Below are 49364 nucleotides of genomic sequence, written 5' to 3' on the forward strand. Positions count from 1 at the left end.
GGGCCATGCGAAGCGGCTCCGCGCCGAGGTTGGGCGGCACCGGTGCGCCGGGGTCGCGCATATTGGCGGCCGCCCAGTGCACCAGGTTGGCGCGGTTGGCCTTTTGGACAACCTTGGCCAGGACAGGATCATCGGCGATGGCCGGGTTAGCCGCCACCGTGGCACGATCCAGCTCCGCGATCCATTCCGGGCCGGGGTTGAGGGCGATCCGGGCTCCTTCTCGGATGAGCTCACGAATCCGCGGCGAGGGTCGTTGCCGTACCACGTGCTGATTTTAGGATCGGGGGTTGGTGCTATAGGTTATCGTTTTGCGCTGTCGGGTGGGACTTAACCTGGTGTCGCCCTTGCCCTCTCGGATTCACGGCAGCAGCGCCTTGTCCGTTTGCCGCTGATGTGATAGCCGGCACGGCCGCAGCTGCGGATTCGCGAAGTCGCTGGTTGAACGGGCGCGAAGCCGCTTGACCGCGTGGACCGGGAATGCCATTGGAGTGGCCGGCTTACGGGACCCGACAGTTATGCTCGTCGGGAGGCAAACGGTAACCCGGCAACCGGGGCGGTCTTGATCAGCTCAATTCAGGCTGAACATATCTCGATTGGCTCGATTGGCTCGATTGGCGGGGTTCCGCCGCCAGAACCGATCTCGTCAAGGATCCCCGTTTGGAACGGCTTGCGGCGCAGTGCAATAGCCGACCCGCGATGACCCGCCGGCCGGTCCGGGACAAAGTGTCGCGCTGTATGGCCACTGTGCACTTTGCACCTGTGGTCGGGCCCAATGGGGAAGATTTCACCGCTGGCCGGACCTGTTGGTGCATTGTGCACCTCCGGCTGGCCTGTTCGGGTGAGATTAACCTGTTGCCGTCGTTGCCTGTTCGCAATCATCAACGCCAGTTCATCACCGCCGACCCGACCCGCGGCGGAGAACGTGGGCCACCGGTGACCCGACCATCAACCTGCATTGCCGGGCGGGTGCCCGGCGTCTCGAGGAGGTACCCTCATGTCTTTCCTGACGGCACAACCGGACGCCTTGGCGGCCGCAGCCGCCAACCTCGGATCGGTCGGTGCGGCACTGAGCGCCGGCAATGCCGCTGCCGCGGCTCCGACGACGGGTGTGTTGCCCCCGGCTGCCGACGAGGTCTCGGCATTGGTCGCAGTGCAGTTCGCGGCGCACGCGGCCACCTATCAGGCGGTGAGTGCGAAGGCCGCCGCGATTCACGATCAGTTGGTGGCCACTCTTGCCACGAGCGCCGGTTCGTATGCCGCCACCGAAGCCGCCAACGCCGCGGCCGCCCAGTGACCGACGGCGTTCCAAGAATAGGACTGACGATGGATTTCGGAGCTTTGCCGCCGGAGATCAACTCCGCCAGGATGTACACCGGTCCCGGTTCGGGCTCGCTTCTGGCCGCCGCGCAGGTCTGGGATGGCGTGGCTATCGACTTGTACAACGCTGCGTCCACTGTTCAGTCGGTGACCTGGGGATTGCTGGTCGGGCCGTGGCGGGGTTCGTCGGCGGGCTTGATGGCCGCGGCCGCATCGCCGTACGTGACCTGGCTGGGTATCACCGCAGCGCAGGCCGAGCTGACCGCCGACCAGGTCCGGGCGGCGGCGACAGCCCATGAGACGGCCTTTGCCATGACGGTGCCGCCGGTGGTGATCGCCGAAAACCGTATCCAGCTGTTGACGCTGATCGCGACCAACCTGTTCGGGCAGAACACCCCGGCGATCGCGGTCACCGAGGCCGAGTACGGCGAAATGTGGGCCCAGGATGCCGCCGCGATGTATGGCTATGCGGGTTCGGCGGCAGTGGCGGCGGAAACGCTCACGCCGTTCGACGAGGCCCCGGAGATCACCAATGCCGGCGGGCTGGTGCAGCAGGCCGCGGCGGTCGAGGAGGCGACCGACACCGCCGCGGCGAACCAACTGATGTCCACGGTGCCGCAGGCGTTGCAACAACTCGCCGAGCCCACGCAAAGCGCCACACCCTTCACAACCGTGGGAGAGCTCTGGAAGGCGATTTCGCCGCATCTGTCGCCGATCAGCAACATCGTGTCGATGCTCAACAATCACGTTTCGATGCTCAACTCCGGCATGTCGATGACCAACACGGCGAGTTCAGTGATGAAGGGCATGGCTCCAGCGGCCGCCAAGGCAGTCGAAGCCGCGGTCGAAACGGGGGCCAGGACCATAGGGTCGCTGGGAAGCGGGTTGGGTTCCTCCGGGATCGGCGGTTCCGGGGTCGCGGCGGGTCTGGGCCGGGCGCTATCGATCGGCTCGTTGTCGGTGCCGCAAGGGTGGGCGGCGGCGAATCAGGCGGTCGTCCCGGCGGCCCGGGCATTGCCGCTTGCCGGCCTGGTCAGCGCCGCCGAATCCGGGCCCGCACCTATGCTCGGTGGGCTGCCGCTGGGCCAACTGGCCAACGCCGGCGGTGGCAGCGGCGTCAGCGGCGTGCTGCGGGTCACGCCGCGGCCCTATGTCATGCCTCGGACGCCGGCCGCCGGGTAATGGCCGAATCCCGGCGCCGAGTGTGCGTTGAGGGCGTCGAGTGTGCGTTGAGGGCGTCGAGTGTGCGTTGAGGGCGTCGAGTGTGCGTTGAGGGCGTCGAGTGTGCGTTGAGGGCGTCGAGTGTGCCGTCAGGGAGGGCAGATCGTGGATATTCCCGCCCTACATACACAGTCAGAGCCGTCACCGCATACTCGATACGGCGCCATGACGGCCCGGTGCGGGGTAGCTGGGATTCCCTGGGCTCGGGGGTCGGCACTCGGCGGCCGCAAATCGGGAATCGGCGATCAGGACTCTCGAGCCCGGGGCACATCGTCGGGCGTGCGGGGCAATGCATAAAGCGCCATCCGGCGATTCGCCATGTCATGCTCGCCGAGAAATACACAGCCGGCGCTCTCACAGAACCTGCGCGCTATCTTGTTTCGGTAGTCCGGGTCGAACATGACTCTCCGACATCGTGGTTCGGCGTTGAGCACACTGGCCACCAAGTGCGGCAACACGAATTGGGCGATTCCCTTGTTCGTGATCTCCGGGTCGGCCATGCCGGCGTGTATACCCAGGTCATAGGGAGCCCACTCGTACCGGGTCGCGATGGAATCCTTGGCAGCCCAATAGAGTTCGACGTAGGCGTGATCTTGTCCGTCAATGCTGCCGATCATCGGTCGCGAGTAGCTGCCGTCGAGCTGGGCGCGCAGGTAGCGCTGCCACCGCGACACCGGCCACACGTATTCCCATGCTTCGGCCAGATGCGGCCGGCGCATCCATTCGGCGATCATCTCGGCGTCGGTATCGGGATCGGCCAGCCGGAATGCGTATGGTTCGGGCACTTCGGGTTTGGCGGGCGGCGGCGGGATGTTTCGGACCTCGTCGGGTAGGTCGCTCAGTTCCCGCGGCAGGATCACGTCGGGTTCAGTCATGTCATCTCGGGTTTCGGTTGTCGTTATGGCTGTCGGGAATTCACCGCCTCGCGCAGGCTCCTCGGCCGCATGTCGGTCCAGTGTTCCTCGACGTATTGCAGGCAATCCGCCCGGCCGGCTTCGCCGTATACCTTGCGCCAGCCGGCCGGAATCTCGGCGAACGCGGGCCACAGGCTGTGCTGTTCTTCGTCGTTGACCAGCACGCAAAAGGTGCCCGTCTCGTCATCGAAGGGATTGGTACTCATCATTTCTCCTACTCGAAGGGTCGTCTTGGGATAGCTCGGCGCCCAGCACCCGGTCGGAAAGCAGTCCCAGGCAGCTGAGGTTGGGAAATCCGGGTCCCTGGTTGAGTCCGGCCAGACCGGGCAAAAACAACTTCGGCATGACGCTGTTGACGGCGAGGTCGTAGCCGATCGACTCCTGCAAGCGCTCGCTGCTCAGCGGCCCGCCCAGGCCGAGTTCGAGCAGGTCGAGCGCATCCTGGTTCAGCAGCGTGGTAAACCACAACGCGTCAACCCCCGAGCCGTCGATGACCAGGTCGAAACCGTGGACGGTTTCGAAGTTTTCGGTGCCCCGGTCGGTGCTCAGGGTGAGCCGGATCTGCTGGTCGCGATCGACCGCGTGCGCAACCCGGCCGCGCAGGTGCCGGATCCGGTCGTCGGCCATCAACGCATCCTGCACGCTCGACGAGAACACTCCACGGTCGGTGCGTGCGATCGCGTCGCGTCGTTCCGGCAGAGTCAGGGCGGCCCAGTCGGACGGGTCGGAAAACAGCGAGTTCTCGAAGAAGCCTTCGCCCCGGGTGAACAGCGTGACCTGCGGTGAGATGACGGTGATCGTCGAAATCGGGTGCCGGAACAGCTCATGAAGCATGGCCGCGGCCGTTTCACCGCCGCCGATCATCGCGACTCGCTCCGCACTGATCCGGTCGTGGTGGGCGGCGCGATGCCAGAACTGCGCGATGGAGAGTACCCGCGGATTGCCCGGCAGCAGGGTCCGTTCGGCTTGGCCGGGCCCGGTGATCATCAACCCGTCGGCGTGCACGGTGCGCTCGGGGGTGTGCAGGGCCCAGCGCCGGCCGTCGAGGGCGATTCGGTCGACCTCCCCGTAGACCACCGTCATGTCGATTCGCTCGGCCACCCAGCGCAGATACCGGCCCCACCGGCCGTGGGTCGGCGCCGGGCGCCCCCGGTCGATCCATTGGGCGAACTGACCGGTAGCGATCAGATACGCCTGCCAGCTGTAGCACGTCATCCGCTCGTCGAGCTCGGCGTTGCGGCGCGGCACCAGCGACGAGCGATACGGGAAGCCGACGTCCTTCTCAGGACTAGTGCCCAAGCTTTGCGCGCCGTCGGTCCAGCCGCCGCCGGCCTGCCAGTTGGCGGCCACCCCGGTGCGTTCCACCGCGACGACGTCAGGCGTGTCGACACCCATTGCGCGTAACACCGACGCCTTGGCGGCGACGGCCACCGCCTTGGCCCCGGCACCGACGACCGCTAGCGTAGTCATGTCACGATCTCCCTGAGAGATTCATTCCAAAGACCCTGCAGCGCGGTCAGATCCGGCTCGCTGAGGATATCCGGCAGGGCGCGCCACTGGGTCAGCAGCAGCTGCTGGTCGCCGGAGCCCAGCAGGGTGGCCATGATGACCAGTTCATGACGCACCGCCAGATCCGGTTCGGGCAGCGGCGGCAGTCCGCCCAGCAGCTCGCGGTCGAGGCGCACGCCGTCGCCGGCCTGAGAGACTCCGCCGACGTCGGTGCGGCCCAGGTAGTTCAGCAGCAGCTGCGGCCCTGGAAGACCGTTGAGCGCAGCCGCGGTGTCGCTGCGCAGGTAGCGCAGCAGACCGTAATCGATTCCGCCGCCCGGGATTTGCGCCAATTGCTGTATCACGCGATGCAGGTCGGTGGAATGCACTCGCAGCGGATAGATCGCGCTGAGCAGGCCCACGGTGTCGGTGGTGTCAATTGTGCCGTCGGGGTCGTCGACCAGAGCGTCGGTGCGGCCGTGGGTTTCCAGGGCCAGCAGCGGTGCCGGCGTCGGCTGACCCCGGCGCTGTCGCCACCGGGTCACCGTCCGCGCCGCCGCCGCGACCAGCAGGTCGAACATCGGCACACCCGAGGCCAGCAGTCGACCCGTGATGTCGGTGTCGGTCACTGCGGCACGGATCAGCAGGCCGGCGGTCCGGTCACGGTCGGCCTGGACCCGTCGGGCACCCAGATCCGGGTCCTCACCCTGGAGCTGGGAAAGCCAAAACGGTATGGTGTCAATGGTTTCGGCGCGCCGCATGAGCGCTTGGGCCCACCGCCGGTAGCTGGTGTGCTCGGGAACAGGCGCGGGTGAGTGGCCGCCGGCCAGCGCGTGCAAGGCGACATCGAGTTCACCGAGTACCACCCGCCACGACGCCGGGTCCATCGCCAGCACATGTGCGGCCAGCAGCAGCACGCTCGGTCCGCTCGGCGGCCGCAGCCAACTGGCGGAGAGCAGCGAACCACGCTCGGGGTCAAGGCGTTCCAGCGCCCGTTCGGCGTGTGCGGTGACCGCTGCCCGGAGATCACCGGACACCGCAGCCTCGTCGAAGAAGTCTCCAACGGGGGTGGGCACCAGGGTCATGCTGGTTCGGTCCAGTCGGGTACGCAGCACTTCGTGGCTGTCGACGATGGCGGTCAGCGCAGCTCGCAGCTGCTCTGCGGTGATGTCCTCGAGCAGCCGGATGGCCTCGACCTGTCCCATCCGCCGCGGCTCGCCGTATTCATAGACCCAAATCGCGTTGGGCAGCAACGGAATCGGTTCGGTGCTGTGCTCGATGTCGGGGGCAGTGCCCGTGGTTTCGGCGTCGATCGCGGCGGCGAGTTCGCGAATATTGTTGCATTCCAGGATGAGCCGGGCGCGTAGCGGGATGCCGCGGCGGCGCGCCGCCTGGACCACCGAAAGCGCCACGATGCTGTCCAGTCCCAATTCCAGGAAATCTGCGGTCACGTCGACCTCGGGGATCTGCAACATCTCCGAAAGCAACGCGGCCACTGCGGATTCCGTGGCCGTCTCGGGTGCGGACTCAACTGCGCCGGCATCGACGTCGGGCAGCGCGGACTCGTCCAGCTTGCCGTTGGCGGTCAGCGGGATCTCATCGACGACGACGATGCGCTGCGGCACCATGTAGCGCGGCAGCCGCTCACCGAGCATGGCCCGCAGCTCGGCTTCGGTGGGCTCGGAGCCGTTCGCGGTCGCGGCGCAGGCCGTCAACCGGGCGCCGCCCTGGTGTTCGCGGACCACGACATGGGCGTGACGCACCCCCGGGTGCGCCTGCAGCGCCGCGGCGATCTCGCCGGGTTCCACCCGGTAGCCGCGGATCTTCACCTGCTCGTCGGCGCGGCCCAGATACTGCAGCGACTCGTCGGGCTGGCGGCGCACCACGTCGCCGGTGCGATACATCCGCTCCCCAGACCCGAACGGGTCGGCGACGAACCGATGCGACGTCTCACCGGGACGTCCGAGATAGCCGCGCGCCAATTGTGCGCCTGCAACATACAATTCACCGGCCGCGCCGTGGGGCACCGGGCGCAGCGCCGAGTCCAGGACATAGGCGCGGCTCTGCTGGGTCGGGCGCCCGATCGACGGCGCCGGGTGCTCGGTGATGTCGGCGACCACTGCCTCGACGGTGGTTTCGGTGGGGCCGTAGCAGTTGTAGGCCGCCATCCCGCCGCGCGCGCAGGCGTCGCGGATCATGTTCCAGGTCGGCGGGGCGACGGCTTCGCCGCCCAGCGCTAGCACCGCCAGCGGGACGGTCGTGAGCAAGCCGAAGGCTCGCAGCTGGGCGAACATCGACGGGGTGGTGTCGATCATGTCGATACGGTGCTCGGCGATCGCGTGGACCAGCGACTCGGCGTCGCGCTGGGTGCGTTCGTCGACGACGTGCACGGTGTGGCCGTCGAGCAGGGCGACCAGCGGCTGCCAGGCCGCGTCGAACGCGAACGACCAGGCGTGTGCGATACGCAGCCGACGCTGCAGCCTGGCGGCGGCGGGCCGCAGCACGGTGTCGATGTGGTCGTCGGCATAGGCACCCAGCGCGGCGTGGGTTCCGATGACGCCCTTGGGTTCTCCGGTGGTCCCGGAGGTGAAGACGATGTAGGCGGACTGCCGGGGGTCGACGTCGGCGGGGCGGAAATCGTCGGCCTGGTCGGGCGCCTCCGAGGCTGTCACCAGATCCTCGTCAATGACGATGGTGGCACCGGTCTGGCGCAGGATCGACTCCACCCGCTCCGGCGGCGTCCCCGGTTCCAGCGGCACGCATAAAGCGCCGGCTTTGAGCACCGCGAGCAGCGCGACGACATACTGCGGGCTACGGGAAAGCCGCACCGCCACCGGCGATTCCGGCTCGGCGCCGTGATCGATCAGTACCGCGGCCAGCCGGTTGGCCGCCGCGTCCAGCTCGCCGTAGGACATGGACCCGGAGGTCCAGCTCAGCGCCTCCTGGTCGGGACTGGCCTGCGCAACCGCGGCGAAGCGGGTGTGAACGCCTGCTGTCGGGCGGGCCGGTGCGGTGCCGGCGGCGCGCAGCGGCCGGGTCTCTTCGTCGAACAGCACGCTGACCTGGCGCAGCGGGCGCTCCCAACTCGACAGCAGCCGCTCGGCGGTGGCCAGCACGCGCCGGCCGAGCATCTCCGCGGTGGTCGCACCCAGTGCGCCGTCGAGCACCTCGACGAACATGACCAGCTGTCCGTCGTCCAGGTGGGCGGCCAGCGCGACCGGGAAATGTGTCACGCTCTCCAGCCCGGCCGGCCGGAATGTCACGCCGCCTGCGGTCAATTCACCGGATTCGGCCAGTCCGGCGGTAGGAAAATTTTCGTAGACCAGCAGCGTGTCGAACATCTCGCCGACGCCGCCGATCGCCCGCAGTTGTGCGTGGCTGAGGTAGCTGTGGTCCCGCAGCGCCGCTGCATTTCGTTGCAGCGCAACGCATTGCGAACCGACGGCGGTGTGCTGATCGAGTCGCACCCGCAGCGGCACGGTGTTGATGAACAACCCGATCATGGTTTCGACACCGGACAGTTCGGCGGGCCGGCCCGACACCGTGACGCCGAACACGACGTCGTCGCGGTCGGTCAGCCGTGACAACACCAGCGCCCAGGCCATCTGCATCAAGGTGCTCACGGTGATTCCGTGGGAGCGGGCACCGTCGCTCAACCGCGCGGTGGTCTGACGGTCGGTTCGCAATTCGGTGCGCCGCGGCAGTCCGGTGCGCGGCGCTTCGCTGGCCATCGACGCCGCCAATCGCGTCGGGCCGGGCAACCCGGCCAGGTGCTCGCGCCACACCCGCTCGCTGGCCGAGCGGTCACGTCCGGCCAGCCACCCGATGTAATCCCGGTACGGCCGCGGGTTGACCGGCAGCGCGTCCAGGTCACCGCCCGCCCCGTACAGCGTGATCATCTCCGCTGCGAACACCGGCAGCGACCACCCGTCGATCACGATGTGATGCGCGGTTATCACCAAATGCCAACGAGCATACGATAATTCGATCAGCAGGAAGCGGATCGCCGGTGTCTTTTCGAAGTCGAACGGCCGAGACCGTTCCGCGGCCGACAGTTTTTCGATTTCCGCGGGCTCGGCGGCAACTTGACGCCAGGGCAACTCGACCCACGACGGCACGATCTGCACCGGCCGGGGGATGTCGCGGCTGACGAAGCTGGCCCGCAGGTTCGGGTGGCGCATCAACATCTTGGCCGCGCAGTCCTTGAGCAGCTCGACGTCGAGCGGACCGGCGATATCGGCGGCGATCCCGACCAGGTACGGGTCGTCGACCGGAGAGCCGTCATGGGCATCGGCCAGCCCGGAAAGCACCGTCAGCGAATACAGCCCTTCCTGCAAAGGACTCAGCGCCATCACGTCTTCGATGCCTGAGGGCGCACCGGTTTCGGTGGCGGTCATCGCTTGCCCCACGATTGCATCACCGCCGCCAGCTGTTCGGCGGACAACCCGGAAGTGCTCATCGGCGCGTGGTGGGTATCTGCCTCGGCAGCGGCGTCGGCCCCTCGGGAGTCCAGGGCGGCGCCACTGGAGTCCAGCGCGGCAGCCAACTGCTGCACGGTCGGGTTCTCGAACACCAGTCGCGGACTGACCGGCAGACCGGCGGCCCGGGCCCGCGCCGCCAGCTGCACCGACAGGATGCTGTCGCCGCCGAGCGTGAAAAAGTTGTCGAAGCGCCCGATTTCGGTGATCGGCAGCAGGTCGACGAAGACCTCGGCCAGCGCCCGCTCGGTGTCGGTAGCCGGCGGCTCGCGGTGTCCGGTGGTGCTCACCGACGGCCGCGGCAGGCCGGGCCGGTTCAGCTTGCCCGACTCGGTCTTGGGCATCTCGTCGAGCACGGTGATCGACGAGGGCATCATGTAGCCCGGCAGCACCGCGGCGACTTCGGCCCGAACCGCCGATGCGAAGGCGGATTTCGCTTCCTCGCCGGCGGCAGGGTGATGCGGCACCACATAGCCTGCCAAGGTGGTGCTGCCGTCGACGTCCCAGGTGCGCGCCGCCGCCACGGCCACCCCGTCGGCGGCCTTCAAGGCGGCTTCCACCTCGCCCAGTTCGACGCGGAACCCGCGCACCTTGACCTGATGGTCGGTGCGGCCAACGAATTCGAGTCGACCGTCCTCCGTCCAGCGGGCCCGGTCGCCGCTGCGGTAGAACCGCGCGCCGGCTTCGCGGGAGTACGGGTTGGCCACGAACCGCGCTGCCGTCAGGCCGGGCCGTTTCCAATACCCGCGCACCAACTGACCACCGGCGTAATACAATTCGCCGACCACGCCGGGCGGCACCGGGTTCAGGCCGTCGTCGAGCAGATACACCTGCGCGTCGGGCATCGGGGTGCCCAGCAGCGGCACCGGCGGGGTCATCGGTCCGCGGACCAGCGCGCCGGACGTTTCGGTGGCGCCGAAGTTGTTCAGCAGCTGCGGGCCGGAACCCGAACCGTCGGAGCCGTAGTTGGCCAGCAGCCGCTCCTGCAGTGACGCGGTCAGCGGCTCGGCGCCGCACACCAGCCGGTGCAACGACCGCAGTGCTTGGGGCCACGCGTCGACGATGGTCGAGACCAGGCTGGGCACCGCGGTGACCTGGGCCACCGAGTGACGCTGGATCAGCGAGGCCAGCGCCTCGGGATCGCGGTGCTCGGCGTCGCCGGCCAGGATCGTGGTGGCCCCTGCCGCCAGGCCACCCAAGGTTTCCATGCACCCTTCGAGGAAGGTCCACGACGCCTGCGCCAGGCGGGTGTCGGTGCCGGTTACCGGGTAATTCCAGAGCTGCCAGTTCAGCCGGGTGGTCATCGCCCGGTGAGTGCCCAAGACGCCCTTGGGGGTGCCCGTCGACCCTGAGGTGAAGACCAGATACATCGGGTCGTCCGGATGCGCGGCAGGCAACGGATCCATCGAAGGCTCACTGTCCAGAGCCTCCTGCACCGCCGGGTCGTCGAGCGAAATGAACGTCACCTCAGGCGATTCCGGCATGGTGTCCATGGCCTCGGACGTCACCACAACGACCCGCGGCTTGACGTCGTCCAGCATCAGCTGTTTGCGTGCCAGTGGGTAACCGGGATCCAGCGGGAAAAAGCCGGCCCCGGCTTTCATGATGCCGACCAACGCGACCACCATGTCGATGCAGCGCCGCGTCGACAGGCCCACCAGTGATCCGGGTCCCACGCCCTGGGCGACCAGCAGCTGCGCGAAGTTGTCCGAACGACGATGCAGCGCAGGGTAATCGATCTGCTCGTCGCCGCAGCGCAGGGCGATCCGATCGGTGCCCCACCGGCGGCTGGGCTCGAGCAGCTCGGCGATCGTGCGCGGACGTTCGGCCGGCGGCTCGGGGCCACGGCTCCACTGCGTGAGAATGCGTTGCCGTTCTTCGGCGTCGGGCAATTGCACGTCGCGCAGCCGCTGGTCGACGTCGCCGGCGAACGCGTGGATGACCTGCAACAGCCAGCCGACCAGGCGCTCGATCGTGCTGCGGTGATACAGCTCGGTGCGGTAGAGAATGTTGCCCCGATACTCGGCCTTTTCCGCATCGGAAATCGCGAAGAAGTTGACACTCAGATCGGCGTGCGCGATGTCGAATGTCGGCTCCAGCGCGGTGAATACCGTACTTCCGGCTGCGCTGGTGTCGACGACCCGTTCAGCGGGCAGGTGATCGCGGACGTGCACGACGGTCTGGAACAGCGGGTTGCGCGACAGCGTGCGTACCGGGCTCACCGCGTCGACGACCCGGTCGAACGGCAGATCCTGGTGGGAATAGGCGGCCAGCGCGGTGTCGCGCGCCCGGCTGAGCACTTCGCGCAGCGACGGGTTGCCGTCCAAGTTGTTGCGCAGCACCAGGATGTTGATGAAAAAGCCGATCAGCTGGTCCAGTTCGGGCTCGGTACGCGCCGCAATCGGCGTGCCCAGCGGAATGTCCACGCCGCCACCGGCTTTGTTAAGCACCACGGCGACCGCCGACTGCAACAGCATGAACTCGGTGATGCCCAGCTCACGGCACAGCTCGGCGAGCCTGGCGCGAGTCGGCGCATCGATGCTGAATTCGACGGAGTCACCGGCACCGCTGGGCACCGCCGGGCGCGGCAGGTCGGGCCGCAGCCCGGTGTCCTCGGGTATGCCCTCCAGCTGGCGCACCCAGTAGTCGCGTTGCGCCCGGGCGAGGCTGGAGTGTTCGTCCTGCCCCGACAACAACTCGCCCTGCCAGGCCGCGTAATCGGCGTATTGCAGCGGTAACGGCGCCCACGACAGTTGTTGCCGGGCGTGGCGAGCGCGGTAGGCGGTGAGCAGGTCGGCGAAGAGCACTCCGCCCGACCAGTGGTCGATCGCGATGTGGTGCACCACCAACGACACCACGTGCTCGTCACCGGTGTGCAGCACCGCGGCGCGGATCGGCCATTCGCGGTCCAGCTGAAAACTGTAGTGGCGCTCGGTGTCCAGCTGCTGCCGCAACCACTGTTCACCCTCCCCGGAGGCCTGCCGCACCGGCAGCTCAGCGGCCGGTTGGACCACTTGGTAAGGCACACCGTCGATTTCGGTGTAGGTGGTGCGCAGGATCTCGTGGCGCCGGACCACGTCGCCGACGGCGGCGACCAGAGCATCGACATCGCAGGGCCCGCTCAACCGGGCCGCGAAGGGGATGTTGTTGACCTCGCTGGGTCCCTCGATCTGGTAGGCGAACCAGGTTCGCAGCTGGGCGGCCGACAGCGGCAGCGGACCCTCGTGTGAGGTCTTGACCAGCTTGGGCCGCTTGAAAGTGACCGCACCCGACTGCAACTGGTCAACCCGTTCGGCCAGCCGCGCCACCGTAGCCAGCTCGAAGACGTCGCGGATGCCGAGTTCGACACCGCATTCGGAGCGGATCGCGGCGACCAGCTTGGTGGCCACCAGCGAGTGCCCGCCGAGGTCGAAGAACGAGTCGTCCACACCCACCCGGTCGTGGCCCAGCAACTGGGTGAACAAGCCGGCGACGGTGCGCTCGGATGCCGTGGTCGGTTCGCGATATTCGGCGGCCGACGCGATCTCGGGCTGCGGCAGGGCGTCCCGGTCGATCTTGCCGTGCGTCGTGATCGGGATTTCGTCGAGGACGACATAGGCGGCGGGGGTCATGTAGTCCGGCAGCGCGGCCGCCACCCGGGCCCGGATACGGTCCACGTCGACGGCTTCGGTGTTGCCGCCGGACGGGGTGACGTAGCCGACCAGGCTCTTGCCGAGACCCGGCAGATCGTTGGCGATCACGACCGCCTGCCCGACGCTGGGGTCGACCGAGATGGCCGCGGCGATCTCGCCGAGTTCGATGCGGAAGCCGCGGATCTTCACCTGCTCGTCGGCCCGGCCGACGAACTCGATGTCGCCGTCGGCGTTGCGGCGCGCCAAGTCCCCGGACCGGTACAGCCTGCCGCCGGGGGTGAACGGGTCGGCGACGAAGCGTTCGGCGGTCAGTGCCGGCCGGCGGTGGTAACCGTGCGCCATATGCGTTCCGCCGATGTAGATTTCGCCGATCACCCCGACCGGGACGGGCTGCAGCGCATCGTCGAGCAGATACACCTGGGTGTTGATCTTGGGCCGGCCGATCGGGACGATCCGGGTGCCCTGGGTGCCTTCGACCTGGTAGCTGGTGGCGTTGATGACGGTCTCGGTCGGCCCGTAGAAGTTGTACAACAGCGCGTCGAAGGTGGCGTGGAACTTGTCGGCGACCTCACCCGGCAGCGGCTCGCCGCCGATCGGCACCCGGCGCAGGGTGCGCCACTGGTTGACGCCGGGCAGCGACAGGAACAGGCCGAGCAGCGACGGCACGAAATGCATCGAGGTGATGCCCTCGCGGTAGAGCAGATCGGTCAGATAACCGATGTCGCGCAAACCGTCCGGCCGCGGAATCACCAGCCGCCCGCCACAGATCAGCAGCCCGAAGATCTCGGCGATGGACACGTCGAACCCCGGCGAGGCCACCTGCAGCAGCCGGTCGGTCTCGTCGACCTGGTACTCGTCGCCGAACCAGACGAAGTATTCGGTGACCGGGGCATGCGGCACCGGCACCCCCTTGGGCAGCCCGGTGGATCCGGAGGTGTAGATCAGGTAGGCGGTGTTGTCCGGCCGCAGCGGCCGGACCAGTTCGTCGGGGGCCGGGTCGGCGGGCGAATACCCGGCCAGGTCGGTAACCGGTTCGCGCAGCACGAGTGTGGCCTCGGCGTCGCCGAGGATGTAGGACAGCCGGTCCTCCGGATAGGTCGGGTCGACCGGCAGGTAGACGGCTCCGGCTTTGAGGACGCCCAACGCGGTGATGACCAGCTCGGGAGATTTGTCCAGCAGCACGGCGACCCGGTCCTCGGTGCCGATACCCTGGTCGATCAGCCAGTGCGCCAATCGGTTTGCTTCTTCGTTGAGCTCGCGGTAGCTGTAATGACGGCCCTCGTAGACGACGGCGACGGCATCGGGCGACGTCGCTGCGCGTTGGGCCACCAACGCCGGCATGGTGGTCGGTGGTGTCGAGAACTCCTGGCCGGTGGCGACGTTCCGCAGCCACTCGGCCTCGCCGGCACCGAACAGCTGCAATCGATTCAGCTCGGTGTCGGGGTCGGCCAGGGCGCTGTCCAATAGGATGGCGTAATGCTCGAGCAGCTGAGCGGCCAGCGACGGATCGAGCACCTCGACGAGATACTCGGCCTCCACCAGCGCCCCGGTTCCGGACAGTTCCAGGGTGAAGCTCAGGGGCAACTGGCTGAATTGACCGCACAGATGGCCACGCTCACACTGCACGCCGGGCGGGCAGAAGCCGCCGCCATCGGATTCGCGGAGACCGAAGCTCACCCGGGTCATCCGGTCGGCGCCGTGGCGGCGGTCGGGGTTGGACTCCCGCACCAGCCAGTCGAGGTTGACGTGCTGGTGGGCGAAAGCCCCGGTAGTGATGTCGCGGGTGTGCGCCAGTAGGTCGCGGAATGTTTGCCGGGGTTGCGGTTGGGCGCGCACCACGACGGTGTTGCCGTAATAGCCGATAGCATTCTCGGCTCCGGCGTTGCGGTCCGTCACCGGTGCTGCGATCAGGAAATCCGTGGCATGGGTGTAGCGGTGGATCAGCGCGGCGAATGCGGCCAGCATCACCAGGTATGGGCTGGCGCCGCACTCGCCGGCCAGCGCCGTGACCCGGTCGAGAGTGTCCGCGGACAGGTGCGTCGACACCCGTTGCGCTCGCCAGGTGCTGGGCACCGCCGATCCGTTGGCGCCCGGAAGTTCCAGCGGCTCGGGCAGATCCGACATCAACGATCGCCAATAGGCGAGATCTTCGTCGAGGGTGCCGGCGGCAGCGGCCGATACCGGCGGCGTCGCGCCGTCGAGGCCGTCGGGGTCGGAATAGGCGCGGGTCAGGTCAGTGAAGAACGGGCCCCACGATCCGTCGTCCCAGGCGATGTGATGGGCGGTGATCAACAGCATCAGCTCATCGGCGCCCAGCCGCACCGCGGTGACCCGCAGCGGGGAGTCGGCGGTCAGATCGAAAGGACGGCGAAACTCCCGTTGCGCCAGCACTTCCAGCCGCAACCGCCGGGCCTGCTCGGCCAGCCCGGACAGGTCGTGTTGGGTCCAGCCGGGCCGCAGGTCAGCGTGCACCATCGGGCGCGGATCGCCGTCGTCGTCGGCGTGATAGGTGGTGCGCAGCACCGGGTGCCGAACCGCCACGGCGTCCAGCGCCCGGTGCAACCGCCCGACGTCGACGGTTCCTGTCAGCCGGTAGGACGCGCAGATGTTGAGCAGCGAGCTGCTCGGATCGACCGACTGCACGAACCACAGCCGGCGCTGACTATCGGACAGCGGGGGACTGGCGTCCTGCTGTGAGTCCTGGGATGGTGACGCGGACCAGGCCAAGTCAGGTTCGGCCGGCCCAGCGCGCCACGACGTCAAGTCTTGGTCGGTGTCAGTCACGCGAGGATGTCAACCTTTCTCGTCTTTTTTCTCGTCTTTCGGGATTCGCGGTGGACCCGGGCTCCGCGGTTGACTCCGGGCTTGCGGCCGGGCCGTCCGCGCCGGGGGCCGACTGCAGAATCCCGATCAGCTCGGCGCCGGTGATACCGCCGAGCAGGCGGGCCGCGGGCACCGATTGGCCGGTCCACCGGCGCAACCGGTCACGCAGGTCCAGCGCCAGCATCGAGTCCGCGCCGAGGTCGACCAGCGACGCGTTCAGGTCGACCGCCGCCGGACCATCGAGACTGAATGCCGCGGCGATCTCGGCGCGTACCAGATCGCTGACCGATAGCTGGTCCGGGCGGTCTCCGTCGGCCCCCGAATCATCGTCGCGTTCGGTGGTTGCTGTCGCGAACGGCATTGCGGCGCCCTGGCTTTCGAAGAACACGCGAAGGCGGTCGAAGTCGGCGGCCAGAATCAGCGGGTCGCCGTGACGGCGCCCGAGACTGGCCGTGATCGCCGCGTCGGGGTCCATGGCGATCAAGCCGGACCGCTCAATGCGGGCGACGTCGTCGGTGCCCGCGATCGTGGTGCCCTGCCACAAGCCCCAGCGCACCGACATGCAGTTCAGTCCGTTGCCGCGCAACTGGGCGGCCACCGTGTCGAGCATCCGGTTGGACGCCGCATAGCCGGCGTGCCCGTAGCCGCCCCACACTCCGGACACCGAGGAACACAGCAGGATCCGCGCATCCGGCCGCAGCGGCCACCCGTCGATCATTCGGATCAGCCCGGTTACCTTGGCGGAGAACACATCTGCCCACTCCTGGTCGCCGAGTTGGTCGTGGGGGGCGAAGCGGGCTGCGCCGGCGGCGTGGATCAACAGCGACGCGCCGTGGCCGGCGTACTCGCCGGCAACGGCCGCCAGCGCGTCGGTGTCGGTGATGTCGCAAGCCGGGGCGTGCACCTGCGCCGGGTACCCCGCAGTCAACCGGTCCAGCTCGGCCCGGTCGAGGCCGTTGCGGCTCAACAGCGTGACCCGCTGGGCGCCGTGTTCAACGCAGTGCCGGGCGTACCGCAGGCCGATGGTGCCGTTGCCGCCGGTGATGACCACGTGGTCCAGCGCCGCGGCGTCGACGCGTTCGGGCGCGGATTCGGCGGACTCGCGCAGCGTCCGGACAAAGCAATCGAGCCCGGTGCCGGAATGGTGGGCGCGCACCGCGACTTCGGTGTGATCGTCGAGCAGCACATCGACGCACCGGTGGGCGGTCGCCTTGTCGATACCTCGGCTCGGCACGTCGAGGTGGGCGAATGTCTGGTCGGGGAACTCGAAGCCGACGCTGCGGTGCATCGCGGCCAGCGCGGCCTGCGCCGGCAACGCCACCGGTGCGCCGGCGTCCACCTGCTCACCGCGGCTGGTGACCAGCCAGACGCGTCGACAGCGCGGCCCGACCGCGTGGCGGTAGTCGAGTTGTCCCGCGCCGCTGCGGAGTTGGCCGGCTGCGGCGATCGGGTCCGGCTGCATCAGAGCCGGTGCGATAATGACGGCGATCTCCGCCTCGGCGGGGTCCTTCAGGTCGCACGCGGGATGCGCCCGGACGGCACGGGTCAGCCGGCGCATCAACGGATCGTCGGCCGAGTCGGGCGTCACGACCGCGACGGCGGTGCGCGCCCGGCCGGCCGTGTCGTGTTGACTTCGGTCGCGCGGCGGCAACTGGTCCCACTGCTCGTAGGCGACCACCAGAGCCGACCCGGGTGCCGGCGGCAACGGCTCGGGGGTGGCCCATAAATGTATGGCCCGCATCGGCGCGGTCGGGAAACCCCGCAGCAGCGGCTGGTCGCCGACGCCCGCGACGTCTCGCCAGCGGTAACCGGGATTGGCCACCGCGGCGGCGGCGATGTTGGCGGACAACTGCTCCACGACGGGTTCGTCACGGCGCCCCGAACCCACGATCAGGGCGTCTTCGGCCAGTTCGGCAAGTGCGTAGCGCAGCGACGGATGCGCCGACATTTCCACGAACGTGCCCGCGCCGCGTTGCCCGGCCGTTGCCGCGGCCCGATCGAATCTGACTGTGTTGCGCAGGTTTTGGTACCAGTAGTCGGTGAAGTCGGTGTCTGGCGTGACCACGTCGCCGCGAGTCGAGCCGACGAACTCCACCGGTGCGTCCAAGAACTTCGATGCGGGCAGCAGTTCGCTCAACGTGTCGCGCAGCGATTCCAGCTTGCTGGTGTGCCCCGGATAGTCAACGGTCAGCTTGCGGGCGAAAATGCCGTCCTTTTCGGCCCGTCCCACGATGGCGGCCACTGCGTGGCGGTCCCCGGAAACGACACTCGACGACGGCGAGTTGACTGCCGAAACTTCCAGCCAGCCCGGCGTTTCGGCGATCAATCGCTCAGCCTGATCGGCGCCCATGCTGAGGACCGCCATGCCGTAGCGGCCCGACAGCCGGCCGACCACGGTGGCCCGGGCGGCTACGACGGCGACCGCGTCCGCCAGCGTGATGGTGCCGGCCACATAAGCGGCCGCCGCCTCTCCCAGACTGTGCCCAATGGTGAGGTCGGGCAGCACTCCGCAGGATCGCCACAGCTGCGCCAGACTGGCGGCGTGGGTGAATTGTGCTCCCTGGACGTCGATCTGCGACCAGCCGCGGTCCGTGCCGGCCCTCGAGCCGGCTGTCGAGCCGGCCCTCCTGCCGGCCCTCGCGCCGGCTGGAGTCTCGCCTAACAGATAAGGCAGCGGCGAAGGCAAACCCGCAGCGACGAACGCTTGCGCGCATCGGTCCGCCTCCGCCCGGTACGCCGGAAGACGCTGGTACGCCTCGGCTCCCATCGAGGGCCACTGATTGCCCTGGCCCGGGAACGCGAACGCGGTTCGCGTTGTGGCGTTCTCCGAAGACCGGGCGACCAGCGGATGCTGTTCACCAGCGGCCAGTGCGCGCAGCCCGGCCTGGAGTTCAGCGCGGTCGGCGGCCCGCACGACCGCGCGGTGGCGGCGCACCCGCCGGGTGCGCAGCAGCGTGGCCGCCACTGCCGGGGTCACGTCGTCGGTTCCGGGTTGCGCCCCGAGGTGCCCGAGGTAGTCGAGGATGGCCGCGGCGTCCTGACCGATCAGCTCTTCTTCATGTGCGCTGAGCAGCACCGGCACGCGGTTATCGGGAAGTCGGTGCGTGGCCATCATGCGGCGCCTGCTATCGATGCCATCGAGACGATGAGATGGGCATTGGTGCCGCTGATGCCGAAGGCGGAGACGGCGCCGATCCGTTGCCCGTCCGCGGCCGGCCACGGGGTCAGTTCCTGTGCTAGTCGCAAACCCTGGCTGTCCCAATCGATTTCCCGACTCGCCTCGGCGGCGTGCAGGGTGGGTGGCACCGCGCCATGGTCAGCGGCGACCAGAACCTTGGCCAGACCGAGCGCTCCGCCGGCGGCCTGCGCATGGCCGAAGTTGGACTTCACCGACCCCAGCAGGGCGCCGCGACCCGGTTCGGTGTTGCCGTAGGTTTCGGCCAGCGCCTGCAATTCGGTGCGATCACCGAGCCGGGTGCCGGTGCCGTGTCCCTCGATCATGCCGATCTGTTCGGGCCCGAGCCCTGCTTGGGCCATGGCCCGCAGAAACAGGCGGCTCTGCGCGGCACTCGACGGGGCGGCGAGCCCCGCGCTGCGGCCGTCCTGGTTGAGCGCGCTGGCGCGGACCTCTGCGACGATTCGCCTGCCGTTGCGCAGCGCAACCGACTTCCGTTGCAGGACAAACATTGCCGCACCCTCGGCCCAGAGGGTGCCACTGGCTTGCGCGCTGTAGGGGCGGCAGTGGCCATCGTCGGACAGGGCGTGCTGCTTGGAGAACTCGACGAAGAAGCCGGGAGAGCCCATCACGGTGACCCCGCCGGCCAGGGCCATGTCGCAGTCGCCGGCCCGCAATGCCTGCACCGCAACGTGAAGTGCGGCCAGCGCAGACGAGCAGGAGGAGTCGATCGTCAACGCCGGGCCGGCCAGTCCCAACAGGTAGGAGATCCGGCCGGAGATCACCCCGGAAGCGGTCCCGGTGAGCAAGCGTCCGCTGTGGCCGGAGAACTCCGCCATGTCGGGGCCGTATCCAGTGAGGTAGGCGCCGACATAGCAACCCACGTCGTGTCCGGCCAGGTCGTCGGGGTTGATACCGCTGCCTTCCAGGGCGCGCCAGGCGACTCGCAAGGCAACCCGCTGCTGCGGGTCCATCGAAATGGCCTCACGCAGCGAAATGCCGAAGAACGCCGGATCGAAGGTCGCCGCCCCGGTCAAGAAGCCGCCGCAATTGCGGATCTTCTTGAATCCCTCACGGCAGGATCCGGTCAGCAGGTCGCGGATCGGCCAGCCCCGGTCAGTGGGCAACGGGCACAACCCTTCCTGTCGTTGCGACAGGAAGTCCCAGTAGCCCTCCGCGGTGTCGACACCGCCGGGCGCTTCGATCGCCATGCCGACGATGACGATCGGATCGGGGTCGACGACGGTGCTCGCCTGGGGGTCAGACATCGGAGACGGCCTGACGAGCTGAAGTAGTGATGTTCGGGTAGACGCAACCGGCGCGGGCGTAGGCGTCGCCGGGCGCGCTGCGTCCGAAGAGATCCCGCACTGGTAGCGCTGCGGTCAGCACCGCAGTGCCGATCTCGTCGCCTGCGTGTGGTCACGCCATCTAGGCAGGCCACTAGCGGGGCCGTCTCCCCAGGCCCGGCGCGCGGCGACCGATCGTCGGACGTCGCATCCAGCATCGCCGCACTTCACTGGGCCAAGTCCGGCCGAGCCATAGGTCCGCCCGTACCCATGCTGGTACCGGCCGAACCTAGGGCAACCCAGGTGCAATGCCACCATCGCCACCTCCCGCCCAACGATCAGTTCCGAATATTCATCTGTTGGCCGGCCGGCAGATCGGCTGGCGATACAACGCCGACGAGCCACCCACCGGCCGAAGTTCTGAAGTGCTAGCACGAAGTACCTGAAGTGCTAGCACTATGCGATCAGCTCATAAGCTGACCGTCCAGACCCGGATACCCGCCGCTGCCAGCCGGTAAACACGCAGCTGAGAGGGCACTGCGGCGGTATATGGACGACCCCGATGAACGGACGTTCACCGCCGCGCCCGCCACCCGTGCGCAACCATGTGCGCAACATCGTGCGGCGCATCCCGGTCATCGCCGTCGCCGACGCCGAGATGGCCTGTCGCGGGCGATCATGAGGACCCGCTATTTCGTTACCCCCGTCATGGTTTCGACTGCGTCTGTACAGGGAATCGCAGTGAATGTGTTCGAGCGGCTCGGCAGGCAGCAGTTGGCGCGGATTGGGTCCGGGTCGGTGTTGGTCGCACCGACCGCCTTCGAAGCCGATGACGCCGATGACGCCGATGACCATAGCGACTGCGCGGTGCTGCCGCGGGCCCGCGACGAATCCAACCCGGGCCGCAGCGGCCACCGTCGACGCCGAATCAGACGCCTAATCGGACGGAGCCGTCGCGAGTCGAGCTGGACACCCGGAACACACCAGAGCGCAGACAACCAAGGAGGACCCGGTCAAGAACAGCCGGGCCGCCACCAAGCGATGCCCCACCCGGCACCCCCTGACGATCGATGAAAGGACATACATGTCAACAACATTCGCGCCCTGGATCAAACGCGTGCCGGGGCCGGACCGTCAACCTCGCCGCGGCGCTATCGTGGTGTTCCCGCACGCCGGAGCGGCAGCCACCAGCTATCGGAAATTAGCGACGGCCCTGGCCGCCGGCGGCGACACGTTCATCGTCCAGTACCCGCAGCGGGCCGAGCGGCTGAACCATCCTGCGCCCAGAGATATCCACGACCTGGCCCGGGGATTGTTCCATGCGGGCCCCTGGCACCGGGCGGCGCCGCTGCGGCTGTTCGGGCACAGCATGGGCGCGGTGGTCGCTTTCGAGTTCGCCCGGATCGCCGAACAGCGCGGCATCGCGGTGCGCAAGCTGTGGGTGTCGGCCGGCCCGGTGCCATCGGCTGTCGCGGACCTGCCCCAGCTGCCGACCAGTGACCCGGAACTGCTTGCCGACCTTGCCAACATGGGCGGGACCGACCCTCGGTTATTGGCCGACGAGGAGTTCGCTGCGCTGCTGACCAATGCGGCGCGGTGCGACTATGAGGCGCTCAACCGGTACGGCTGCGGCTGCAGTGTGCGGATTCGCGCCGATATCCACGTCATCGGCGCCCGGGATGACAATCGCGTCGATGCCGGGTCACTGCACCGGTGGGCCAACCACACCCGCGGCAAATTCACGTTGTCGTTTTTCGACGGCGGGCACTTCTACATCAACGATCACACCAACACCGTCGCCAACCGGGTCGTGACCAATGTCTGAGATCGCGTTTGGCCCGCATTGGCAAAGCATGGGAAACGGATCCCGGTGGCCATCGCCGGCAAGGCGGTCGGGGGGCGCGCGGCGCCGGCATTGACCCGTTGACCGTGGGTGCGGGTGTTTGCCCGGCGACACAACTCGCAATCGATCGGAGGCCGACAAGTGCCAGTCCAGATACGGCCGGCGCGAGCGCTGCAGACACTCCGGAAAGGCAATGCGCCCATCGGCGAAGTACCGCCGGACAATCAGCTGTCGTCCATGGACCACGCCATGTTCACGCTGCTGCGCTCCATGGACCGGGTTGCCGTCGTCCAGTGTGTGTGGGTATACGAACATCCCGTCGACTTCGAGGCACTGAAACGCTTCCACCACAACCTCGGCTATGGATTGCTGGGACGGCGCATCGAGCGTTCGCCACTGCCGTTCGCCCGCCATCGTTGGGTCTGCGACCGGGGGCCGGCGGAGATGGACGTGGCCGAGCGTCCGCGTCCGCGCGGCGAACTCAGCGACTGGATCGACGAACGCGCCCAGGAGCCGATCGATCCCGAGCGGGGGCCCGCCTGGCGCCTCGGTGTCCTTCCGCTGACGGACGGCTCGACGGCGGTCAGCCTGGTGGCGTCGCACTGCCTGATCGACGGGCTGGGGATGGGCCTCGCGGTCGCCGAGGCGGCCATCGGCAAGACGCGCGACCTGGGCTATCCGCCGCCGCATTCCCGCACCCGGCTGCGGGCGCTGGCCCAGGACGCCCGCCAAACCGTGCGGGGCGCGCCCGAGGTTGGCCGGGCCCTTGCCGGGGCGGCGAGAGCGGCCCGTCGTCGCCGCCAAGAGCAGGCGCCTGCGTCGACACCGTCGCGGTCCGTCGCCGCCGGGAGCGGCTGCGGCGACGAACGTGTCGTGGTGCCGGCTATCGCCATCCACGTCGATCTGGATCAGTGGGATGAGCGCGCCGACGCCCTTGGCGGAACCAGTCACCACCTGGCCGCTGGATTCGCGGCGAAACTCGGCGAGCGGATGGGGCGCCGACGCTCCGGTGACGGCGCCGTCACCTTGCAGATCCCGCTCAGCGATCGGTCCGAACACGACACCCGGGCCAACACGCTGTCGTTTGTGAGCGTGAGTGTCGACCCCAGCCGGGTAACGACCAACTTGTCGCCAACCCGCGCGGCCATCAAGCAGGTGTTCAATACCTTGCGCGAAACCCCGGACGTGGCATCGCCGATGCTTCCGCTTGCCCCGCTGGTGTCGTTCGTCCCGAAGCGGGCGCTCAAACGGCTGGCCGAAGCCACGTTCGGCTATGACGATCTGCCCGTGGCGTGTTCGAGTCTCGGCGATCTGGCCGCCGTGGCGGCCTGCCCGGACGGAACCGAAGCCGAATACGCGTTCGGCGGTGGTGTGATCCAACGGGTTATGCGGGAGCATCTCGAGCGCCACGGCGAACTATCGCTGGTGTTCGTGCGGATCAGCGGCAAGATGTGCATCACCGTCGTCGCCTACCAGGCCGGTGAGGTCTGCTCCAAGCCCCAATTGCGTGAGCTGGCGGCACGCACCCTGGCCGAGTTCGACCTCAGTGGGGTGATCGAGTAACCGCGATCCGCTGTCGCGCATAGCAAACTCATGAAAACTGTCAACTGTTTTGGACGGATTCTGGCGGGTATCCCTCGTTCATGACCCTCGCGCTAGCCGCCGGCCTCGCGATCACCGTCTCGCATGGTTGCCGAGATGAGTGAACCCGTCGGGCGCCCCGGCGCTGCCGGCCCGGCGATCACGACGACCAGGTTGCCGCCGGCACCACCGCGGATAATCCCCAAGGGACTGCAGGGCATCGCGTTCGTAGCGGCGCGGCGGTGGGCCACCGAGCAGCTCGCACGTCGCTACGGCGGTGCGTTTCGGCTCGATGTTCCGGTGTTCGGACGCCTGGTCGTCGTGGCCGACCCCAGGTTGGCCAAAAAGGTGTTCACCAGCACGACAGACGAACTCGGCGCCATTCAGCCGAACTTGAGCCGGCTGTTGGGCTCGGGTTCGGTATTCGGGCTCGACGGCGAAGAGCACCGCAGGCGCCGAAAGCTGCTGGCGCATCCCTTCCGTGCCAGCAACATGAGGAATTACGAGCGGATCGTCGAGCAGGAGACACTGCGGGAAATCGCCGACTGGCCCGACGGCACGGCCTTCCCCACGCTGCCGGCGATGAAGCGCATCACCCTCAACGTGATCTTGCGCGCCGTGTTCGGCGCCGAGGGAGACGACTTCGACGAGCTGCGCCAGGTCATCGTGCCGTGGGCGAAGTGGGGTTCACGATTGTCGACGCTGCCCCTGCCCAACCGAACCTATGGTCGCTACACCCCGTGGGGCCGGCTAGCGGAATGGCGGGGCAAGTACGACACGATCATCGACAGAATCATCGACAAATCCCAATCGGGCGCCCAATCGGGCTCGGAGTTGGAGGACCGCGCCGACATCCTCTCGCTGATGCTGCGCAGCGCATACGACGATGGCTCACCCATGTCGCGAGAGGACGTCCGGGACGATCTGCTCACTCTTCTGGTCGCCGGACACGAGACCACCGCAACCACCTTGGCCTGGGTGTTCGAACGGCTGACCCGCCAGCCCGAGGTGTTGTCGGCGCTCGTCGAGGAGGCCGACACCGACGACAACGAGCTGCGCCATGCGGCGATCTACGAGGTGCAGCGCACCAGGTCGGTGATCGACTTCTCCGGTCGCCGGGTGCGGGCGCCGTCGTTCGAGTTGGGGGAGTACATCATTCCGGAGGGTTATTCCATCGTCGTCAGCATTTCGCGCTGCCATGCCGACGCCGGTACGTTCCCAGATCCTGATCGCTTCGATCCGCAACGCTATATCGAGGGGAAACCGTCGCCCTTTGCCTGGGTGCCGTTCGGGGGCGGAACCCGGCGCTGTGCGGGGGCCGCGTTCGCCAAGATGGAAATGAACGTGGTGCTGCGAACCATCTTGCGCCACTTGACCATCGAAACCACCACGGCACCGCCGGAGAAGATTCGGGCGGGCGGCCTCGGCTTCCTGCCGAAAGACGGCGGGCGGGTCGTCGTGCACCACATCAGGCGCTGAACAGTCGGGCCGGTGCGGTCCACGCATCCCGGCCGGTGCGAGCACCGGGTGCATCGGAGCCGCGCCCGGGCGCATCGGACCTGCGACAGGCTGCCCCGGGGCGGCCGACGCTATAGCGGGTCCGCCAAACGTCCCGGCGAGCGAAAGGCCAAGGGCGCAGAGGACATCCGCCGACAAGGTGCGAATGGTTGACATGCCGAACGCCCTTCGGTTCGGGGTGAGGACGAGCCGGCGCCTCAGCTTGCTGCGCAACGGGTTTCGTTGGGCTAGGTAACGATCCGCGAGCTCAGAACGGACTTGCTCAGCATGTTGGCAGTAAATTCACGGCGCTGGAACGGAATCCGGTCGGCTTCGTGGCTTATCGTCATCGCCGTGTATGGAACCGCGGAGGCGGCCAGCGGCGCGGTGGTCGGTATCGGGACGAGTGAGCCCGGCCCGCTGGTAACACCGATGAAAAGGGTGGCGCTCGCCTGCGTCGTCGGCTCAGCGGTCGAATACTACGACTTCTACATCTACGGCACCGCGGCCGCGCTGGTGTTTCCCTCGGTGTTCTATCCCGGTCTCGGCCCTGCGATGGCCACCGTCGCCTCGATGGGGACATTCGCCACGGCGTTTCTGTCGCGGCCGCTCGGTGCGGCGGTGTTCGGACATTTCGGGGACCGACTGGGCCGTAAGAAGACCCTGCTCGCCACGTTGCTGATCATGGCCGTGTCGACGGTCACCGTCGGCGTGGTGCCCGGGACCGCCACCATCGGGGTGCTAGCTCCGCTGATTCTGATACTGCTGCGCCTGCTGCAGGGTTTCGCCGTCGGCGGTGAATGGGCCGGATCGGCGCTGTTGAGTGCCGAGTCCGCGCCCGCGCACAAACGCGGCTATTACGGGATGTTCACCGCGCTCGGCGGTGGCATCGCACTGGTGCTGAGCGGCCTTACCTTTCTGGGCGTGAACTACACCGTCGGAGCAGACAGCTCCGCATTCATGCAGTGGGGATGGCGTATCCCGTTCCTGCTGAGCGCACTGTTGATCGTCGTCGGTTTGTATGTGCGCCTCAAGATCGGGGAGACCCCGGTCTTCGCCGGCGAGATGGCCAAGGCCGACGCTGGTGACGCAACCGGTAGCCCCGCGCCGTTGGCCGAAGTGCTGCGCCGGCAGCGCCGCGAGGTCGCGCTGGCTGCGGGCAGTGTACTCGGGGCCTTCGGCTACCTGTATCTGGCCAGCACCTACCTTCCCTCCTACGCGCAAACCCGGCTGGGCTATTCCCGCGACTTCATCCTGCTGGTCGGGGTGCTGGGCGGGCTGACCTGCATCGTGTTCGTGTCGACGACGGCGACGCTGTGCGACCGGTTCGGGCGCCGGCGCCTCATGCTGGTCGGGTGGGCAGCGGGCCTCCCGTGGTCGCTAGTGGTGATGCCGCTGATCGATTCCGGCAATCGCACCTGGTTCGCAGTCGCAATCCTGGGCGTCTACGGCATCGCGGCGGCTGGTATCGGACCCGTCGTCGCGCTGATCCCCGAACTGTTCGCCACCCGCTACCGCTACACCGGCACCGCCCTGGCGATCAACCTCGCCGGCATTGCCGGGGGCGCGCTGCCGCCATTGGTCGCCGGCACCCTCGCGGTCGTCTACGGCAGCTGGGCCGTCGGCCTGATGATGGCCGCTCTGGTGGCGGTCAGCCTGGTTTGCACCTACCTGCTTCCCGAAACCACGGGCACCGCGTTCGGCTCGCTTATTTGAGGGTTAGTTGGCGTGCAGATCCTCGTTGAGTGCGATGCCTTCCCGGTCGCGGGCTACCACCTCGACGGCCCCGGTCACCGAATTGCGGCGGAACAGCAGATTCCCCTGGCCGGAAAGCTCGCGTGCCTTCACGGTGCTGCCGTCCGCCATGCTGACCTTAGTGCCGGCGGTGAGGTAGAGGCCGGCCTCCACCACGCAGTCGTCGCCCAGGGAGATGCCCAGCCCGGCGTTGGCGCCGAGCAGGCAGCGTCTGCCGATCGAAATGACCTCAGTGCCACCGCCGGACAGGGTCCCCATGATCGACGCGCCACCGCCGATGTCGGAGCCGTCGCCCACTACCACGCCCGCCGAGATGCGGCCCTCGACCATTGAGGCGCCCAGGGTTCCGGCGTTGTAGTTGACGAAGCCCTCGTGCATCACGGTGGTGCCCGGCGCCAGGTGGGCCCCCAGCCGCACCCGGTCGGCATCGGCGATGCGCACCCCGGTGGGCAGGACGTAGTCGACCATCCGCGGGAACTTGTCGACACCATAGACCGTGACCGGTCCATGGCGGCGCAGCCGTGCCCGCACCTCTTCGAACCCCTCGATGGCGCACGGTCCGCGACTGGTCCACACCACATTGGTCAACACCCCGAATAAGCCGCCGGCGTTCAGCCCGTGCGGCGCCACCAGCCGGTGCGACAGCAGATGGAGCCGAAGGTAGGCGTCGTAGGCGTCGGCGGCGGCATCGTCCAGCGAGCCGATGACGGTGCGGACCGCGACGACTTCGGTGCCGCGATCGTCGTCGCGGCCGACCAGTGCGACCAGGTCGGGGGGAATGTCGGACAGGGCCAGTCGGGAGGTTCCGCTGCTATCCGATTGCGTCAGCTCCGGTGCGGGGAACCAGGTGTCGAGGACCGATCCGTCCGCGGCGAGGGTCGCCAAGCCGATGCCTGCTGCTCCAGTCACGCCTCGACACGCTACTTGCTGGCGCGAGCAGACATAGAATCGCATCCCGGGGTGCCCGGGAGTGCGATTCCGTGTCTGCTCGCCGCAAGGGGTGACCCACTACCCTGGTCGCTGTGCTGGACTTACGCGGGGACCCGATCGAATTGACCGCGGCACTGGTCGACATCCCCAGCGAGTCGCGCCACGAGGCCCGCATCGCCGACGCGGTGGAGGCCGCACTGCGGGCCCAGACAACCGGCTTCGAGATCATTCGCAACGGCAATGCCGTGCTGGCGCGCACCAGCCGCAACCGGCCGTCACGGGTGCTGTTGGCCGGACACCTCGACACCGTGCCGTCTGCCGGCAACCTGCCCAGCCGGCTCGAGAACGGCGACCTGTACGGTTGCGGCGCCGCCGACATGAAGTCCGGTGACGCGGTTTTCCTGCATCTGGCCGCCACCGTGGCCGATCCGGTGCACGACCTGACGCTGGTGTTCTACGACTGCGAGGAAATCGAGGCTGCGGCAAACGGGTTGGGCCGCATCGAAAATGAGCTGCGGGACTGGTTGTCGGCCGACGTGGCCATCCTCGGCGAGCCGACCGCCGGCTATATCGAGGCCGGCTGCCAGGGCACGCTGCGCGTCGTGATCAGCGCCACCGGAACCCGCGCCCATTCGGCGCGTTCCTGGTTGGGTGACAACGCAATTCACAAACTGGGCGCGGTCCTGGACCGGCTGGCGCGATACCCGGCCCGCAGCGTCGACATCGACGGTTGCACCTACCGAGAGGGATTGTCGGCGGTGCGGGTCGACGGCGGCGTGGCCGGCAACGTGATTCCCGATCGCGCGTCGGTCACGGTCAACTACCGCTTTGCCCCCGACCGGTCGGTGGCTGCGGCCCTGCGACATGTCCACGCGGTGTTCGACGGGCTCGACGTGCAGATCGAGCAGACCGACGCCGCCCCGGGTGCCCTTCCCGGGCTGTCGGAGCCGGCCGCTAGAACATTGGTCGAGGCCGCCGGCGGCCAGGTCCGGGCGAAGTACGGCTGGACCGACGTGTCGCGCTTCGCGGCGCTGGGCATTCCCGCGGTCAACTACGGACCCGGTGATCCCAACCTGGCGCACCGGCGCGACGAGCGGGTTCCGGCCGCCCAGATCACGGTGGCCGTCGACATGCTGCGGCGCTACTTGAGCGGCTAGCCCGCGGCTAGCCCGACTGGTTCGCCGCTGCCGCTGCTGCTGCGTCCGAAGCCGCGGCGGCCATCCCGATCGCGGCCAGCTCGTCGGCCACCTCGGTCAGCTCGGCAGCATCTCCATCGGCCAGCGCACGGGCGTGTCTGGCCACGAGATCGCCTACCGGGCAGTCGATTTCGGTGGCCAGCCGGGTCACCGGCACTATTGCCCGAATGTCGCCGAGGCGAACGGCATCATGCCAGGCCCGCAGTGCCACCGTCGACTGCCCGCCACGCTCAGCGGTCCGGGCCGCCTCGCGGGCATCGGCGATGGCGCCGGCCTTGTCCCGGGCCGCCGCTTTGGTCCACGCGCGGGCGAGCATGAGTTCGGGGGCGAACAACGCTGACTTGGTGCCGTGTCGGGTTTCGGCGCGCCGCAACGCTTTCGCGGACTCGGCGATGCGGCCCTGCTGCGCAATGGCGGTGGCCAGTAGCATCAGCGACAGCGGACCCCAGGAATAGCCGGTGCGTTCCAGTTCGGCGGCAGCGGGCTCCAATAGCGATGCCGCAGTGCCGAATTCGCCCTTGGTGAGCAGCACGTGTCCCAGCAACACCTCACCGATGGCGCGACCGGGCTGCTGCAGCTCGGCAAAGTCGGTGAACTGCTGGGCCAGCGCCTGAGCCTGGGCGATCTCACCCGCCATCAGTAGCGAGGTGATCTGAGCCAGGCCCACGGTGAACCGCAGCAGCCCGGGATGCTCGGCGGCCGACGCCCGTTGGGCCAGCGGCTCGACGTCGCGGAAGCGACCCATCCGAGCCGACGACAGTGCGGCGGCGCTAGCCGCCCAGGCCACGGCCGTGTCGCCGGGGGACGGCTGGGCTAACACCGTGCCGGCCAGCGTGATGGCCCGCGGCAGGTTGCCGGCGTTCATGGCGAACGTCGCCGTCAACGCGTCCAGTTCGGCCTGTGCGGTGGGCTCGCTGATCCGGTTGCGGGTGGTCTGCAGGAACGCCGTGGCCCGCTCCGGCTCGCCGAGCATCCAGAACTGGTTGGCCGCCCGCGGTACCGCCCACGCCATCAGCTCGGCCTCGGACAGGCCTGCCGGGTCCACCGCCGCCAGCACCGTGGCGGCTTCCCGGCCGCGTCCCTGCCAGCTCAGCGCCTGGGCCAGGACCAGCCGTGCGTCCAGTCCGGCCGACCGCTCCAGCGCCGCTCGGGCCAACCGCTCGGCAAGCCGCAAATCACCCAGGCGCAGCGCCTGCTGCGCGGCGTCGACGACCTCTGCCACCGGCTGCGCGGCCTCGCTGTCCAGTGCGAGCGACGCCAGCCGCAGCCGGTCGCTGAGGTGCTCGGTCGGATGCCGCGACAGCAGGACGACTATGTCGGTTCGGAGTCGTCGCGCCCCGTCGTGGCCTAGCGCCGCATGCGCGCGTTCGGCGAACAGCGGGTGCGCCGTGTAGACCACCGGGTCCTCGGCGTGTCCGCCGCGTACCCGAGTTTCCACCGCTCCCAGCTCCTCCGCTTGCCGCACGGCGCCGTCACCGGCGAGGTATGTCAGGTCCGCGAGCGACAAGGGTTCGGCAATGGCGAGGTAATCCAGCACCGACCGCGCCGCGGCGGGCAGTTCGGCGATGAATTCGTCGACCTCGGCCGGTTCGGTCGCTCCGCCCGGCGGCTCGATGTCGATCCGGTCCAGCAACCCGTCGGTCCACAGCGCTGTGATGGCCTCGGGCGCGGCGGTGACATCCGCGCCGCGGGCGGTGACGATCATCCGGGCCGTACCGGACAGCGCCAACTGGTACACCAGGGTGGCCGACAGGATGTCCAGGTTGTGGGCGTCGTCGACGATGAGCAGCAGGTCACCTTGCTGATCGTCGCCGCTCAGCGATGCCCGGGCGGCTCGCAGTAAGGCGGCCGGCTTGCCCAGCTCGGCGATGTTCACCAGATGGCCGAAGGCGCCGAACGGAACCACGCGCTCGGTCGGGGTGCCGATGACCCAGCGGATGAGAGTAGTGGGGTGCCGGCCACAGAATTGTTCGGCGGCCAACCGGGCCAACGTGGATTTGCCGACGCCGTCCGGTCCGAGTACGACTGCCCCCCCGGTTGACGACGCGTCACCCAGGGAAACGTCCAGCCGCTCCAGCGCGGCCGCATGTTGCGGGACGTTCCATCGAATGGGCACCGCTGGAATCTTATGGCGCTCGATATGAACTGGCGCAATGGTGGCCCAATTCTGCTCGCGTTCCGCCGTGTTGGTCTACGTTTCGGTATATGTGCCCACGACTCGACTCAGCCGAAAAAGAGTGGGCGATATGTGTCTACTGCGCGGCCGGACCGACGCATCCGGAATTGCTCGAACTCGCCGCGGAGCTCGGAGAGGCAATCGCCGACTGCGGCTGGACTCTGGTTTGGGGTGGCGGCAACCTTTCGGCCATGGGCGCTGTCGCCGGCGCGGCGCACGCCCGCGGCGGCCGGACCGTCGGAGTGATTCCCAAGTTGCTGATCCGCCGCGAACTGTCCGACGCTGACGCGGCCAACGAGCTGATCGTCACCGACACCATGCGCGAGCGTAAGCACATCATGGAGGAACGCGCCGACGGATTCATCGTGCTGCCGGGCGGCCTAGGGACGTTGGACGAGCTCCTCGATGCCTGGACTACCGGCTATCTCGGTATGCACCGCAAGCCCATCGTGATCCTCGACCCGTGGGGACACTATGACGGTCTATTGGCGTGGCTGAACAGATTGGTCGACACCGGTTTCATCGCGCAGGTAGCGATGGAACGGCTGATGGTGGTCGATAAGGTGAGCGCGGCGCTGGAGTTGTGCGCACCCGTGTGACCGGGCATGGGCGCCGCGCCCGTCACTTCTCAAGAGCGAATCGAGGGAGAACGTGTCCGATCACCAGGGTGGCGCGCGGGCACGGGTCAAGCTCACCGACGTTGCAGCCCGGGTGCCCGGAGTACTGGCTGACACCCCGTCGATCGTGCGGGGGGCGGTGACCGGGTTGCTGGCGCGGCCAACGTCCAAGGCATCGATCGGGAGCGTTTTTCAGGACCGGGCCGCCCGCTTCGGTGACCGGGTCTTCGTGAAGTTCGGCGAGCAGCAGTTGACCTATCGCGAGGCCAACGCGATCGCCAACCGGTACGCCGCGGTACTGGCCGCCCGGGGCGTCGGCCCCGGCGACGTGGTCGGCATCATGCTGCGCAATTCGCCCAACACGGTGCTGGCGATGCTGGCCGTCGTCAAGTGTGGCGCCGTCGCCGGCATGCTCAATTACCACCAGCGCGGCGAGGTGCTCGCCCACAGCCTGGGCCTGCTGGACGCCAAGCTGCTGCTCGCCGAGTCCGACCTGGTCAGCTCCGTCAGCGAAAGCGGCGGCCCAGCCGGCGAGGTGGTGACCATCGACGACCTGGAGCGCTTCGCCGCAACCGCGCCCACCGGCAACCCCGCGTCGGCCGCGGCGGTGCGGGCCAAGGACACCGCGTTCTACATTTTCACCTCGGGCACCACCGGCTACCCCAAGGCCAGCGTGATGACCCACCACCGGTGGTTGCGGGCGCTGGCGGTGTTCGGCGGCATGGGGCTGCGGCTGAAGAGCTCCGACACGCTGTACAGCTGCCTGCCGCTGTACCACAACAACGCGCTGACCGTGGCGGTGTCGTCGGTGATCAATTCCGGGGCGACGTTGGCGCTGGGCGCATCGTTCTCGGCATCGCGGTTCTGGGACGAGGTGATCGCCAGCGGCGCCACCTCGTTCATCTATATCGGCGAGGTCTGCCGTTATCTGCTCAACCAGCCGGCCAAATCGACCGACCGCGCGCATCGGGTGCGGGTGATCACCGGCAACGGCCTGCGGCCGGAGATCTGGGACGAGTTCACCGAGCGGTTCGGCATTGCGCGAGTCTGCGAGTTCTACGCTGCCAGCGAGGGGAATTCCGCTTTCATCAACATCTTCAACGTGCCCAGGACCACCGGCGTTTCGCCGATGCCGCTGGCCTACGTGGAATACGACCCGGACACCGGAGCTCCGCTGCGCGACGGGAGCGGCCGGGTACGCCGGGTGCCCCCCGGTGAGCCGGGACTGTTGCTGAGCCCGGTCAACCGGCTGCAGCCGTTCGACGGCTACACCGACCCGGCGGCCAGCGAAAAGAAGTTGGTGCGCAACGCTTTTCGTGACGGCGACTGCTGGTTCAACACCGGCGACGTGATGAGTCCGCAGGGCATGGGGCATGCCGCGTTCGTCGACCGGCTGGGCGACACCTTCCGGTGGAAGGGCGAAAACGTTGCCACCACGCAGGTGGAAGCGGCGCTGTCGGCCGACCCCGCGGTCGAGGAGTGCACGGTCTACGGCGTGGAGGTGCCCAACACCGGCGGCCGCGCCGGGATGGCCGCGGTCAAGCTGCGCGACGGCGCCCAGTTCGACGGGCAATCGCTGGCCCGGGCCGTATACGGTCAGCTGCCCGGCTATGCCCTGCCGTTGTTCGTGCGGGTGGTCGAGTCGATGGCCCACACCACGACCTTCAAGAGCCGCAAAGTGGAACTGCGTGCGCAGGCCTACGGTGCCGACGTCGATGATCCGCTGTACGTACTTGCCGGCCGCGATGAGGGCTATGTGCCGTACTACGCCGAGTACCCGCAAGAGGTCGCGGCCGGTAAACGCCCCCGAGGCTGAACGGCGCCGCGGTAGCGTACCCGTCAATCGGGCCAGTTCGCAGCCCTCGCGGCCACGCGTTGGCGTCGAGCCTGCGCTGAAGGCGCCGAAACTGCGTCCACAGTGCGCCCGCCCACACCTTGAGTAGCGCTGAGCGCAGGCTCGATGGTCCGGCACTATGTAGACGTGGAATCAATGCTGTGCGGCCGCCCAGTCGCCGGGGATCGTCCGCTGATCATGGCGATCGTCAACCGCACCCCGGATTCGTTCTACGACAAGGGTGCGACCTTCAGCGACGGAGCCGCCAGAGAAGCCGCCCACCGGGCCATCGACGAGGGGGCCGACGTCATCGATGTCGGTGGCGTCAAAGCCGGCCCCGGCCGAGACGTCGACGCCGACACCGAGATCGCCCGGCTGCTGCCCTTCGTCGAGTGGCTGCGTGCCGCCTACCCCAACCAGCTGATCAGCGTCGACACCTGGCGCTCCGAGGTGGCCCGGCTGGCTTGCGCGGCCGGCGCCGATCTGATCAACGACACCTGGGGGGGTGTAGACCCGGCGATAGCCGAGGTGGCGGCCGAGTTCGGTGCGGGCCTGGTGTGCGCCCACACCGGGGGAGCGCTGCCGCGCACCCGTCCGTTCCGGGTGAGTTACGGTACGACCGCCCGCGCTGTCGTGGACGACGTCATTCGCGAGGTCACCGCCGCGGCCGAGCGAGCGGTGGCAGCCGGAGTGGCCCGCGACCGGGTGCTGATCGACCCGGCTCACGACTTCGGGAAGAACACCTTCCACGGGCTGATGCTGTTGCGCCACGTGGACGATCTTGTTAAGACCGGGTGGCCGGTGCTCATGGCTTTGAGCAACAAGGACTTTATCGGGGAGACTCTGGGGGTGGACGTGACCCAACGCCTCGAGGGAACGCTGGCAGCCACCGCGCTGGCAGCGGCTGCCGGAGTGCGCATGTTTCGGGTGCACCAGGTCTCGGCCACCAGGCGAGTCCTGGAGATGGTGGCCTCCATCCAGGGGATGCGACCTCCGATGCGCGCGGTGAGGGGACTCGCATGACGGCATCGGAGTTGGTCGCGGGCGACCTTACTCATGACGCGGTCCGGGCGGCGAAACCCGGCGACACCTGGTTGTCGGACCGCAGCTGGAACCGTCCCCGCTGGACGATCGGCGAACTGGTGGCGGCCAAGGCGGGGCGGACGATCTCGGTGGTGCTGCCGGCCCTCAACGAGGAAGAAACCATCGAATCGGTGATCGACAGCATCTCGCCGTTGGTCCGGGACTCCGGCGGCCTGGTCGACGAGCTGATCGTCCTGGATTCGGGCTCCACCGACGACACCGAGATCCGTGCCATCGCCGCCGGCGCCCGCGTCGTCAGCCGTGAACAGGCGCTGCCCGAGGTTCCGACGCGCCCGGGCAAGGGTGAGGCGCTGTGGCGCTCGCTGGCCGCCACCAGCGGCGACATCGTGGTGTTCGTCGACTCCGACCTGGTCAACCCGCACCCGATGTTCGTTCCGTGGCTGGTCGGCCCGCTGCTCACCCGCGACGGTATTCACCTGGTCAAAAGCTTCTACCGGCGACCGCTCACCGTCAGCGATGCCGGCGGCAGTGCGGGAGCAACCGGTGGTGGGCGGGTCACCGAGCTGGTGGCGCGACCGCTGTTGGCGGCGCTGCGGCCCGAGCTGCGCGGCGTGTTGCAGCCGCTCGGCGGTGAGTACGCGGCCAGCCGGGAGCTGTTGATGTCCCTACCGTTCGCCCCGGGCTACGGCGTGGAGATCGGTCTGTTGGTCGACACTTTCGACCGGCTGGGCCTGGACGCGATCGCGCAGGTCAACCTCGGCGTGCGGGCCCACCGCAACCGGCCGCTGGCCGAGCTGGGCGCGATGAGCCGCCAGGTCATCGCGACCTTGCTGTCCCGGTGCGGAATCCCCGATTCCGGTGTCGGGTTGACCCAGTTCTTCGCCGTCGGTGACGGCTACACCGAGCACACCTGGCCGGTCTCGCTGGCCGACCGGCCGCCGATGAAAGTGCTGAGACCCCGGTGAACACTGGATTGTTGGCCGCTTAGGGCAAGATCGACGACGTGGCGTTGGTATTGCTGTACCTGGTGGTGCTGGTCCTGGTGGCGATCGTGTTGTTCGGCGCGGCGAGCCTGCTGTTCGGGCGCGGCGAGCAGTTGCCGCCGCTGCCGCGGGCGACGACAGCCACGGTGCTGCCCGCGTCCGGCATCACCGCGGCCGACGTGGAGGCGGTCAAGTTCACGCAGGTGCTGCGCGGCTACAAGACCAGCGAGGTCGACTGGGTGCTGGACCGGCTCGGCCGTGAGCTGGATGAGTTGCGCGGCCAGCTGGCGGCCGTCCACGGATTGCCCCCCGCCGGTGAAGCCGAGGCCCGGCTGGAGGGCACCGAGGCAGCTGACGTGGACGCCGTCGCTTACGACCGTCCCAACCCGACGTGAGCGACGACGACCTGGTGCGCTGCGGCTGGGCGGTGGTTCACGCCGGTCCTGACGCCGAGCTTTACCGCAACTACCACGACCGGGAGTGGGGGCGCCCGCTGTACGGCGGGGTGGCGTTGTTCGAGCGGATGAGCTTGGAGGCCTTCCAGAGCGGCCTGTCGTGGTTGACCATCTTGCGGAAACGGGAGAACTTTCGGCGCGCGTTTTCCGGGTTCGACATCGAGGCGGTCGCCGACTACACCGACACTGATGTGCAGCGGTTGCTGGCAGACGCGGGCATTGTGCGCAACCGGGCCAAGATCGAGGCGACGATCGCCAACGCGCGCGCTGCTGCCAAGCTCGGGTCATCACAGGCCCTTTCGGACCTGCTGTGGTCGTTCGCGCCCCCGCCCCGGCGACGGCCGGCAACCCCGTCCGAAATCCCTTCAGCCACTGCGGAATCCACGGCGATGGCGCGCGAATTGAAACGGCGCGGGTTTCGCTTTGTCGGGCCCACCACCGCCTACGCGCTGATGCAGGCCACCGGGATGGTGGACGATCACGTCCGCACGTGCTGGGTGCCTTCCCGGTGAGTGCGGCGCGGCGCCGGGCGATCGTGGGCGGCAAAAGTCCTCATATCAGAGGTGTTGCGGCCATCCCTTGAAGCCGAGCGTCGAAATCCCGACCGGGGACGGGCAAGCGGGTAGAGCAGCACTGCGCGGCCACAGAACCGGGTCTTGTGCACCTGGTGAACCGGCATAGGGAACAATGGAGGGGTGATTTGGCAGTTCAATGTCGGGTACGGCTGGGAATCCACTTACGGGGCATGCTCGGCGCCGACCAGGTCCGCGAGGGCGGGCCAGCTCGAATCTGGAGGGAGCACTCGATGGCGGCGATGAAGCCCCGGACCGGCGACGGTCCTCTGGAAGCAACCAAAGAGGGGCGCGGCATCGTGATGCGGGTACCACTCGAGGGTGGCGGCCGTCTCGTCGTGGAGCTGACGCCCGACGAGGCCGCGGCACTCGGTGACGAACTGAAGAGCGTTACCAGCTAAATCAGCTCCGGGGCGGGTGGTGCGTCACTGGCAGACCTTCCGGTAGATGTCCAGCGTCTGCCCGGCGATGTGCGCCCAGGAGAACTCCTCGATACAGCGCTGACGTCCGGCCTGGCCGTAACGCTTCGCTGTGGCAGGGTCGGCGACGAGCGCGTTGACCGCCTCGGCCAACCCGGCCTCGTAACCGCTCGGGTCATCAGGGTTGTAATGCACCAGGGACCCGGTGACCCCGTCGGCGACCACCTCGGGCACCCCCCCAACGTCGGAGGCCACTACCGCGGTAGCGCAGGCCATTGCCTCCAGGTTGACGATGCCCAACGGCTCGTACACCGAAGCGCATACGAAAACCATTGCAGCAGAGAGTATTTCACGTAGTTTTCCGATCGGTAGGATGTCGCGGACCCAGAACACGCCGGTGCGGGTGCGGGCCAGTTGGGCCACTGCGGACCGCACTTCATCGGCTATCCCGGGGGTGTCGGGAGCCCCTGCGCACAGCACCACCTGAATATCCGGGCTGAACTGGTGGGCCGCCGCCAGCAAATGCGCAACACCTTTTTGCCGGGTGATCCGGCCGACGAACGCCACTATCGGCCGGCTTGGATCGACTCCGAGTTCGGCCAGTACCGACCCGGTGCGCACGGGTCCGGCCGGATACCACACGTCGGTGTCGATCCCGTTGCGGATCACATGCACCACATCCGGGTCCAGCGTCGGATAGACGCGCAGCAGGTCGTCACGCATACCGGCGCTGACGGCGATGACGGCGTCTGCGGCGAGCACGGCGGTGTTTTCGACCCATGACGAGACCTGGTAGCCGCCGCCCAGCTGCTCGGCTTTCCATGGCCGCATCGGCTCGAGCGAGTGCGCGGTCAACACATGCGGGATGTCGTAGAGCAGCTTGGCCAGATGGCCGGCCAGGCCGGTGTACCAGGTGTGTGAATGCACGACGGTGGCCGCACTCGCAGCGTTGGCCATCACCAGGTCCGCGGACAGGGTCGACAGTGCGGGGTTGGCGTTGCGCAGCCGCGGGTCGGGCTGATGTGTGATGGCTCCCGGGCGAGGCGCGCCCATGCAGTGCACGTCGACTGCACATAAACGCCGCAGTTGGGATACCAGTTCGGTGACATGTACCCCGGCTCCGCCGTAGACCTCCGGTGGGTACTCCCGAGTCATCATCGCTACCCGCATACGCAGCACCGTAGTTCGGCGACGAGGCGGCCCGCATTGCGGGCAGTTGAGGAGCCGGACGAGCGGATGGTGTCGGCGACGAGGCGGCCCGCATTGCGGGCAGTTGAGGAGCCGGACAAGCGGATGGTGTCGGCGACGAGGCGGCCCGCATTGCGGGCAGTTGAGGAGCCGGACGGACCGGCCAATTACCTTGGCCAACAGCTCGTCACAACGGCGGCTAGTGGGGCGGCTAGTGGGGCGGCTAGTGGGGAATGCCCCTGGCAGCGGTTCGCGGGTGCCGATAGGTTTGAGGCCATGAGGGAAGCGCCACACGTGCTGGGCGTCGTTTTGGCCGGCGGTGAGGGCAAGCGGCTTTACCCGTTGACGGCGGACCGGGCCAAACCCGCGGTTCCCTTCGGCGGCGCCTACCGGTTGATCGACTTCGTGCTTTCTAACCTCGTCAACGCCCGCTACCTCAGGATCTGCGTTCTCACCCAATACAAGTCACATTCGCTGGACCGTCACATTTCGCAGAACTGGCGGTTGTCGGGTTTGGCCGGTGAATACATCACCCCGGTGCCGGCGCAGCAGCGTCTGGGTCCGCGCTGGTACACCGGCTCCGCCGACGCGATCTACCAGTCACTCAATCTCATCTACGACGAAGATCCCGACTACCTGGTGGTTTTCGGGGCCGATCACGTGTACCGGATGGATCCGGAACAGATGGTCCGGTTCCACATCGACAGCGGTGCCGGCGCTACGGTGGCCGGCATCCGGGTCCCGCGTGCCGGTGCCAGCGCGTTCGGCTGCATTGACGCCGACGATTCCGGATGCATCCGCAGCTTCCTCGAGAAGCCGCTGGACCCCCCCGCCACCCCCGATGACCCCAACTCCACGTTCGTCTCGATGGGCAATTACGTGTTCACCACCAAGGTGCTGATCGACGCAATTCGCGCCGACGCCGATGACGATCACTCGGATCACGACATGGGCGGTGACATCATCCCGCGATTGGTGGAGGACGGGATGGCGGCGGTATACGACTTCTCCGACAACGACGTTCCGGGTGCCACCGACCGCGACCGGGCTTACTGGCGTGACGTCGGGACGCTGGATGCGTTCTACGACGCCCACATGGATCTGGTGTCGGTGCACCCGGTGTTCAACCTGTACAACCGGCGCTGGCCCATCCGGGGTGAGTCGGAGAATCTGGCGCCGGCGAAGTTTGTCAACGGAGGTTCGGCGCAGGAGTCGGTGGTTGGTGCCGGCAGTATCATTTCGGCCGCCTCGGTGCGCAACTCGGTGTTGTCGTCAAATGTCGTTGTCGACGACGGCGCCATCGTGGAGGGCAGTGTGATCATGCCCGGCACCAGGGTCGGCCGTGGCGCGGTGGTACGCCACGCGATCCTGGACAAGAACGTCGTCGTGGGGCCTGGAGAGATGGTGGGAGTGGACCTGGACCGAGACCGGGAAAGGTTCGCTGTCAGCGCCGGCGGAGTGGTCGCGGTGGGCAAAGGCGTCTGGATCTGAAGCGTGTCCTGCGACACCGGTGAGTGGCCAGCCGCCGGTCAGCGTCCGATCACGCTTGGGTAGCCGCGTTCATCACACCCGGTACGGTTTCCAGCGGGTTTGGTAGCGGCGCGGGCCTGTAACGTGTCGCGTGCGGACTTGCCCGGCCGTGACCGGTCAGGGGATTTCCGGGACCAACAGGTGGGCGTTGTAGCGGGGGCCCCAGCGCAGCGTGATTCGACTGCGCGGCGAGTCCGGATAGGCGGCCGGGAATTGACCGGTGAGCGGGTTGCGCGGGGACAACCATCGACCGGCGATCACCAGGCGCAGTTGCTCTCCGGCACGAAACAACGTCGCCGACGGACCCAGGGCGACATCAACGGCGACCACCTCGCCCGGGGTAGCCGGCTGCGCCCGGACGCACGCCGGGACGGGCTGCCAGGGCCGGGAGGCTTCGGGGTCCAGCTCGCGCAGCGAGACCCGCTGCCAGCCGGTGGTGACCCGGTCGCGGCCCCAGCCGTAGGACCCTTCGAATCCGACGAACCGCCCGTCGCGCCGCTTCTCCACGCCGACGAACAGGTTCGCGTCTTGGCCGCCGTCCAGCTGCACCCAGAGCCGGGCCGCCATAGGTCCGGTCAGTTCGATGTCCGATGGCACTGTCCAGTTGAAAGCTGCTGCACGAGAATGTGTTTCGAATGTGATGCTGCCGGCTTTCGGTGGCCTTTCGGCCGTCAGCAGTCCAGCTGCGGCGAGATACATTGGCCGCCAATGGGTGCGGGCGAGCGGCCATTCGGCCTCCTCGCGCACCTCGGCGATGGTGTCGCGATCCTCGCGAACCTCGAGGCGAACGCTGCGGGTCATGGGTGCTCCGTCGAGCACGTCGCGGAAGAACTTGAGCTGCTCGGCCAACGCGGACTCGGAGTAGAACGTCGCCCACTTGCCGCCGCGATGGGTATAGAGCCGGGCGTATCGGGAACCGCCATCGGTGAACGCCCGGATAGAGCCCCGACTGTGCAGGTTGTTGTCGGAGAAGCTGCCACAGACCAACATCGGCACCGTGATTGCCGATAGATCGGGAACGATTGCGCGCCATACCTCGTCGCGCATCGGATGGCCGGCCTGCATCTGCTCCAGGTCGTAGGCCTGCCGGGTACGACGCACGTTGCGTGACCAAAATCGGGTGAAGCCGATCTCGCGAATTCCGCCGGGAAACGCCAAGTCACGGTAGGCATCGGTGAAGCCCTCCCACGGGCAGATCGCCCGCAGTGCCGGTGGCTGCAGGGCGGCGACGGCGTACTGGCTGATGGCGAGGTAGGACACCCCGAGCATGACCACCCGGCCGTCACTCCAGGGCTGGTCGGCCACCCATTGCACCAGGTCGTAGGTGTCTTCGGCCTCCTGGGCGGAGAGCAGCCTCCCCGTGCCGTTGGAGCGACCGCAGCCGCGCGAGTCGGCATTGACCACGGTGAACCCGTGTGCGGTCCACCAGACCGGGTCCGGCGCCTCCCAACCGGTCAGGGCGGAGAATGTCACCGCCTCGGGTTGGCGCAGCACCCGGTACAGCCGGGGGACGGTCCAGCGCTTGCGCCGGGTGGTCGGCAGATCGTCCTTGCCGTAGGGATGGATGCTGACGATGACTGGCCGAGCGGTCTCGCCGGTTCGACGGAAAACGTTGACGCGCAATACGGTTCCGTCGCGGGTTATGACCTCGACGTCACGCTCGACGAGGACGTCGGCCGGGCGGCGGGTAACGGTGACCGGGGGCTTGACGATTCCGCGAATTCGGCTGAGCGCGTATCGAAGAGCGCCCGGCCGTCGCCACGGCCGGTCCAGGGCGGGCGCCGGATCACTGGACACGCCGTTACCTTAAAGCGCGCCGGCTTGGTGGCAACCGAATTACGCCACTCCGATGTGACTTGTTACCAGACGTAGGGCAGTAACCGATAGTGCACACGCTGCATGTAGTCGCGATATCCAGCCAGTTCCACGGCGAGTGCCTTCTCCTCGTCCAGAATGCGGAGAACCAGGACGAGCATCCCCGGGATGACACCCAGCAGCCCCCAATAGGAGCCCAGCGCAAGCGGCATGCCCACCATCAAGATCACGTTCCCGAAGTACATCGGGTGCCGCACGAACCGGTAGAAACCGCTGGACACGACTTTCTGACCCGCCTCCACCGTCACCGTCGCGGCGGCGTAACTGTTCTGGACGACCACCAGCATGGCGATTGCAAGTCCGGTCGCGACGAGTAGGTCGCCGACCACGCACAGCGCCACCGACACTGCCGACCAGCCGAATCGATGGTCGAGCGCGCTGAGCACCATGATGGCGAAGAAGCCGACGAACGCGCCCATGATGATGAATTTCTGGGCTGTCCTGGTTTCCGCGCGCGGTCCCGCGTGCATGCGCCGCTGCAGTGCGGCCGGGTTTGTCCGGGCCAGGTAGATGCTGGGCACGATCGTTGCAACCGTGAATACGGCGATGAAAACCCATGCCTGCCAATAGTTGAACGTGCCCGCAGGGTAAAACAGCGCAAATCCGAATACGATCAGACCGGCCAGCCCCGAGACAACGGCCCGCAGACCAGTTTTCATTTCCCCTCCCGATGCTCTCGGCTAATTCCGCATGTCACGTCGTTGAAAAGCCATGGCGCCCAACGTGGTCAATCCCGCATCTATAGCCAGCAGCCACAGCAGCGGCTCGGCGGTGAAGTCGCGGCCGCCAACTCGTGGTGTGTGTGCGAACGGTTCCAAGTCCAGCAACCACTGCGGGAAACCCGACAACGAACCAAGCAGGTACAACGCGACGAAGCCGACCAGGACGCCCCACGCTACCGGGGTGAACCGCGGTGCCATACCGAACAATGCGATGGTCACCGCGGACAGTAGCCAGACGCCCGGCAGCTGTACCGCCGCGGTGGCGACAGCGGTGGTCAGCTTGCCGCCGAGGTCGCCGGCGGCGGCGCCGTAGGTGAGTCCGGCCACCACGCCGGAGAGCAGTATCGCAGCCGCTGGACCGGCCAGCGCGATCACCAAATGGCTTGACAGTAACCGCATCCGGGATACCGATCCGGCGAGCAGGGTCTCGGCGCGCTGGGCGAGTTCCTCCTGGTGCAGGCGTAGCGACAGCGAGACGGCGAACGCGGCGGCGACCATGCCCAGCATCGTGAAGCCCACCGCGACAAAGGCTTGCTCCAGCACGCTGGTGCCGCCCAACCGCGCGACGATGTCTCGTACCGCGGTGCCACTGCCCAACTCCTGTCCGATGCCGTGCACGATGCTGCCGATCAACAGCCCGTAAAGCACCAGACCCACGGTCCAGACCAGCACCGCGCCGCGGTCAAGCCGCCACGCCAGCCCGAAGATGTTGCCCAACCAGGGTGCCGCGGTGGCGGGACCGCCGCGTTCGGCGATGAGCCCGGCGCCGACGTCGCGGCCGGCGAGCAGCCGATAGGCCACGACGGTCAGCGCGGTGGCCGTCGCCAGATGCAGTATCAATACCCACCAGCGATCCCCCGCATAGGGCCTGACCTGAAGTGACCATCCCAGCGGGGAAAACCACGACAACGCCCCCGACCCGGCGTCACCGACGGCCCGAAGCGCGAACACCGTGCCGAGCACGGCGAACGCGACACCGCGGGTCACCCGGGCGCTGGGCGATAGCTGCGCGGCGACGGCGGCCACGGCGGTGAACACCAATCCCGACCCGGCTAGGGCCGCGCCGAAGGCCAGCGACCCGGACGGCGCCACCTTGGTGGTCAGCAGTCCCGCCGCACCGATAGCACCGGTTGCGATCGACGCCGAAAACGACAACAGCAGTGCCGCACTGAGGCTCGCGTAGCGGCCGACGGCGGTGGACTCGATCAGCTCGGCCCGGCCGGTCTCCTCGTCGGCCCGGGTGTGGCGGATCACGGTGAGGATGACCGCCACCGCGATGAGGGTGTGAAACATTCCGGCTTTCCAGATGCCGACGGCGCCGAGACTGTCGTTGTAGACCGGGCCATAGAGCGCACGCTGGGCCGGGCTGGCAGCGATCGAGGCCACGAACCCCGCACGATCCTGCTGGGCGGGGTAGACCTTCTCGATACTGCTTACATACACCGTGGCCAGCGGCACCGACAGCAGCAACACCCACAGCGGCAACACCACGCGGTCGCGCCGTAGGTAGAGCCGCAGCAGTCCGAGGGTGCCGGTGAAACCCGAGCCGCGTGGCGGTGCAGATTGGGGTTCGGGGCGTTGGCGATTCAGCGTTGCGGTGCTCATGTCGCCGGTACCTGCTGGGAGTGTTCGCCGACACGCGGGCCGACGCTGTAGTGGCGCAGGAACAGGTCCTCCAGCGAAGGTGGTTGACTGACCAGACTGCGCACCCCGGCGTCGCCGAGCACCCGGACCAGCTCGCCCAGGCTTTCGCTGTCGACCTGGGCCCGCACCGTGTTGCCCTCGACCGTGACGTCCTCGACGCCCTTGATCCGGGTGAGATCGCCCGGGTCGCCGATCATTTCGGCCTTGATCGAGGTGCGGCTGAGGTGGCGCATGGATTCCAATGAGCCGCTCTCGACGGTCTTTCCCGCCTGAATGATGGTGACCCGTTCGCACAGGGCTTCCGTTTCGGCCAGAATATGGCTGGAGAGCAGGATCGTGACCCCACGGCCGCGTGCTTCCTTGACACATTGCTGAAAGACGTTCTCCATCAACGGGTCCAACCCGCTGGAGGGCTCGTCGAGCAGCAGCAGGCTGGCCCGGGACGAAAATGCCGAAATCAGGGACACCTTCTGGCGGTTGCCTTTCGAGTAGGTGCGTACCTTCTTGCGCGGGTCGAACTCGAAGCGCTCGATCAACTCAGCACAAAGCTTCTCGTCGATACCGCCCCGCATGCGAGCCAGCAGGTCGATGGTCTCGCCACCAGTCAACGTCGGCCACAACGTGACATCGCCTGGCACATAGGCAATTTGGCGGTGCAACTGAACCGCGTTCGCCCAGGGGTCGCGGCCCAGCAGCCGGGTGCTGCCGCCGTCAGCCTTGGCCAGGCCTAACAGAATCCGGATGGTGGTCGACTTCCCGGCGCCGTTGGGTCCGAGGAAGCCGTGGACTTCGCCTTCGTGCACGGTGAGATCAAGGCCGTCGAGCGCACGCACCACCCCGAAGTTCTTGATCAGCCCTCGAATATCGATGAGGGCTGAGGCGTTGTCACTGGACATCGGATTCTCCTTGCTTCGCTTCGGCGAGGAAGGCCTCGTACATGGAGCGATCAGCCAGCAGGCCCGCGGTGTAGAGCTCCAGCGCCGGCAGCACCATGTCGCGTGTGTAATCACGGAGTACCGCGCGCAAATCGGTTGGGGTTGCATGCATTTGCAGGTACAACAGAAAGCCGCCACCCCCGGTGATGGCCAGGTATTTGGCCCTGGCCGGGGGGTCGCGGCTGGGTTTGACGGTGCCGGCCCGCACTCCGTCCTCGAGGTAGTCTTCGGCATTGTCGATCATCTTCTGCCACAACGTCATTGCCAATTCACCGCCGGATTGCATGCTGCGCATCAGGTAGGCCATCAGCGGTGCGTAGGACTCGACTTGGGCGAGTTGGCCCAGCCAGGTGGCCGGGTCGTTGGACTGCATCGCCGCCGACTTTTCGCTGCGGATCTCTTCGGCGACATAGTCGTCGCAGGCCTTGCGCAGACCCTCCTTGGAGCCGAAGTGGTGGATGACCAGGGCGGCGCTCACTCCCGCGGCTTCGGCGATGCTTCGCAGTCCAACGCCGAAACCGTGCTGACCAAACTGCTCGATGGCCGCATCCCTGATGCGGGCCGCCGCAGTCAAGTCGACTGAACGCATGTTCAGTACATTAAACGTGTGTTCAGTCGAGAGTCAAGGGAGGGACCGTCAGGAATCCGTTACAGGTTGGTTGATGGGCTTGAGGGACCACACCGCCGTGTCGTTAGGGCACCACAATGCCCCTGGAGCCGGGGCCGCCGTCAAGCCCACTGAGCCCAGGGAGAACAAAGCCGGTGCCGCCCGTGCCGCCGGCTCCACCGGCGCCGCCGTCGCCGGCTTGAGCAGCGGGGGCGTTGCCGCCGGAAGAGCCGGTATCGCCGCCGTTGCCACCGGTGCCGCCGTTGCCACCGGTGCCGCCATTTGCCAACCCGGTGTAGTTGTCAGGTGACCGCACCGGCATGGAACCGGTGCCGGTGTCGCCGCCGCCGCCACCGGCACCGCCGGTGCCGCCTTGACCGCCGTTACCACCGGCCTGCTGGCCGAAAGTGCCACTACCACCGTCGCCGCCGTCACCACCGTCACCGCCGGTGCCACCGTTGCCGCCAGTACCCCCGTGACCGGCAGCGCCGTCGGGCCCCCCCGACAAGCTCGTGGCGCCGTTACCCCCGGTGCCGCCGTGGCCGCCGGTGCCGCCGTTGCCGCCTGTCCCGCCCGGAAGTCCCGGGGATCCGCTGAACCCGCTCGTGCCGGCGGGGCCGGCGCCGCCGTTGCCGCCGTTGCCGCCGTTGCCGCCGTTGCCGGCTAGGCCTCCGCCGCCGGGGTCGCCGGGGCGGCCTGAAGATGCGATGGCCGCGCCGGGCGCGCCGCCGTTGCCACCGTTGCCGCCGTTGCCGGCGTTGCTGCCGTTGCCGCCGTTGCCGCCGTTGCCGCCGTTGCTGCCGTTGCTGCCGTTGCCGCCGTTGCCACCCGTCCCGCCGGTGCCGCCGTCCCCGCCGTTGCCGGACCACGATCCGCCGGTACCACCGGCGCCGCCGTCGCCACCCTTGCCGCCGTCAGCGTCGGTGCCGCCCGTGGAACCGTTGCCGCCGTTGCCGCCGTTGCCGCCGTTGCCCACGACCCCGGTGCTGCCGCCAGCCCCGCCCGCGCCGCCTTGACCGCCGGCGGTCCCGTTGCCGCCGTTGCCGCCGTTGCCGGCGTTGCCCCCGGTTCCGGGCCCGATACTGCTGGCAGTGGCGCCGTTGGCGGCGTATACGCCGTTGCCGCTGAAGCCGCCGGCACCGCCGGCCCCGCCAAAGCCCGGGTTACCGCCGTCACCGCCGTTGCCGCCCGCACCGCCGGCGATGGGGGTTTGGCCAAAGCTGAAGACGCCGGTTCCGTTGCCGCCGTTGCCGGCGTTGCCGCCGGCCCCGCCCAGGGCACCGTCGCCGCCGGCCCCGCCGGTGCCGTGGGTGCCGGCGTTGCCTGACGATGCCAGGGCCGCGCCGGCCGCGCCGCCGTTGCCGCCGGCCCCGCCGGCCCCGCCGTTGCCGCCGTCACCGCCGAACCCGCCGGCCCCGCCGTCAAGATGGAAGGAACCATCAGGAGACAAGAAGAAGGAGCCGTCGGCTCCGGCAGCCCCGTCACCGCCGACGCCGCCTGAGGCACCCTTGCCACCCGTCCCGCCGGCGCCGCCATTGCCGCCGTTACCGGACACCGACCCGCCGTTGCCGCCGGCCCCGCCGTCGCCGCCGGCGCCGCCCGTGCCACCTGTGCTGCCGGTGCCGCCGTCACCGCCGGCGCCGCCCGGGCCGGCAGGCGAAGTACCTGTGCTGCCGGCGGCCCCGTTGCTGCCGTTGCTGCCGTTGCCGCCGTTGCCGCCGTTGCCACCGCTGCCCACGATCCCGGCGTCGCCACCGGCCCCGCCTGCGCCGCCTTGACCACCGGCAGTCGCGCCGTTGCCGCCGTTGCCCCCGTTGCCGCCGTTGCCCCCGGTCCCGGGGCCGTTGTTGCCGGCGGCAACGCCGGCGTGAGTGTAGGCGCCGTTGCCGCTGTAGCCGCCGGCACCGCCGGCCCCGCCAAGGCCCGGGTCACCGCCGTTGCCGCCGTTACCGCCCGCTCCGCCGGCGATGGATTGGCCAAAGCTGAAACTGATGCTTGCTCCGTTGCCGCCGTTGCCGCCGTTGCCGCCGGCCCCACCCAGGGCACCGTCGCCGCCGGCCCCGCCGGCGCCGTGGGTGCCGGCGTTGCCTGATGGTGCCAGGGCCGCGCCGGCCGCGCCGCCGTTGCCGCCGGCCCCGCCGGCACCGCCGGCCCCGCCGTCACCGCCGCCCCCGCCGTCACCGCCAGAAGACAAGAAGAAGGAGCCGCCGGCCCCGCGAGCCCCGTTACCGCCGACTCCGCCGACCCCGCCGGTGGCACCGGCCCCGCCGGCACCGCCGTTGCCGCCATTACCCGACACCGATCCGCCGCTACCGCCGGCCCCGCCGTCGCCGCCGGCGCCGCCGGTGCCGCCAGTGGCACCGTGGCCGCCGTCACCGCCGTCACTGCCCTCGTTGGTCGACGAAGTACCTAGGGTGCCGGCCGCGCCGATGCTGCCGGTGGCACCGGCCCCGCCGTTGCCGCCGTTGCCGCCGTTGCCGACGGTCCCGGCGCTGCCGCCGGCCCCGCCGGTCCCACCTTGACGGCCGGCGGCGACCGCGTTGCCGCCGTTGCCGCCGTTGCCGCCATTACCACCGGTCCCGGGCCCGTTGTTGCTGGCGGCAGTGCCGCTGGCGGCGTGTGTGCCGTTGCCGTTGTTACCGCCGGCTCCGCCGGCCCCGCCGGCGCCCGGGTCGCCGCCGTATCCGCCGGCACCGCCGGTACCGCCGAAGTACCCGTTGCCGCCGTTGCCGCCGTCCCCGGCGGCCCCGCCCAGACCTCCGTTGCCGCCGGCCCCGCCGGCGCCGTGGGTGCCGGCCTGACCGGATGATGCTAGGGCCGCACCGGGTGCGCCGCCGTCACCGCCGGCCCCTCCGGCCCCTCCGGTGCCGCCGTCACCCCCGGCCCCACCGGCCCAGCCGGGAGCGACACGTTGGTCAACGAAAATCGTGCCGGGGGCCCCACTGCCCCCAACACCACCGACCCCGCCGGTCCCGCCAGTGCCACCGGCCCCGCCGTTGCCGCCGTTGCCGCCGTTGCCGGACACCGACCCGCCGCTCCCGCCTGCGCCGCCGGTGCCGCCGACGCCGCCGGCCCCGCCAGTGTCGCCGTTGCCGCCACGGCCGCCGGCAGGACTGTCGAAACCCGAGGTACCTGTGGTGCCGGCCGCGCCCGTGGCGCCGGCCATGCCGGCCCCGCCATCTCCGCCGTTGCCGCCGTTGCCGACCGCCCCGCCGTTGCCACCGGCTCCGCCGCCACCACCGGCACCACCGAGCATGACCGCGTCGGCGCCGTTGCCGCCGTCCCCGCCGTTGCCGCCGCTGCCGGACATGTGGCCCGCCGTACCGTTGGCGCCATCGATTCCGCCGGGCCCACCGGCCGCGCCGCCGATCCCGGCGGCACCGCCGACACCGGGGTTGCCACCGGTTCCGCCGGCCCCGCCGGCCCCGGCGACCCCGGCGACGACAACGCCGTCACCGCCGGAGCCGCCGTTGCCGGGAGTCCCACCGGTACCACCGTTACCGGCGGCCCCGCCATCACCGGCGCTGCCCGGGTGACCCAGCAGGCTGCCTCGGCCGGCCCCGCCGCCGTGCCCGCCGGCGCCGACGGTGTCGCGGGCGGTGCGGGTGAGGCTGGTGGGGCTAGCCA

Annotated in this window: 32 protein-coding genes (1 of these 32 only partly in view); 15 read left to right on the forward strand and 17 right to left on the reverse strand. The window is 68.5% G+C overall.

The features are described from left to right. A protein-coding gene (locus AWC07_RS25905) for an Rv1453 family transcriptional regulator (RefSeq protein WP_036413960.1) crosses the window boundary here: on the reverse strand, positions 1–265 show its 5' end (the start). The gene continues 1001 nt to the left of window position 1, outside the view; 265 of the gene's 1266 nt are visible here — the first part of the coding sequence; the start codon lies at positions 263–265; its stop codon lies beyond the left edge, outside the window. Between the two features lie 729 nt (positions 266–994). Between AWC07_RS25905 and AWC07_RS25910 the strand changes: the two genes are divergently transcribed. Beyond that, the gene (locus AWC07_RS25910) at positions 995–1294 is read left to right on the forward strand and encodes a PE family protein (RefSeq protein WP_036413962.1); all 300 of its coding nucleotides are present in this window, start codon (positions 995–997) and stop codon (positions 1292–1294) included. Between the two features lie 29 nt (positions 1295–1323). Further along, the gene (locus AWC07_RS25915; protein WP_036413964.1) at positions 1324–2499 is read left to right on the forward strand and encodes a PPE family protein; all 1176 of its coding nucleotides are present in this window, start codon (positions 1324–1326) and stop codon (positions 2497–2499) included. 284 nt (positions 2500–2783) lie between these two features. Here AWC07_RS25915 and AWC07_RS25920 read toward each other — a convergent pair whose 3' ends face one another. The 7 genes from AWC07_RS25920 to AWC07_RS25950 are packed head-to-tail and all read right to left on the reverse strand — an operon-like array spanning position 2784 to position 20316. Continuing rightward, positions 2784–3413, reverse strand: a complete 630-nt coding sequence (locus tag AWC07_RS25920; protein ID WP_036413966.1) for a GNAT family N-acetyltransferase — start codon at positions 3411–3413, stop codon at positions 2784–2786. Positions 3414–3436: 23 nt separating this feature from the next. Next, the gene (locus AWC07_RS25925; RefSeq protein WP_036413968.1) at positions 3437–3658 is read right to left on the reverse strand and encodes an MbtH family protein; all 222 of its coding nucleotides are present in this window, start codon (positions 3656–3658) and stop codon (positions 3437–3439) included. Next, positions 3636–4922, reverse strand: coding sequence for an NADPH-dependent L-lysine N(6)-monooxygenase MbtG (gene mbtG, locus AWC07_RS25930; RefSeq protein ID WP_036413970.1), 1287 nt, complete (start codon positions 4920–4922; stop codon positions 3636–3638). Before mbtG ends, AWC07_RS25925 begins: the two co-directional genes overlap by 23 nt. Continuing rightward, positions 4919–9337: a non-ribosomal peptide synthetase gene (locus tag AWC07_RS25935; protein ID WP_036414002.1), complete on the reverse strand. Its 4419-nt coding sequence runs from the start codon at positions 9335–9337 to the stop codon at positions 4919–4921. The genes mbtG and AWC07_RS25935 overlap by 4 nt, the downstream gene beginning before the upstream one ends. After that, the gene (locus AWC07_RS25940; RefSeq protein ID WP_051508012.1) at positions 9334–15834 is read right to left on the reverse strand and encodes a non-ribosomal peptide synthetase; all 6501 of its coding nucleotides are present in this window, start codon (positions 15832–15834) and stop codon (positions 9334–9336) included. Before AWC07_RS25940 ends, AWC07_RS25935 begins: the two co-directional genes overlap by 4 nt. After that, entirely contained in the window at positions 15827–18985 is a 3159-nt protein-coding gene (gene mbtD, locus AWC07_RS25945; RefSeq protein ID WP_084293545.1) for a mycobactin polyketide synthase MbtD, read from the reverse strand. The genes AWC07_RS25940 and mbtD overlap by 8 nt, the downstream gene beginning before the upstream one ends. Continuing rightward, the gene (locus AWC07_RS25950; RefSeq protein WP_036413973.1) at positions 18985–20316 is read right to left on the reverse strand and encodes a beta-ketoacyl [acyl carrier protein] synthase domain-containing protein; all 1332 of its coding nucleotides are present in this window, start codon (positions 20314–20316) and stop codon (positions 18985–18987) included. The genes mbtD and AWC07_RS25950 overlap by 1 nt, the downstream gene beginning before the upstream one ends. A 1102-nt stretch (positions 20317–21418) precedes the next feature. On the opposite strand from AWC07_RS25950, the gene AWC07_RS25960 reads away from it, so the two are divergent. The 4 genes from AWC07_RS25960 to AWC07_RS25975 all read left to right on the forward strand — a co-directional run bounded on the left by AWC07_RS25960 (position 21419) and on the right by AWC07_RS25975 (position 26971). After that, positions 21419–22159: a thioesterase II family protein gene (locus AWC07_RS25960; RefSeq protein ID WP_208622474.1), complete on the forward strand. Its 741-nt coding sequence runs from the start codon at positions 21419–21421 to the stop codon at positions 22157–22159. Between the two features lie 159 nt (positions 22160–22318). Continuing rightward, on the forward strand, positions 22319–23740 hold the full coding sequence (locus AWC07_RS25965) for a wax ester/triacylglycerol synthase domain-containing protein (RefSeq protein ID WP_036414009.1): 1422 nt from the start codon (positions 22319–22321) through the stop codon (positions 23738–23740). Between the two features lie 135 nt (positions 23741–23875). After that, on the forward strand, positions 23876–25237 hold the full coding sequence (locus tag AWC07_RS25970) for a cytochrome P450 (RefSeq protein ID WP_085105289.1): 1362 nt from the start codon (positions 23876–23878) through the stop codon (positions 25235–25237). A gap of 450 nt (positions 25238–25687) precedes the next feature. Beyond that, on the forward strand, positions 25688–26971 hold the full coding sequence (locus AWC07_RS25975) for an MFS transporter (protein ID WP_036417026.1): 1284 nt from the start codon (positions 25688–25690) through the stop codon (positions 26969–26971). Between the two features lie 3 nt (positions 26972–26974). Here the strand turns inward: AWC07_RS25975 and dapD are convergent, their stop codons facing one another. Further along, positions 26975–27964 carry a 2,3,4,5-tetrahydropyridine-2,6-dicarboxylate N-succinyltransferase gene (gene dapD / locus AWC07_RS25980; RefSeq protein WP_139829890.1) on the reverse strand — a complete coding sequence of 330 codons (990 nt, stop codon included), beginning with the start codon at positions 27962–27964 and terminating at the stop codon, positions 26975–26977. Between the two features lie 68 nt (positions 27965–28032). On the opposite strand from dapD, the gene dapE reads away from it, so the two are divergent. Next, entirely contained in the window at positions 28033–29097 is a 1065-nt protein-coding gene (gene dapE, locus AWC07_RS25985) for a succinyl-diaminopimelate desuccinylase (RefSeq protein WP_085105283.1), read from the forward strand. A gap of 7 nt (positions 29098–29104) precedes the next feature. Here the strand turns inward: dapE and AWC07_RS28225 are convergent, their stop codons facing one another. After that, positions 29105–31252, reverse strand: a complete 2148-nt coding sequence (locus AWC07_RS28225; protein ID WP_036419899.1) for an ATPase AAA — start codon at positions 31250–31252, stop codon at positions 29105–29107. Positions 31253–31341: 89 nt separating this feature from the next. Between AWC07_RS28225 and AWC07_RS25995 the strand changes: the two genes are divergently transcribed. From AWC07_RS25995 to AWC07_RS26025, 7 genes are all read left to right on the forward strand, one after another. Then, positions 31342–31911, forward strand: a complete 570-nt coding sequence (locus AWC07_RS25995) for a TIGR00730 family Rossman fold protein (protein WP_085105284.1) — start codon at positions 31342–31344, stop codon at positions 31909–31911. 52 nt (positions 31912–31963) lie between these two features. After that, on the forward strand, positions 31964–33745 hold the full coding sequence (gene fadD6, locus AWC07_RS26000) for a long-chain-acyl-CoA synthetase FadD6 (RefSeq protein ID WP_036411557.1): 1782 nt from the start codon (positions 31964–31966) through the stop codon (positions 33743–33745). Between the two features lie 144 nt (positions 33746–33889). Continuing rightward, on the forward strand, positions 33890–34786 hold the full coding sequence (gene folP, locus AWC07_RS26005) for a dihydropteroate synthase (RefSeq protein WP_139829891.1): 897 nt from the start codon (positions 33890–33892) through the stop codon (positions 34784–34786). Next, positions 34783–35772 carry a glucosyl-3-phosphoglycerate synthase gene (locus AWC07_RS26010; RefSeq protein ID WP_085105285.1) on the forward strand — a complete coding sequence of 330 codons (990 nt, stop codon included), beginning with the start codon at positions 34783–34785 and terminating at the stop codon, positions 35770–35772. Before folP ends, AWC07_RS26010 begins: the two co-directional genes overlap by 4 nt. Positions 35773–35810: 38 nt before the next feature. Continuing rightward, positions 35811–36185: a DivIVA domain-containing protein gene (locus AWC07_RS26015; RefSeq protein WP_036416763.1), complete on the forward strand. Its 375-nt coding sequence runs from the start codon at positions 35811–35813 to the stop codon at positions 36183–36185. After that, positions 36182–36757 carry a DNA-3-methyladenine glycosylase I gene (locus AWC07_RS26020; RefSeq protein ID WP_036416761.1) on the forward strand — a complete coding sequence of 192 codons (576 nt, stop codon included), beginning with the start codon at positions 36182–36184 and terminating at the stop codon, positions 36755–36757. The genes AWC07_RS26015 and AWC07_RS26020 overlap by 4 nt, the downstream gene beginning before the upstream one ends. Before the next feature lie 293 nt (positions 36758–37050). Beyond that, positions 37051–37218 (forward strand): DUF3117 domain-containing protein, encoded by a 168-nt coding sequence (locus AWC07_RS26025; RefSeq protein ID WP_011211259.1) that lies wholly within the window; start codon positions 37051–37053, stop codon positions 37216–37218. 24 nt (positions 37219–37242) lie between these two features. Here AWC07_RS26025 and glgA read toward each other — a convergent pair whose 3' ends face one another. After that, entirely contained in the window at positions 37243–38406 is a 1164-nt protein-coding gene (glgA, locus tag AWC07_RS26030; RefSeq protein WP_085105286.1) for a glycogen synthase, read from the reverse strand. A gap of 294 nt (positions 38407–38700) precedes the next feature. On the opposite strand from glgA, the gene glgC reads away from it, so the two are divergent. Continuing rightward, positions 38701–39915 (forward strand): glucose-1-phosphate adenylyltransferase, encoded by a 1215-nt coding sequence (gene glgC / locus AWC07_RS26035; RefSeq protein WP_036416295.1) that lies wholly within the window; start codon positions 38701–38703, stop codon positions 39913–39915. A gap of 156 nt (positions 39916–40071) precedes the next feature. On the opposite strand, the gene AWC07_RS26040 is transcribed toward glgC, so the two are convergent. The 6 genes from AWC07_RS26040 to AWC07_RS27875 form a co-directional block, all read right to left on the reverse strand. Beyond that, a complete protein-coding gene (locus AWC07_RS26040; RefSeq protein WP_036418107.1) occupies positions 40072–41751 on the reverse strand; it encodes a CocE/NonD family hydrolase in 1680 nt (559 codons plus the stop codon). A 62-nt stretch (positions 41752–41813) separates the two neighbouring features. Beyond that, positions 41814–42488: a methyltransferase family protein gene (locus tag AWC07_RS26045; protein ID WP_036418109.1), complete on the reverse strand. Its 675-nt coding sequence runs from the start codon at positions 42486–42488 to the stop codon at positions 41814–41816. 21 nt (positions 42489–42509) lie between these two features. Further along, complete coding sequence (locus AWC07_RS26050) at positions 42510–44156, reverse strand: ABC transporter permease (RefSeq protein WP_051508216.1); 1647 nt, start codon at positions 44154–44156, stop codon at positions 42510–42512. Next, positions 44153–45091: an ABC transporter ATP-binding protein gene (locus AWC07_RS26055; protein ID WP_036418111.1), complete on the reverse strand. Its 939-nt coding sequence runs from the start codon at positions 45089–45091 to the stop codon at positions 44153–44155. The genes AWC07_RS26050 and AWC07_RS26055 overlap by 4 nt, the downstream gene beginning before the upstream one ends. Next, on the reverse strand, positions 45081–45719 hold the full coding sequence (locus tag AWC07_RS26060; protein ID WP_036418113.1) for a TetR/AcrR family transcriptional regulator: 639 nt from the start codon (positions 45717–45719) through the stop codon (positions 45081–45083). The genes AWC07_RS26055 and AWC07_RS26060 overlap by 11 nt, the downstream gene beginning before the upstream one ends. 103 nt (positions 45720–45822) lie before the next feature. After that, positions 45823–49364 (reverse strand): PE family protein (locus AWC07_RS27875; RefSeq protein ID WP_167380139.1); only part of this gene is annotated, 3542 nt, incomplete at its 5' end.

Source organism: Mycobacterium gastri, assembly GCF_002102175.1.
Lineage (GTDB): Bacteria > Actinomycetota > Actinomycetes > Mycobacteriales > Mycobacteriaceae > Mycobacterium > Mycobacterium gastri.

What these genes read in the sequence shown, in the direction of transcription:
- AWC07_RS25910 (WP_036413962.1), top strand. Translation starts at nt 995, where the DNA reads ATGTCTTTCCTGACGGCACAACCGGACGCCTTGGCGGCCGCAGCCGCC.
- AWC07_RS25915 (WP_036413964.1), top strand. Translation starts at nt 1,324, where the DNA reads ATGGATTTCGGAGCTTTGCCGCCGGAGATCAACTCCGCCAGGATGTAC.
- AWC07_RS25920 (WP_036413966.1), bottom strand. Translation starts at nt 3,413, where the DNA reads ATGACTGAACCCGACGTGATCCTGCCGCGGGAACTGAGCGACCTACCC.
- AWC07_RS25925 (WP_036413968.1), bottom strand. Translation starts at nt 3,658, where the DNA reads ATGAGTACCAATCCCTTCGATGACGAGACGGGCACCTTTTGCGTGCTG.
- mbtG (WP_036413970.1), bottom strand. Translation starts at nt 4,922, where the DNA reads ATGACTACGCTAGCGGTCGTCGGTGCCGGGGCCAAGGCGGTGGCCGTC.
- AWC07_RS25935 (WP_036414002.1), bottom strand. Translation starts at nt 9,337, where the DNA reads ATGACCGCCACCGAAACCGGTGCGCCCTCAGGCATCGAAGACGTGATG.
- mbtD (WP_084293545.1), bottom strand. Translation starts at nt 18,985, where the DNA reads ATGGCCACGCACCGACTTCCCGATAACCGCGTGCCGGTGCTGCTCAGC.
- AWC07_RS25950 (WP_036413973.1), bottom strand. Translation starts at nt 20,316, where the DNA reads ATGTCTGACCCCCAGGCGAGCACCGTCGTCGACCCCGATCCGATCGTC.
- AWC07_RS25960 (WP_208622474.1), top strand. Translation starts at nt 21,419, where the DNA reads ATGTCAACAACATTCGCGCCCTGGATCAAACGCGTGCCGGGGCCGGAC.
- AWC07_RS25970 (WP_085105289.1), top strand. Translation starts at nt 23,876, where the DNA reads ATGAGTGAACCCGTCGGGCGCCCCGGCGCTGCCGGCCCGGCGATCACG.
- AWC07_RS25975 (WP_036417026.1), top strand. Translation starts at nt 25,688, where the DNA reads ATGAAAAGGGTGGCGCTCGCCTGCGTCGTCGGCTCAGCGGTCGAATAC.
- dapD (WP_139829890.1), bottom strand. Translation starts at nt 27,964, where the DNA reads ATGCGATTCTATGTCTGCTCGCGCCAGCAAGTAGCGTGTCGAGGCGTG.
- AWC07_RS25995 (WP_085105284.1), top strand. Translation starts at nt 31,342, where the DNA reads ATGTGCCCACGACTCGACTCAGCCGAAAAAGAGTGGGCGATATGTGTC.
- folP (WP_139829891.1), top strand. Translation starts at nt 33,890, where the DNA reads ATGGTCCGGCACTATGTAGACGTGGAATCAATGCTGTGCGGCCGCCCA.
- AWC07_RS26010 (WP_085105285.1), top strand. Translation starts at nt 34,783, where the DNA reads ATGACGGCATCGGAGTTGGTCGCGGGCGACCTTACTCATGACGCGGTC.
- AWC07_RS26025 (WP_011211259.1), top strand. Translation starts at nt 37,051, where the DNA reads ATGGCGGCGATGAAGCCCCGGACCGGCGACGGTCCTCTGGAAGCAACC.
- glgA (WP_085105286.1), bottom strand. Translation starts at nt 38,406, where the DNA reads ATGCGGGTAGCGATGATGACTCGGGAGTACCCACCGGAGGTCTACGGC.
- glgC (WP_036416295.1), top strand. Translation starts at nt 38,701, where the DNA reads ATGAGGGAAGCGCCACACGTGCTGGGCGTCGTTTTGGCCGGCGGTGAG.
- AWC07_RS26045 (WP_036418109.1), bottom strand. Translation starts at nt 42,488, where the DNA reads ATGAAAACTGGTCTGCGGGCCGTTGTCTCGGGGCTGGCCGGTCTGATC.
- AWC07_RS26050 (WP_051508216.1), bottom strand. Translation starts at nt 44,156, where the DNA reads ATGAGCACCGCAACGCTGAATCGCCAACGCCCCGAACCCCAATCTGCA.
- AWC07_RS26055 (WP_036418111.1), bottom strand. Translation starts at nt 45,091, where the DNA reads ATGTCCAGTGACAACGCCTCAGCCCTCATCGATATTCGAGGGCTGATC.
- AWC07_RS26060 (WP_036418113.1), bottom strand. Translation starts at nt 45,719, where the DNA reads ATGCGTTCAGTCGACTTGACTGCGGCGGCCCGCATCAGGGATGCGGCC.